This is a genomic window from Rubrivivax sp. A210 (assembly GCF_904426505.1).
Lineage (GTDB): Bacteria > Pseudomonadota > Gammaproteobacteria > Burkholderiales > Burkholderiaceae_C > Rubrivivax.
Window position 1 is genome coordinate 282634 of sequence record NZ_CAJGBN010000001.1, and the last position, 57671, is coordinate 340304.

The window sequence follows — 57671 nt, forward strand, 5'->3', positions numbered from 1 at the left end:
ATAGCGCCGGCGCACGATGAGGTTGGTGATGGATTCCAGCCCGCCGGCCCGCACCTCGTCCGCCGGCACGGCATGCTTTTCCGCGACGAGGCCCATGCCGGCTAGCAACTCGGCCGTGCGCTCGGCGTGGGGCGCGTTGTTGCCGGGCGGCGTGTCGGTGGGCACGCGCACCAGGGCCTGCAGAAAGGCGGTCTGCTCGGCGAAATGGGCGTCTATCCAGGCATCGAGTTGTTGATAGGGCTTCATGGCGGGTCTTGAGCGGCTTGTAGTAGAAGATGGCGGAAGGCGTCCAGCCCGGGCGGCATGGCGCAGCGGGTGGTCGACTCTAAGGGCTTGCGGCCACAGCCTGCCATGCCAACGCCAGGGGAGGCCCTGCCGGGCAGGGGGCAAGCTGGCGAGGTGCGCATCGCGTAGCATGCCCCGCCAAGCCATACATCCAGCCTCAACCCCTCGATGCCCGCCACCACCCCCATCGAGCTGATCGGCGCCCTGCTCTTCGCGGTCGCGCTCGTACACACCTTCTCGACGAGCATCTTCGAACGCCTGGCCCATGCCCAGCCGAAGCACGCCGGGCTCTGGCACCTGCTGGGCGAGGTCGAGGTCGTGTTCGGCTTCTGGGCCCTGGTGCTGGTGGTCTGCATGTTCGGGCTCGAAGGCAAGCCGGCGGCCACGCGCTATCTGGACACGCGCAACTTCACCGAGCCGATGTTCGTGTTCGCGATCATGGTCATCGCCGGCACCCGGCCCATCCTGCAGCTGGCCGCGGCCACGGTGGCGCGCGCCGTGCGCCTGCTGCCGCTGCCGGCGGGCATGGCCAATGTCTTCGTGCTGCTGTCGCTGGTGCCGTTGATGGGCTCCTTCATCACCGAGCCGGCGGCGATGACGCTGGCGGCGCTGATGCTGCGCGACACCCTGCTGGCCCAGCCGGTGCCCACGCGACTGAAGTACGCCGTGCTGGGCGTGCTCTTCGTCAACATCTCCATCGGCGGCACGCTCACGCCCTTTGCCGCGCCGCCGGTGCTGATGGTGGCCGGCCCCTGGGGCTGGGACATGGCCTTCATGCTGAAGCACTTCGGCTGGAAGGCGGCTATCGCGGTGATGTTCAATGCCGCGGCCTTGCTGGTGCTGTTCCGCGCCGAACTGACCCAGGCCCCGGCCGTGCCGCCGCCGGCCGAGGCCGCCGTGCCGGGCTCGGTGATCCTGGTGCATCTGGTCTTCCTGGCCCTGGTGGTGGTGTTCGCCCACCACCCGCCGGTCTTCCTCGGACTCTTCCTCTTCTTCCTCGGCTTCGCCAGCGCCTACCAGCAGTTCCAGAACCCGCTCATCCTGCGCGAGGCGCTGCTGGTGGCCTTCTTCCTCTCGGGCCTGGTGGTGCTGGGCGGCATGCAGCAATGGTGGCTGCAGCCGGTGCTGCTGGGCATGGACGCCACCACCGTGTTCTTCGGCGCCACCGCGTTGACGGCCATCACCGACAACGCGGCCCTCACCTACCTGGGTTCGCTGGTGGAGGGCCTCACCGAACCCTTCAAGATCGCGCTGGTGGCCGGCGCCGTGGCCGGCGGTGGCCTGACGGTGATCGCCAACGCGCCCAACCCGGCCGGCGTGGCCATCCTGCGCGGCAAGTTCGACGACGACACCATTCACCCGCTGGGCCTGCTGGCCGGGGCGCTGCCGCCCACCGCGGTGGCGCTGCTGGCGTTCTGGTTCCTCTAGCTCAGGTGCTGAGCTTGCGGCCCAGGTGTTCCTCGACCCGCGCCGTCTTGCCCTTCAGCCGCCCGGCCGGGCCGGCGCGGTAATCGACCTTGAGGTGCACGCCGATGCGGGTGCAGTCGACGGCCAGGGCCTCGAAGCAGCGGTTGACCACGCCCATCACCTCGGGCCATTCGCCTTCGAGAATGGTGCCCATGGGCGTGAGCTGGTAGGGCACGCCGCTCTTGTCGATGATGTCGAGGATGCGCGCCACATAGGCGCTGACGCTTTCGCCCTGGCCGAAGGGGGCCATCGAGAATTCCAGCAAAACCATGGTCTGTCTCTCCTTGTCAGGAATGCATTGTTGAAGTGCGGGGTGGCAGCATGCGCGCGAATTGCTCGGCGAGCATGGCCAAAAGTCGGATGTCCAGATCGGCTGGCGGCGCCGCTTGGCCATGGGCCTCGCACCAGGCCCGGGCCACCGTGGTGACGGCGTCGCCCCGGTAGCGCCGGGGGCTGCCGGCGTCGATTTCGAATTCATTGGCGCGTTCGCTCAAGGCGGCGGCATCGCCGCCGGCCAGGATGAGGGCGTGGGCCAGCACCACCGGCACGCCCTCGACACGCTTCCAGGCCTGGGCCGTGCCGACCAGCTTGCGCCCGCCCACGGCCAGGTTGTAGCGACCGTCGCAGAACGAGCCCTGCACCGCCTGGGTGTCGGAAGCAATGCCCAGCCGCGCCAGCGCCGCCGCCAGGCCCTGGCACAGCGCCGCGTAGACGGCGTCCGTGCCCTGCGGCGTGCTGCTGCCGGCACGCCAAGCCAGGCTGAGGTTGATCACCCCGGGCCCCTGGGGCACGATGCCGCCGCCCGAGCCGCGCACCTGCACCGGCCAGCCCCTTGCGGCGCCGGCCTGGCAGGCGTGTACCCAGCCGGGCAGCGCCGTGTAGCTGCGCGGCACGACCAGGCCCTGCCGCCCCCGCCACAGCTGGGCGCTGGCGCGCCCGCTGCGCGCCACACCCGCGATCCAATCGGCCTCGCAAGCCATGCCGTCGGCCAATGGCGACTGGTGCATGGTGACGAAGCCGAAGATGGGCAAGGCAGCCGCCGCATCGGCGCTGACGGGTGCAGGCAACACGGCCTTGGGTCCGCCATCAGGCGGTGTGGCGTTCGAGCAGCGCGTTGAACTCGCTGGCCTTCTCCATCATCACCATATGGCCGGCGCCTTCCAGCACCGCCACGGTAGCCCCTGCCGGCGCCTGGCTGGCATGGGCGGCGGGGATGATGCGGTCGTCCTTGCCCCACACCACCAGCAGCTTCTTGCCCGCCTTGGCCAGCTCCAGCCCCGGGCTTTCGGTCTGGGCGCCGCCGGCGAACTGGGCCGCCGCCAGGGCCTGCAGCGCCTCGGTGACACCGTCAAGCCGTTTGTAGCGCAGCAGATCGTCCAGCAGTTGCCGGCTCACCAGCTCGGGGTTGGCGAAGAGCTGCTCCACCACCGGCTTCAACTCGCGCCGCGAGCCTGCGTTGATGAAGCCCTGGATATAGCCCTCGTTGATCTCGGCGCCCAGGCCGGCACCGTTGACCAGGGTCAGGCTGGCGACGCGGTCGGGGTGGTCGATCGCGATGCGCGAGGCGATGGCGCCGCCCAGCGAATGGCCCACGATGTGGACGCGGTCGACATCGATCTGGCCCAGGAAGCCCACCACGCAGCCGGCCAGCGCCGCCAGCGTGGCGCCCGGCAGCCGCGGCGTCGACTGCCCGTGGCCGGGCAGGTCGAGCGCGATCACCGGCACCTTGGCCGCCAGTGCGTCGAGGTTGAACATCCAGTTGCCGAGATCGCCGCCGAAGCCGTGGATGAAGAGCAGCGGCACGCCCGCCGTCGGCCCGCGCCGGGCATAGCGCAGGCGCAGGCCGTCGACCTCGGCAAAGTCATAGGCCGGGCCTGCGTCGTCGTCGCCCGCCGCCGCCGCCGGCACCACATAGGCGGCGATGTAGGCGTCGATCTCGGCCTCGCTCACTGCAGGCTCGGCCAGCACGCCCAGCAGCGCCTTCACCGGCAGGGTGTCGCCGGCTTGCGCCACCTTGCGGCGCAGCAGGCCGGGGTCGGGCGCTTCCACCGCGTTGGAGATCTTGTCGGTCTCAACGTCCAGGATGGGCGTGCCGACCGCGATCTCCGTGCCCTCGTCGACCAGCCAGCCCGAGATCGTGCCCTCGCGCATCTCCAGGCCCCACTTGGGCATCACGATGGGCGTGATTCCAGCAGCCATCTAGTTGCGCCCCCCGGCCAGCGTGCGCTTGACGGCCGCCACCACCTGGGCCGCGCTCGGGATGTAGAGGTCTTCCAGCACCGGCGAGAAGGGCACGGGCACATGCGGCGGCGCCACCATCTCGATGGGGCCCTTGAGCGCCTTGAAGGCTTTTTGCGCGACCTGGGCCGAGATGTCGGTGGCGATGTTGCAGCGCGGGCTGGCCTCGTCGATGCAGACCAGGCGGCCGGTCTTCTCGACGCTTTCGATCACGGTGTCGATGTCCAGCGGCGACAGCGTGCGCAGGTCGATCACCTCGCACTCCACGCCTTCCTTGGCCAGCGCGGCGGCGGCGTCGAGCGCGCGGTGCACCATCAGGCCATAGGCCACCAGCGTGACGTGCTTGCCGTCGCGCACGATGTTGGCTTCGCCGAAGGGGATGGCATAGCCGCCCTCGGGCACCTCGCCCTCGAAGCCGTAGAGGTTCTTGTGCTCGAGGAAGATCACCGGGTCGTTGTCGCGGATGCTCTGGATCAGCAGGCCCTTGGTATCGTAGGGCGTGCTCGGGCACACCACCTTGAGGCCGGGGATGTGGGTGAACAGCGGCGTCAGCATCTGGCTGTGCTGGGCCGCGGCGCGAAAGCCGGCGCCGCACATCGCGCGGATGACCACCGGGGTCTCGGCCTTGCCGCCGAACATGTACTTGAATTTCGCCGCCTGGTTGAAGATCTGGTCGAAGCACACGCCCATGAAGTCGACGAACATCAGTTCGGCCACCGGGCGCATGCCGCAGGCGGCGGCGCCGATGGCGGCGCCGACATAGGCGCTCTCCGACAGCGGCGTGTCCATCAGGCGGTCGCCGTGCTTGGCATACAGGCCCTTGGTGACGCCGAGCACGCCGCCCCAGGCGTCGCGTTCGCCATCGCCGCCGGCGCCGCCGACGATGTCCTCACCCATCACGATCACCGTCGGGTCGCGCGCCATCTCGTGGTCGAGCGCCTCGTTGATCGCCTGCTTCATGCTGATCTTGCGAGCCATGTTCTTGCTCCTCTTGCTCAATAGGTGACGTAGACGTCGGTGGTCAGGTCGGCCAGAGTCGGCTGCGGCGCCGCCTTGGCGGCGACGACGGCGCTCTCGATCAGCCCCAGCACCTCGTGGTCTATCGCGGTCAGTTCGGCCGCGCTGATGACGCCGGCGCCGGTGACCGCGGCGCCGAACTTCTTCAGGCAGTCGTTGTGGGCACGGTTGTGGTCGTTCTCGCCAGGCGCGCGGTAGGTCTGGGCATCGCCCTCGAAGTGGCCGTGGAAGCGCACCATCTTGCATTCCAGCAGCGCCGGGCCGCCGCCCTTGCGGGCGCGCTCGATGATCTCGCCGGCGGCCTCGTGGACGGCGAAGAAGTCGGTGCCGTCCACCGTCACGCCGGGCAGGCCGAAGCCGGCGGCGCGGTCGACATAGCTGTCCACCGCCGTGCCGTAGTCGCGGCTGGTGCTCTCGGCGTAGCCGTTGTTCTCGACCACGAAGATCACCGGCAGATTCCACACCGCGGCCAGGTTCAGGCTCTCAAGGAAGGTGCCCTGGTTCGACGCGCCATCGCCGACGAAGGTGATGGCCACCTCGCTGGGTTGCCCCTTCTTCGCGCGAAACTTGGCCGCCAGCGCGGCGCCGCAGGCCAGTGGCGCGCCGGCACCCAGGATGCCGTTGGCACCCATCATGCCGCGGCCCAGGTCGGCGATGTGCATCGAACCGCCCTTGCCGTTGCAGGCGCCGCCCGAGCGGCCGTAGATCTCTTTCATCATCGAGACCACGTCCACGCCCTTGGCGATGCAGTGGCCGTGGCCGCGGTGCGTGCTGGCGATGCGGTCGCCGTCGCCCAGGTGCATCATGATCCCGGTGCCGGCGGCCTCTTCACCGGCATAGAGGTGGACGAAGCCGGGGATGTCGCCGCGGCCGAAGTCGATGTGCAGGCGCTCCTCGAATTCGCGGATGGTGCGCATCGTGCGGTAGGCCTGGAGCAACTGCTCGCGGGATTGCGGGAAGGGATTTCCTGCCATGGCTTGTCTCCTGTGAAGTCCCATCAAAGGGTCGTTGTGGTGGTGGTGGGAAAGCGGAGCAACCCGTCGCGGGCGGCAACCGCCATGCAACAGGCCACGTCCAGGGTGTGAAAGGCGTTCTCGCGCAGTGTCATGCTCACCGCCTGGCCGGGCTCGAAGGCGAGTTCGCGCTCGCCGTCCAGGGCCACAGTGCCGGCGCTGGCGCTCACGGCCAGCGGCTCGTCGGCCACCATGCGCTGCCAGCTGCGGATGGGCACCGGCCGCACCATGCCCGGCGCGATGGGGGCGTGCAGCAGCAGCAGCGCATGGGCCTCGTCGCGCGCCAGCTGCACAGCCAGGCCGCCGCTGTCGCGCCGGCCCACCGGCTGCAGCAGGCCGCCGATGGCCGACAGGCCTATGGCCTGGGGGTCGGCAAAGGCCAGGTAGGCGGCGTCCAGCGACTGCGTCTTCCACAGCGCACGCGCGCCGATGCTGCGGTCATGGGTGATGACGGCGTCGACGATGGCCACGTCGCGCCGGCCCGGGCCGTGGCTGTCGGCGATGTACACCTCGATCAGCTTGTTGGGCGCCAGCGCCTCGGCGGCGGCGATGCGGCCGCTGGCATAAAGGCCCACCGCCATGCCGACGATGGTGGGCTCGCGCATTTCGGGAAATGCGTTGTTGGTGCCGGTGGAGAGGCCCGCGATGGGAATGGGCGCGCCGCCCTCGACGAGCTCGCGCACCACGGCGCGGTGGGTGCCGTCGCCACCCAGAACCACGATGGCGGCGACGCCGGCCTGCTGCATCAGCCGCGTGGCGGTGAATGTGTCGTCGACGGTGGACGTCGGCTCCATGTCCAGGAACTCGATCTCGGGCAGGCCATGATCGTGGCCGCGCCGCAGGTGGCGCTCGAGCAGCGCGCGAATGCCGCCGCGGTCGGGCATCACCAGCGCCCGCTTGACGCCGCAGGCGGCGGCGGACGTGAGCACGCGCAGCACGATGTTGACGCGGTCGGTGATCTGCAGATTGCCGGCATTGGCGACGATGCGGCGAATGTCGCGCGCCGACACCGGGTTGGCGACGATGCCGATGCAGGGTTCGCGGACAGGGTTGGCGGCAGTCAAGGCGGTGGGCGCTGCGAGGTCGGGATGCAGCCCTTTCCGCAATCGGCGTGCCACCGCGCCGCCGCCAGCCCTCTTGCCTCGCAGCGGCCCCTCAAGCCCTGGTGCAGACCCGGGGCCGTGCGACTGTCACGCCGGGACAGCTGTCACAGCCCGGGCTGTGACAGGTGCAGCATCAGTGCCCGCTCTGGTTGGGCGAGCGAATGCCCCAGCGCTTCATGCGCCGGTACAGCGTCATGCGCGACAAGCCCATCTGGTGGGCCACGGCGCTGACGTTCCACTGCGCCGCACGCAGGTATTGCAGCAGCAACTGGGCTTCGGGCAACGCGGCCACGGCGCCCTGCGGCGGATGGCCGGCTGTTGCGGCGGCGGGCGCGGCGGCGGCCAGCGCGTCGGGAAAGTCACCGACCTCGATGACCCCGCCTTCGCAAACGGCGCGGGCGAAGTCGACCACGTTGCGCAGCTCGCGCAGGTTGCCGGGCCAGGCGTGGGCGCGCAGCACCTCTTCGGCCTCGCGCGAGATCGCCACCGGCGGTTGGCCCTCGCGCAGCATCTTCTGCAACAGCCAGGGCAGGTCGCGGCGCTCGCGCAGCGGTGGCAGTTTGAGGTGGGCGCCGGCCAGGCGGTAGTAGAGGTCGTCGCGGAAGCGGCCCTGGCGCACCAGGGCCTCGAGTTCGCAATGGGTGGCGGCGACGACGCGGATGTCCACCTTCACAGGCTCGGTGGCGCCTATGGGCAGCACCTCGCGCTCGGCCAGCACGCGCAGCAGGCGCGCCTGCAGTGCGCGCGGCATGTCGCCGATCTCGTCGAGGAAGAGCGTGCCGCCGTCGGCGGCCTGGATGAGGCCGCGCTTGCCCTTGGCCAGCGCGCCCGAGAAGCTGCCGGCCAGGTGGCCGAAGAGCTCGCTCTCGATCAGGGTCTCGGGGATGGCGGCGCAGTTGACGGCGATGAAGGGCTTGTCGCGGCGCTGGCTGGATTCATGCAGCGCCTTGGCCAGGACTTCCTTGCCGCTGCCGGTCTCGCCGGTGATCAGCACGCTCACCGGGGTGTCGACGATCTTGGCCGCGCGCTGGATCTGGCGCAGCAGCTCGGGGTCGCCTCCGGTCAGCTGGGCCAGCGGCGCCGGCATCGCTGGCGCGGCCGGCACCAGCGCGTGCATTGCGGCGGGCGGCGGCGGCACGGCGTGCAGAAAGAGCACGCGGCCAGTGCCGGCCAGCGTGACGGCGCGGCGGTCGCCGGGCACGGCGCGCATGAAGCGGCCGAGGTCGCCGAAGCGCAGGTTGAAGAGCTGCTCGAAGGGCAGGCCCAGCACGCTGGTGCCGGCCGCCGCTTCCAGCATCAGCTGGGCCTGGCGGTTGTGGCCGATCACCCGCCCGGCGGCGTCCAGGGCCAGCAGGTGGTCGGGGCTGATCTCGACGAATTCCGGCGAGGGGTGGAGCTTGAGCACCCAGTCCTTGCGAAACCAGCGCAGGAAGTTGGCGTTCTCGACCCGGCTCGAATAGACCTTGACCAGTTGCAGCGCCAGGTGCTGGCTGCTCTTGGCCTGGGGCGAAGTGAGCGCCGAGATATCGAGGATGGCATTGAGCCGCCCCAGCGGGTCATACACCGGCGCCGCGGTGCAGGTGAGCGGGATGTGGGTGGCGTCGAAGTGGTCGCCCTGGTGGACCGTGAGCGCCTGGCCGGTGGCGATGGCGGTGCCCACGCCGCAGGTGCCGGCCAGCGGCTCGCTCCAGTCGGCGCCCAGATAAAGGCCGGCACGGCGCAACGCCGGGTCGAGTTGCAGATCACCGATGAAATCGACCGTGACGCCGCGCGCATCGGTCAGCAGCACGCAGTAGCCCATGCCGGCGACCTGCTGGTACAGCGCCTCGAGGCCGTGGCGCGCAATGTGCAGGAAGTCGTCGATGCGGTCGCGGTGCTCGCGCCACTGCTGCTGTGGCAGGATCACCGCCTCCTGCATGCGCGTGGGGTCGAGCCGGTGCGTGTGGACGCAACGCGTCCACGACTCACGGATGATGGCGTCGGGCGTGGCCAACTCCGAGAGTGGCGGCGGTAGGGGCAGGCCCTCGCCGGCGAGCGTCATCACCGCGTGGACGTGCTCGCGCTGTCGCATTTCCATGGCTGTCTCCGGCCGGGCGCGTCGTGCGCGCCTTTTGTGTGGCGGCACTGTACACGGCCGCCCCCGGGGCGTTGCCGCCGCAGCCGCTTCAGGGCGGCGGCGCCACCATCGGCCAGCCGCGGCGCTTCCATTCGCTCATGCCGCCTTCGACAAAGCGCACATGGCCATAGCCGCGTTCGCGCAACGCGCGCAGGGTGGCGCTGGAGCGGTTCTGCGTGTTGCAGATCAGCAGCACCGGCTGCTTGGAGTCGGTGGGAATCTCGGCCAGGCGCGTCTTGAGCTGGCTCATCGGCAGCAGCCGGGCGCCGGCAGCCACGCCGCGGGCGTGCTCCTCGGGTTCGCGGATGTCGATCAGGAGCGCGCGGCCGGCGCCGAACTCGGCCCTCGCCTCGTCCAGGCTCAGCGCGTCGGCGCTCGCGGCGGCGGCGAGCGACGCAAGGCCGGCCAGCAGCAGGCCGGCGGCGGCACGCAGGGCCGCGCGGCGCGCGGCGCCATTCATGCGATGCGGGTTCGAAAACATGGGCGGGCTTTCATGGCAAGGCGCCGATGATATGCCCGCCAGGGTATACGACACTGACAGATCGGGGATGGACCCGGCACGCGCCAGGGCCGAAACTGCCGGCCCCGCTGCCCCGGCGCAGCGCCTTCATCAGGACCCTGCCATGCCCAGCACGCGAGCACCCAGCCCCGCCGAGAATGCCAAGATCGTCAAGAAGCGCAAAGCTGCCAGGGCCGCCACCCGCCTGCTGATCCTGGTGGCCACGCGCAAGGGCGCCTGGATCTTTCACGGCGACGCCAGGCGCAAGACCTGGACCGCCGACGGCCCCCACTTCCTGGGCCACACCGTCAGCCACCTGAAGCTCGACCCGCGCGACGGCCGCACCCTGCTGGCGGCGGCGCGCACCGGCCACCTCGGGCCCACGGTGTTCCGCTCCACCAACCTGGGCAAGAGCTGGAAAGAGGCGAGCCGGCCGCCGGCCTTCGCCAAGGCGCCCGAGGGCACGGTCGGGCGCACCGTCGACCACACCTTCTGGCTCACGCCCGGCCATGCCGGCGAAAAGGGCAGCTGGTATGCCGGCACCTCGCCCCAAGGCCTGTTCCGCTCGGAGGACGGCGGCGACACCTGGACCGGCCTGCCGGCCGTCAACGACGACCTGAAGCTGCGCGAGTGGATGGGCACGGTGCAGGACGGCACGCCCGACGGCCCCAAGCTGCACTCCATCATCGTCGACCCGCGCGACCCCCTGCACCTGATGTTCGGCATGTCGGGCGGCGGCGTACACGAGTCGCACGACGGCGGGCTGAGCTGGCACACCTTGATAGCGGGCATGGAGGTGGTCGGCGGCTTCGACCCTGCCAACGTCGCCTTCCACGACCCCCACTGCCTGCGCCTGTGTCCCACCAACCCCGACCGCATCTACCAGCAGAACCATTGCGGCATCTACCGCCTCGACCGCCCCGGCAACACCTGGCAGCGCATCGGCCGCAAGATGCCCAAGAAGGTGGGCGACATCGGGTTCCCCATGGTGGTACACCCCTGCGACCCCGACATCTGCTGGGTCTTTCCGATGGACGGCAGCGATGTCTGGCCGCGCACCAGCCCGCAGGGGCGGCCGGCGGCCTATGTCACGCGCAATGGCGGCAAGACCTGGCAGCGCCTGGACCAGGACCTGCCTGAAGAGCAAGCCTGGTGGACCGTCAAGCGCCAGGCCATGACCGCGGACGCGCAGCCGCAACCGGCGCTTTACCTGGGCACGACCAGCGGCGAGCTCTGGCTGGGCCGCGACGAGGGTGAGCGCTGGTCCTGCATTGCGCGCCACCTGCCGGAGATCTACGCCGTCGAAGTGGCCGAGCTGGCTGCATGACGTCGTGCTGGTGCTGATCCCGAGCGCGCTGCGCTCCTACACGCGGCAGACGCGGGTCGAAGCCAGCGGCGCGACCCTGGGCGCCCTGCTGGCCGATCTCGACCGCCGCCATCCGGGGTTGCGCTTTCGCATGGTCGACGAGCAGGACAGGCTGCGCCCGCACATGCGCGTCTTCGTCAACGGCCGCGCCGTGCATGAGCTGGCGCAGGCGCTGGAGCCCGACGACGACGTCGCCATCGTGCAGGCGCTCAGCGGCGGCTGACAGACAGGCAGGCGGGCGGGCAGGCGGCGGCCGGTGGAACAATGCCGCCCATGAAACTCTTTGGCATCGCCGGCTGGTCCGGCATGGGCAAGACCACCTTGCTCGAGCGTCTGACGCCCGAGCTCACGCGGCGCGGCCTGGTGGTGTCGCTGATCAAGCACAGCCACAAGCACATCGACGTCGACCGCCCGGGCAAGGATTCGCACCGCCTGCGCGAGGCCGGCTGCTCCGAGGTGCTGCTGCTGGGACACGACCGCTGGGCCCTGATGCACGAATTGCGCGGCGCACCCGAACCCTCGCTGGACTACCTGGTCTCGCGCCTGCAGGCCTGCGACCTGGTGCTGATCGAGGGCTTCAAGCACGGCGACTTTCCCAAGCTCGAGGTCTGGCGGCCGGCGCTGGGCAAGGAACTGCTGTGGCCGCAATGGCCCGGCATCGCCGCCATTGCCAGCGATGGCCCGGCGCCGCCGCGCGCCCCGGGCGAGGCAGATTTGCCGGCCTGGCTGGACCTGGCCGACACGGCGCGGATTGCCGATTTCGCGCTCGCCCACGCCCGCCCGGCCTGAGCGCGGCGCTGGCCTTGGCGCAAGGCTCACGGCCCCTGCGCCACGGGGCTTTGCAGCGGGCCGCAAAGGGTCTAAGGTCATGGCGACATCGCCGCACCCAAGAGGCCACCATGTACAAGAAGATCCTGCTCGCCTATGACGGCTCCGAGTCGGGGCAGAAGGCCCTGCTCGACTGCCACGATCTCGCGCAGTGGAGCCACGCCGAACTCTTCCTGATCGCCGTCAGCCCCTCGCCCGCAGCCGCCACCGGCTTCGAGGTCGGCTTCTTCGACGGCGCTCTCGATGAGGCCCAGCGCAAGCGCTACCAGGAGGTGCTGGAGGAAGGCCTGCGCCGGCTGCGCGACGCCGGCCATGCGGTGCAAGGCGAAGTGCTGGTGGGCGACCAGGTGGCCGAGATCACCGAGCAGGCGCGCAAGCTCGGCGCCGACCTCATCGTCGTCGGCCACAAGCACCTGGACAGCTGGGCCGCACGCTGGTGGCGCGGCTCGTCGTCGCCGGCGCTGATCGAGCACGCGCCCTGCAGCGTGCTGGTCGTCGTGACCTGATGGCAGGCTCTCAGCCCAGCGCCAGGCGCAGGGCGGTGACGAAGTCGGCCGGCTTGTCGGCGTGTACCCAGTGGCCGGCGCCGGCGATGGTATGCACGGTGGCGCGCGGGAACAAGCGCTTGAACTCGGGCACGTCCGTCGCCGAGACGTAATTGGAGTTGGCGCCGGCGATCAGCGTCGCCGGGCCCTCGTAGCGCCGGCTCAGCAAATCGGGCGGAAAGCTGCTCAGCGCCGGCACGGCCGCGCCGATGGCGGCGAGGTTGAGGCGCCAGTCGAAGTGGTCGTTGCGGGCCACCAGGTTCTGCAGCAGAAAGGGCACGACGGCCGGCTCGGGGATCATCGAAAGCAAGCGGCGCTGCGCCTCGGTGCGGCTGGCCAGGGCCGTGGCGTCCAGGCTGCGCATGGCCTCGACATAGGGTGACATGCGGTCGCCATAGGCCACCGGCACGATGTCCACCACCACCAGGTGGCCCAGGACCTCGGGGCTTTCGAGGGCCAGCGCCATCGCCGTCTTGCCACCCATGCTGTGGCCCACCACGGCCGGGCGCCCGAGCCCCTGGTCGGCGATGAGGGCGCGCACGTCATCGGCCATCTCGGCATAGCCCATGGTGTCGGCCCAGGGCGAGGCGCCGTGGTTGCGCAGGTCGACGCAGTAGACGCGGTGGGTTGATGCCAGCGCCCGCGCCACCGAACGCCAGTTGTTGCCCGAGCCGAAGAGGCCGTGCAGCACCAGCAACGGGGGGCCCTCGCCGGTGACTTCAAAAGCCAGTTGCAGTGCCATTGCCTCATCCACCTCTCTTGCGCCAGCCCGGGATGCTAACGATTGGCCTGCGGAAGTCGAGGAACTGTGGGTGGCGGGCTGGACAATTGCATTTGTTGATACGCCATCGCGCGATATTGGCGAAAACCCCGATCCAACGATGCAATACCGTATCAAACGTGATCATCCCTGTATCGATGCCCGCACGGCCTGCCGCCTACAGTTGCGCCCGTCGATGCCCGCCATGCATCGCACGCCTGACCCAACAGAACCCCTGCGAGGAGACACCGCATGACGACACTCAAGGCATCCCTGGTCCTGGCCTTCGGCCTGGCCGCCGGCCTCAGCAACACCCACGCCGCCACCGAGATCGTGGTGGCCACCGTCAACAACGGCCACATGATCGAGATGCAGAAGCTGACGCCGCACTTCGAGAAGGCCTTCCCCGACATCAAGGTCAAGTGGGTCACGCTGGAAGAGGGCACGCTGCGCTCGCGCGTGACCACCGACATCGCCACCAAGGGCGGCCAGTTCGATGTGATGACCATTGGCATGTACGAGACGCCGATCTGGGGCAAGAAGGGCTGGCTCAAGGAGTTGCAGCCGGGCGCCGCCTATGACGTGGACGACCTGCTGCCGGCCATGCGCAACGGCCTGTCGGTGGACGGCAAGCTCTTTGCCGCGCCCTTCTACGGCGAAAGCTCGATGCTGATGTACCGCAAGGACCTCACCGACAAGGCCGGCGTGAAGTTCGCCGACCGCCCGACCTGGAACGACGTGCGCGACGCCGCGGCCAAGATCCACGACCCCAAGAACGGCGTCTACGGCATCTGCCTGCGCGGCAAGCCGGGCTGGGGCGACAACATGGCCTTCCTGTCAACCATGGCCAACAGCTTCGGCGCGCAGTGGTTCGACATGTCGTGGAAGCCCCAGCTCGAGAGCAAGGCCTGGAAGGACGCCGTCACCTTCTATGTCGACCTGCTCAAGAAGTACGGCCCGCCCGGGTCTTCGGCCAACAGCTTCAACGAGATCCTGGCGCTCTACAACGAGGGCAAGTGCGGCATGTGGATCGACGCCACCATCGCCGCGTCCTTCATCACCGATCCCAAGCAGAGCAAGGTGGCCGACAAGGTGGCCTTCGCGCAGGGGCCCTATGCGGTGACGCAGAAGGGTGCCAACTGGCTGTGGGCCTGGGCGCTGGCCATTCCCGCCGGCACCAAGAACACCGATGCGGCGCAGAAGTTCATCACCTGGGCCACGTCCAAGGACTACATCAATCTCGTGGGCAAGGAAAAGGGCTGGGCTTCGGTGCCCACGGGCACGCGCAAGTCGACCTATGCCAACCCCGAGTTCATGAAGGCAGCCCGATTCGCCGCCGCCGAGAAGGCCGCCATCGACAGCGCCAATCCGAACGACAGCACCCTGCCCAAGAGCCCGTACGTGGGCGTGCAGTTCGCCGCCATCCCCGAGTTCCAGGCCATCGGCATTGCCGTGGGCCAGCAGATGAGCTCGGCCCTGGCCGGCAAGACCACGGTGGACGCCGCGCTCAAGGCCTCGCAGACCGCGGCCGACCGCGAGATGCGCAAGGGCGGATATTACAAATAGCCCCCCGAAGCGCCTGCGGCGCCTCCCCTCAAGGGGGGCGCCGCCAGCGGCCCGGCTATGCCGGTTCCGCGGCGGCCGCTTGATGGGCCGTGGCGGTCGGCGAATCTCCGCGGCGACCGAATGAATCGACCGTGCTCTTGACGGGAGTCTGCAATGACCCGACTGCTGCCCAGGGCGCTGATGGCGCCGGCCGTGGTGACGCTCTTCCTCTGGATGATCGTGCCGCTGCTGATGACGCTGTACTTCTCGGCCGTGCGCTACAACCTGATGCAACCCGGCGACAAGGAATTCATAGGCCTCGCCAACTTCGAATACTTCGTCACCGACCCCGACTTCGGCCCCTCGGTGACCAACACGCTGATGCTGCTGAGCGCGGTGATCGGCATCACCGTGGTGCTGGGCGTGGGCCTGGCGCTGCTGGTGAACGAACCCTTTCCCGGCCGCGGCCTCGTGCGCGTGCTCTTGATCTCGCCCTTCTTCGTGATGCCCACGGCCAATGCGCTGCTGTGGAAGCACATGATGATGAACCCGGTCTACGGCGTGCTGGCCCAGGTGGCCATCTTCTTCGGCACCACGCCGGTGGACTGGCTCACCGACCACCCGCTGTTCAGCGTGATCCTGATGGTGGCCTGGCAGTGGCTGCCATTTGCCTGCCTGATCTTCATCACCAGCCTGCAAAGCCTGGACCGCGACCAGATGGAGGCCGCCGGCATGGACGGCGCCAATGCGCTGCAGAAGTTCTGGTTCCTCACCCTGCCCCACCTGGGCCGGCCCATCGCGGTGGTGGTGATGATCGAGATGATCTTCCTGATGAGCGTGTTCGCCGAGATCTTCACCACCACGGGCGGCGGCCCGGGCAACGAGAGCACCAACGTCGCCTTCCTGATCTTCAAGCAGGCGCTGATGAATTTCGATGTCGGCGTGGCCTCGGCCGGCGCCCTCTTCGCGGTGGTGCTGGCCAATATCGCCGCCATCTTCCTGATCCGCATGATCGGCAAGAACCTGGACTGAGAGGCGCAAGATGAAGCACTTCGCATTGATGCTGCGCACCGTGGCCGCCTGGTCCATCACGCTGCTGGTGGTGTTCCCGCTGATCTGGCTGGTGCTCACGGCCTTCAAGACCGAGCAGCAGGCCATCGCGATACCGCCGCAGCTCTTCTTCACGCCCACGCTGGAGAGCTTTGCCGAGGTCAACCTGCGCAGCGACTACCTGCTGTTCGCGCGCAATTCGGTCATCACCAGCTTCGTCTCCACGCTGCTGGGCCTGGCCATCGCGGCGCCGGCCGCCTATTCGATGGCCTTCTTTGCCACGCGCAAGACACGCGACATCCTGATGTGGATGCTGTCGACCAAGATGATGCCGGCCGTCGGCGCCCTGGTGCCGGTTTACGTGATGGCCCAGACCGCCGGCCTGCTGGATTCGCTCACCGCGCTCATCATCGTCTTCACGCTGAGCAACCTGCCCATCATGGTGTGGATGCTTTATTCCGGCTTCAAGGACATCCCGGCCGACATCCTGGAAGCCGCGCGCATGGACGGCGCCAATGTCTGGGGCGAGTTCCTGCATGTGATACGCCCGCTGGCCATGGGCACGCTGGCCTCCACCGGCCTGCTGTGCCTGGTGATGAGCTGGAACGAGGCCTTCTGGTCGCTCAACCTCAGTTCGGCCAAGGCCGGCACGCTGGCGACGCTGATCGGCTCCTACTCCAGCCCCGAAGGCCTGTTCTGGGCCAAGCTGTCGGCCGCCTCGCTGATGGCCATCGCGCCCATCGTCGTGGTCGGCTGGTTCAGCCAGAAGCAGCTCGTGCAAGGCCTGACCTTCGGCGCCGTCAAATGACCCGCCCCCGCAGCGCCTCATAAACTGACCAGGAGCAAGCACATGGCATTCCTCGAACTCCAGGGCGTCGAGAAACATTTCGGCAGCCTGCGCGCCATCAAGGGCGTCGACCTGAAGATCGAAAAAGGCGAGTTCATCGTCTTCGTCGGCCCCTCGGGCTGCGGCAAGAGCACGCTGCTGCGCATGATTGCCGGCCTCACCGAGATCGACGGCGGCAGCCTCACGCTCGACGGCCGTGACATCACCAAACTGGCCTCGTCCAAGCGCGACCTGGCGATGGTGTTCCAGAGCTACGCGCTCTACCCGCACATGAGCGTGTTCGACAACATGTCCTTCGCGCTGCGCCTGGCCAACGTGGATAAAGCGGTCATCCAGCAGAAGGTGCAGCGCGCCGCCGAGATCCTCAACCTCGTGCCCTATCTGCAGCGCACGCCCAAGGAGTTGTCCGGCGGCCAGCGCCAGCGCGTGGCCATCGGCCGCGCCATCGTGCGCGCGCCCAAGGTCTTTCTGTTCGACGAGCCGCTGTCCAACCTCGACGCCGCGCTGCGCGGCCAGACGCGGGTGGAGATTGCCAAGCTGCACCGCGACCTCGGCGCCACCACCATCTATGTCACGCACGACCAGGTCGAGGCCATGACCCTGGCCGACCGCGTGGTGGTGCTGCGCGACGGCCAGATCGAGCAGGTGGGCACGCCGCTCGCGCTGTACGACCGGCCGGCCAACCAGTTCGTCGCCCAGTTCATCGGCACGCCGCAGATGAATGTGCTGCCGGCGGCCAAGCTGCCACAGCTGGCCGAGGTCGGCGGCATGGCGGTGCCGGCCGGCGGCTTCGTCGGCCTGCGGCCCGAGGACATCCGCGTCCAGCTGGCCGGCCAGGGCCAGTTGCAGGGCACGGTGGAGCTGGTCGAGGCCCTGGGCGCCGAGACGCTGATCCATGTGGCCACCAGCACCGGCGCCATCGTGATCTCGCGCCAGAACAGCCGCACCACGCTGCACGCCGGCAACCCGGTGGGCCTGTCCATAGACGCCACGGCAGCCCACCTCTTCGACGACCAGGGCCGGCTGGCGCGGCCCGCCAGCGGCGGTGCCAGCCAGGCCAGCGCCTGAATCCAGCCCCGAGGAACCACGCATGAGCAGCTTTCAAAACCCGCCCCTGGTGATGCTGCACCTGGGCCTGGGCTCCTTCCACCGCGCCCACCAGGCCGTCTACCAGCAGGCCCTGCACGACGCCGGCGACATGCGCTGGGTGCTGGCCGGCGGCAACATCCGCGCCGACATGGCCGAGACGATGGCCGCCCTGCAGGCCAGCGGCGGCGCCTACACGCTGGAGACCGTGAGCCCGGCGCTGGAGCGCCGCTACCAGCGCATCACCGCCATCCGCCACATCGTGCCGCACGATGCGGCGCTGTCGGGCCTGATCGCCGTCGGTGCCGACCCGGCCACGCGCATCGTCTCCTACACCGTCACCGAGGCCGGCTACTACCTCGATGCCGCCAACAAGCTCGACCTCGACTTCCCCGACCTTGCCGCCGACCTCGAGGCCGCCCGCGCCGGCCGGCCCCACCCGTACACGCCCACGATCTACGGCGCGCTCACCGCCATCCTGCGCGCCCGCCGCGCCGCCGGTGCCGGCCCGCTGACGCTGTTGAACTGCGACAACCTGCGCCACAACGGCGACCGCTCGCGCGGCGGCCTGCTGCAGTTCATCGAACTGGCCGGCGACACCGAACTGCGGGCCTGGGTGCAGGCAAACACGACCAGCCCCAATGCCATGGTCGACCGCATCACGCCCCGCCCCACGGCCGAGGTGCGCGCCCGCGTGCTGGCCGCCACCGGCACGGACGACCCGGCGGCACTGATGGGCGAAAGCTTCATCCAGTGGGTCATCGAAGACCGCTTCGCCGCCGGCCGCCCGGCCTGGGAGACCGTGGGCGTGCAAATGGTCGATTCGGTCGACGCCTACGAGGAAGCCAAGATCCGCCTGCTCAACGCGCCGCACAGCGGCATCGCCTGGGCCGGCACCCTGGTCGGCACCACCTACATCCACGAGGGCACGCAGAACCCGGTGATAAGGCGCATGGCCCACGACTACGTCACCGATGACGTCATTCCCGTGCTGAGCCCCAGCCCCATAGCCCTGGCGGCCTACCGCGACGTCGTGCTCGACCGCTTCGGCAACCCGGCCATCGCCGACACCAACCAGCGCGTCGCGATGGACGGCTTCAGCAAGATTCCCGGCTTCATCGCCCCCACTTTCCACGAGCGCCTGGCGCGCAACGAGAGCATCGCCAGCGTGGCCATGCTGCCGGCCCTGTTCCTGGCCTATCTGCAGCGCTGGCACCGTGGCCAGATTCCCTACGCCTACCAAGACCAGGCCATGGACCCGGCCGTGGCCCACGCCATTTGCGCCAGTGCCGACCCCGTGGCCGCGCTCTGCGACTGCGTGCCGCTGTGGGGCCGGCTGGCCGGCGACGCGCGCCTGGTGGGCGCGCTGCGCGACGCCGCGGCCCGCGTCGAACGCTTCGTGCAGGACCACAAGGCGTGAACACCGCCCCCCGTTGAGTTGAACACCATGCCGGCACGAGGCCCATCCCACCCTCGCCTGCGCCAGCGCCAGCCCGAGCTGGAGCGCGACCACACGCGCAACCCGGCCCTGGGCTACGAGGCGCCTGAGGACAGCGGCGTCATCCGCTGCCTGGCGCACGGTTTCCCGACGCCGCTGGCGCGCTGGCACCACCACGACGAGTTCGAGCTGCACCTCATCGTCGCCACCTCGGGCAAGGCCTTCGTCGGCGACTGGATAGGCCCCTTCGAGCCCGGCCACCTGGTGCTGACCGGGCCGCGCCTGCCGCACAACTGGGTCTCGATGGACGTGCCCGAGGGCGGCGTCGCGCTGCGCGACCTGGTCATCCAGTTCCCGCTGGCGCCCATTGCCGCCGCAGCCGAGAGCCTGCCCGAGCTGGCCGAGCTGCGGCCGCTGCTCGAGCGTGCGCGCCATGGCGTCGAGTTCTTCGGCATGGCCGATCGAGCGCAAACGCAGTGGCAGCGTGTCAAGCAGGCGCGCGGCCTGCGGCGGCTGGCCGCCTTTGCCGACTACATGGCCGATCTGGCGGCCTGCACCGATTACCGCATGCTCTCGGCCGTGCAGATGCAGGCCGATGACGACGACGCCGGCCTCGACCAGATCAACCCCATCGTCAACCGCCTGATGGCCGATGTCTCGCAACCCCTGGTGGCGGCCGAGGTGGCGGCCGAACTGGGCATGAGCGAAAGCCGCTTTTCGCGCTTCTTCCGCCGCACCACGGGCAACAACTTCACCGATTTCGTCAACCGCGTGCGCATCAACCGCGCCTGCCAGCTGCTGATGGAGTCCGACCGCAAGGTGGGCGACATCTGCTACGAGGTCGGCTTCAACAACCTGGCCAACTTCAACCGGCGCTTCCTCGAGATCAAGGGAATCACGCCGACCGAGTTCCGCCGCCAGGCCGAGAGCCGCTTCGCCGGTTCACAGGCCTGAACCCGCACCCGGGCCCACCATGTACCTCGGCCTCGACCTCGGCACCTCCGAACTCAAGGCGCTGCTGCTGGATGAGCAGCACCGCATCGTCGCCACCGCCGGCGAGGCGCTCACGCTGCAACGCCCACAGCCGCTGTGGAGCGAGCAGCACCCGGCCGACTGGTGGGCCGCCTGCGACCGCGCGCTGCAGCGCCTGGCCGCCGCCCAGCCGACGGCGATGGCGCGGGTGCGCGCGCTGGGCCTTTCGGGCCAGATGCACGGCGCGGTGCTGGTGGACGCCGCCGATGCCGTGCTGCGCCCGGCCATCCTCTGGAACGACGGCCGCAGCGGCGACGAATGCGCCGAACTCGAACGGCGCGTGCCGCGCCTGCACCAGATCGCCGGCAACCTTGCCATGCCCGGCTTCACCGCACCCAAGCTGCTGTGGGTGGCCAAACACGAGCCCGAAGTCTTCGCCCGCGTCGACGGCGTGCTGCTGCCCAAGGACTGGCTGCGCCTGCAGCTGTGCGGCGAGCGCATCGCCGAGATGAGCGACGCCGCCGGTACGCTGTGGCTGGACGTGGCGGCGCGGCGCTGGAGCCCCGAGCTGCTGGCCGCCTGCAGTCTGAACGAGGCGCAAATGCCGCGCCTGGTGGAAGGCAGCGAAGCCGCCGGCCGCCTGAAGCCCGAGCTGGCAAAGCGCTGGGGCCTCCCTGCCGAGGTGCTGATTGCCGGCGGCGGCGGCGACAACGCGGCCAGCGCGGTGGGCATGGGCGTGGTGCGGCCGGGCGAAGGCTTTGTGTCCCTCGGCACCTCGGGCGTGATCTTCCTCGCCGGCGCCGCCTTCCAGCCCAACCCGGCTGAGGCCGTACATGCCTTCTGCCACGCCCTGCCCGGCCGCTGGCACCAGATGAGCGTGATGCTCAGCGCCGCCAACAGCCTGCGCTGGGTGACGCAGTTGCTGGGCCAGCCCGACGAGGCCGCGCTGCTGGCCCAGGTGGCCACGCTCAGCGATGATCAACGCGCCCGTGCGCCGCTCTTCCTGCCCTATCTGAGCGGCGAGCGCACACCGCACAACAACCCGCACGCCCAGGGCGTGTTCTTCGGCCTGACGGGCGACCACGGCGCGGCGGTGCTCGGCTACGCGGTGATCGAGGGCGTGTCATTGGCCCTGCTCGACGGTTGGCTGGCCCTGCGCCAGGCGGCGGGCAATCAACCCCTGGAGGCGGTGGCAGCGCTGTCGCTGGTAGGCGGCGGCGCCCGCAGCGCGCTGTGGGCCCAGTTGCTGGCCGACGTGCTGCAGGTGCCCTTGCACACCCACACCGGCAGCGAGGCCGGCGGCGCCCTCGGCGCGGCCCGGCTGGCCTGGCTGGCCGATCTGGGCGAGCAGGGCGTGGCCGAAGTTGCCGCCATCGCCCGGGTCTGCCTGGCACCGCCCATCGCGCAGCGCTTCGAGCCCTCAAGCACCGCGCTGGCCATGCTCGAGGTCCGCCATGCCCGCTTCCGGGCGCTGTACAAGGCCGTCGACGGGCAGTTCGAGGCGGCTGCCTAGCCCGACTTTTCCCTTCGAGCCCCGCACGCACGCCAAGTCGTTGATCTCGCTCGTGAGGAGCCAAGCGGCCCTCACTGCAGCACAAGCGCGGTGGCCTGGCTTTTCATGAATCGAGCGGCAGGGCCCGCCCCCCCACGCGGCGCCGCTACGATGCGCCCGCGCTCCAAGCCCGCCTGATCTGACGATGTCCGCCACCGCCCTCCTCACCGAAGCCACGGCCCGGCTCCGCCGCCAGGCCGAGGCCTTGACCCGCTTTGCGGCCCGCGGCCGTTTCGACGACGATGGGCAGCCATGGGACTGAAGGCCAGGATCAACCTCATCGTCGGCGCGCTGACCCTGCTCTTCGTCGTCGCGCTGCTGGCGATGCAGATGCGCGAGATGCGCGACTCGGTACACGAGGAAGTGGTGGCCGCCAACCGCGTTGCCGGGCAGCTGCTCAATCGCGCCGTCTGGGTCTACGCCTCGCGCGGCACGGTGGCGGTACGCGAGTTGCTGCAGGACCTGGGCCGCGTGCGCTCCAACGACATCACGCTGCTGAACAGCGCCGACGACGTGCTCTACCGCTCGCCCCCCTCGCCCTACAAGGCCGGCCGCGATGCCCCGGCCTGGTTCGGCTGGCTGCTGGCGCCGGTGCCCAGCGTGCAGGCCATCGCCCTGCCCGACGGCCGGCTCGAGGTGCGCGCCGACGCCTCGCGCGCCCTGCTCGACGCCTGGGACGACTTCAGCCGCATCGCCCTCGTCGCCCTCGTGCTGCTGGCGGTGGTGAACATGCTGGTGCTGGGGCTGGTGGGGCGCGCCGTGCGGCCCTTTGGCGAGATCGTGGCCGCGCTCAACCGGCTCGATGCCGGACGCCTGGATGTGGCCCTGCCGCCGCTGGCCGGCAGCGAGGCCGCGGCCCTGGGCGCCGCCTTCAACCGCATGGTGGCGCGGCTGCAGCAAGGCCTCGAGACCGAACGCCGCGCCGCACGCGCCGAGAGCGAACTGTCCGACAAGCGCGAGCTGGCGCGCTGGGTCGACCACCACGTCGAGCAGGAACGGCGCCTGATCGCACGCGAGCTGCACGACGAGCTGGGCCAATCGGTCACCGCCATGCGCAGCATCGCCCTGTCCATCGCCCAGCGCGAGCCGCCGCAGGATGCCCAGACGGTGCAGGCGGCGCGCCTCATCGCCGACGAGGCCTCGCGCCTGTACGACGCGATGCACGGCCTGATCCCGCGCCTGGCACCGTTGGTGCTGGATGCCCTGGGCCTGGAAGAGGCCCTGCATGACCTCGCCGAGAGCACCCGCCGCAGCCAGCCCGCGGTGCAGATAGTGACGACGATAGAGCTGGCCGCGGCGGCCCTGTCGCCCGATACCGCGCTGGCCCTCTACCGCTGCGCCCAGGAAGGCATCACCAATGCACTGCGCCACGGCCAGCCCAGGCGCATCCACCTGCGCGTGCAGGTGGCCGATGCCGAGGTGGCGCTGGATCTGGTCGACGACGGCCGCGGCCTGCCCGACCCGGCGCCGCGCCACCCCGCCCAGGCCGGCGGCTCACCGGGCCACCACGGACTGCGCTGGATGGCCGAGCGGGCCGCCGGCCTGGGCGGCAGCCTCAGCGTGCAGGCGGCCGTGCCAGCCGGCGTACACCTCAGGCTCGCCCTGCCGCTGCACGGGGCGGCGGACATCGAAGAAGGGGCCGGCCCATGATCCGCGTGATGCTGGTCGATGACCACGCGCTGGTGCGCATGGGCTTCTCCATGCTGCTGGCCAACAGCCAGATCGAGGTCGTGGCCGAGGCCGGCAGCGGCGAGCAGGCCTGCCAGGACTATGCCCGCGTGCAGCCCAACGTGGTGGTGCTCGACCTGTCGATGCCCGGCATGGGCGGTCTGGAGGCGCTGCGCCGCCTGCTGGCCCAGAACCCCAAGGCCCGCGTTCTGGTGCTGTCGGCGCACGAGGACACCGCCCATCCGCGGCGCGCGTTGCGCGCCGGCGCCCTGGGCTATCTGGCCAAGCGCAGCGCGCCCGAGGCCTTGATCACCGCGGTGAGCGCGGTGGCGCGGGGCGAGCGCTACCTCGACGCCCAGACCGCCCAGGCCCTGGCCGTGGCGCAGATCGATGGCGAGGCCTCGCCGGTGGACATGCTCAGCGAACGCGAGTTCGCGGTCTTCATCCAGCTCGCCCGCGGCCTTAGCGTGGCCCGCATCGCCGACAACCTCAAGCTCTCGACCAGCACCATCGGCACCCACCTGTACCACATCAAGCAAAAGCTCAAGGCCGGCAACCAGTCGGAGCTGACCTTGGTGGCGCTGCGCTGGGGCCTGATCGACGCCTGATGCGTGAGCCTGGGCCGGCGCAGCCCTCCCCGCACAATCACGAAATGCTGCACGACCCCCGGCGCCATCAGGCCCTGATCACCATCCCCTGGGACGAAGCCCGAGTGCGCGCGACCCTCTCCCGCATCGCCGCCGATGCCGAGAGCAGCCGCCTGCCGAGCGGCGGCTGGCCGCTGCATGTGCGGGATGTCGACCCCGCCGAAGACCCCGGCCTCATGCCCACGCCGCTGTACTTCGGCGCCATCGGCATGGTGTGGGCGCTGCGCTACCTGGGCGCCCAGGGCGCGGTGGTGCTGCGCCACGATCCGTTGGCGGGCGCGGACACCCTCCTGACCCACAGCCGCGCCTGGTCCAGGATCTGCGGCCAGGGCCAGCACGCCGCCTACCTGATGGGCGAGACGCCGCTGCTGATGATGATGGGGCACGACGAGGCGGTGGCGGCGCTGATCGAATCCAACACGGACCACCCCTCGCGCGAGCTGATGTGGGGCGCACCCGGCAGCCTGCTGGCGGCGCTCTTCATGCACAGGCGCAGCGGCCAGGCACGCTGGGCCGAGTTGTTTCGCCGCATCGCGGCAGGGATGTGGCAGACGTTGGAGGCATCACCCAGCCACGGCTGCTGCTGGACACAGGATCTCTACGGCCACCGCAGCCGCCTGCTCGGCGCGGCGCATGGCTTTGCCGGTGCCGCCGGCGCGGTGCTGCGCGGCCTGGACCTGCTCGACGGCGAAGCCCGCGCCGCCTGGCAGCACTGCATTGCCGCCACCGTGGCTTGCACCGCGGTGTGGGACGGAGACCGCGCCAACTGGCACGATGAGTTGGCCGACGGCGAGCCGCGGCCATGGAAGAAGTTGATGCAGTTCTGCCACGGCGCCCCGGGCCTGGTGATCGCGCTGGCCGATGGCGCCGATGCGGCGCTGGACGAAACCCTGCTGGCCGCCGGCCGCGCCATCTGGGCCGCCGGGCCGCTGGCCAAGGGCGCCGGCCTCTGCCATGGCACGGCCGGCAATGGCTATGCGCTGCTCAAGCTCTACGTCCGCACGCAAGACCCGCTGTGGCTGGAGCGCGCCCGCGCCTTCGCCATGCATGCCATCGTCCAAAGCGAGGCCGACGAGGTGCGGTACGGCGGCCTGCGCCGCTCGCTGTGGAACGGCGATGCCGGCCTGGCCATCTACCTGTGGGATTGCCTGGGCGGCCGAGCGCGATTTCCGACGCTGGACGTTTTCGATTGAGGCCGGCCGGGCCTGTCGTCCGGCTTCAACGAGCCTTGGTGTGCCTTGCGCGCATGGTGCGGTCCATGCGCTCCAGCGCCTGGTCGTCGATCAGCCGCGCCGCCAGCGGCAGCAGTTCGGACTCTTCGCGTGCGATGTGGCGGGCGTACAGCACCAGCAGCGGCTCCACCTCGGCCGGCGCGAGCGGCCTGGCCTCGCCCTCGGCCACCGCCTGCAAGGCCGGGCGCAGCCGCCGCCACATCGCCTCCATCTCGCGGTGCTCGCGCGTCAGCGCCTCGACCAGCTCGCGCAGGCAGGCGGCGTCAGAGCCAGACATCGATTCGACCAGAGCCGGAAAGAGATCAAGCTCTTCGTCGGCATGGTGCAAGGTGGAGGCTTCATCGAAGTGCTTCACCAGCGCGCGGGCCGCCTCGCACGCCTCGGCGTCGGCACCGTGGCCGGGCAGGTGGGCCACCAGCCAGCGCAGTGCGGTACACAGGCAATCGGCACGGTGGTGGCCGGCCGAGAGCATCTGCAGCGGCGCCAGTGCCGCGGCCACCGGCGAAGGCATGGGCTTGACCTGGCGTGGCATGCCCCAGGCTCCTAGCGCGGCGGCATGGCCACGGCTCGGCGGCGCGAGACCGGCGCAGCCACCGCCGCCAGCGCCGGCGGCGGGCTGATGTCGGCCAAGGTCACCCCGTCCAGTTCGTTGAAAAACCCCGCCAACGCGCGGCCGAACACAGCCTTCAGGCGGCAGGCCGGCGTGAGCGTGCAGCCATCGCTGGCGCTGTCGAAGCATTCGACGAGGCGGAAATCGGTTTCGCAATGGCGCACGACATCGCCGATGCGGATGTCCTCGGGCCGCGCCAGCAGGCGCAATCCGCCACCGCGGCCGCGCGTGGTCTCGAGCAGTCCGTGGCGGGCAAGGTCGTTGACCACCTTCATCAGGTGGTTCTTCGACACCTTGTGGCGCTCGGCCAACTCGGCAATGGTGACCAGGCGTTGCGGGTTGGCCGCGCAATACATCAGCACGCGCAGGCTGTAGTCGGTGAATTCGGCGAGTCTCATGGGGCCTGCTGAAGATGGGGCTATGGTAGGTCTTCGCCTGCCAGTGCTGCTACGGGTCCGGCCCGGGTCTGCAGGGCCCTGACCTGAGTAAGATTGCTCGCGACGCCCCGATTGCCGGGTGCCATGCCCGGGTCCTGCAGGATGCCACCGCCTCCGGCCCCGCCAGGCCCGCAACCAGAACCAGTCCCGGAGACCGCCGTGCCGCAGGATCTTCGCCTGACCCCGCCGCGCGGCGCCTGAGCGGCCATGGCTCCAGCCCGCATCCCGCCCATCCACTGCCTCGAGACCTTCGAGGCCGTCGCCCGCCTGCGCAGCGCGGCGCGTGCGGCCGAGGAGCTGTGCGTCACGCCCAGCGCCATCAGCCACCGCCTGCGCCAACTCGAGGCCCAGCTCGGCGCGCAGCTCTTCGCGCGTGCCGATTTCAGCCTCACCGCCACCGGCGAGTCCTACCTGGCGCGCGTGCGCCAGGGCCTGCAGGCGCTGCAGCTGGTGCCCGATGCGGCGCCGGGCGATGCGCCAGCGCGCATCAGGCTGGCGACCACGCCGACCTTCTCGCGCCAGGTGCTGCTGCCGCGGCTGGCGCTGTTCCGCCACGCCTTCCCCGAGGTCGAACTGGTGCTGCAGGTCTCGATCCCGCTGCTCAACGTCAAGGCCGAGGACGCCGACCTCGAGATCCGCTTCGGCACCGGGCCCTACGAGGGCGTGGAGCAGGTGCGCATCCTCAGCGACGAGATCTGCCCCGTCGCCAGCCCCGAGTACATCAACCAGGCCGGGCCTTTCGACGGCTTCGACAGCCGCGCCGCGGTGGGCCGCGCCCACCTGATACGCAGCACGCTCGAACCCTGGAGCACCTGGTTCCAGGCCTGCGGCATCGCCCTGCCCGAGCCCAAGGCCGGGGCCCAGTTCAACGATGCCGGCCTCGTCTTCGACGCCGCCGCGGCCGGCTTCGGCGTGGCCCTGATGCGGCTCAAGCTGGGCACGCCCTGGCTCACCGACGGCCGCCTGGTGCGCCTGTCGCCGCGCGCCGTGCCCTCGCCCCACCACCACTTCATCTGCTGGAAGCACGGCACGCTGGCACGCTGGGAATGCGCCGCCTTCGTCGACTGGCTGCAACAGGCGCTGAAGTAGCCCTGCAGGGCCGCGCGTGAAAAACATTCACGCGCGGCCAACAAAGCTTTCACGCCGCGGCGGGCGCGGCCAACAGACACTCGCTGCCGTTCCAGGCCCGGGCGGGCGCCACGCGATGGCAGCAGCACGGAGCCTTCCAAGAAACGTTCCCCAGGAGACAAGACATGGTCTGGCAGCAGGTATACGACCCCTTTGGCAACATGATCATTTCCACCGCGCTGGCCGCGATTCCGGTGGTGGTGATGCTGGTGTGCCTGGGCTTCCTCCATATCAAGGCCCACATCGCGGCCGGCCTGGGCCTGATCGCCGCCGTGCTGGTGGCCGTGCTGGCCTACGGCATGCCGCTGGACATGGCCGGGCGCTCCGCCGTGCTGGGCGGCCTCACCGGCCTGCTGCCGATCGGCTGGATCGTGCTCAACATCATCTTCCTGCAGCAGCTGGCCGAGCAGAACGGCACCTTCAAGATCCTGCAGGATTCGCTGTCGGGCATCACCGATGACCGCCGCCTGCAACTGCTGCTGATCGCCTTCTGCTTCGGCGCCTTCTTCGAGGGTGCGGCCGGCTTCGGCACGCCGGTGGCGGTGACCGCGGGCATCCTGATCGGCCTGGGCTTTTCGCCGCTGGCGGCCTCGGGCCTGAGCCTGATCGCCAACACCGCGCCGGTGGCCTTCGGTGCCCTGGGCACGCCGGTCATCACGCTGGCCAAGGTTCACGGCTACGACGTGATGGAAGTCAGCGCCATGATCGGCCGCCAGCTGCCCTTGTTCAGCCTGCTGGTGCCGTTCTGGCTGATCTGGGCCTTCGCCGGACGCAAGGCCATGTGGGACATCTGGCCGGCCATCCTGGTCACGGGCCTGAGCTTCGCGATCCCGCAATTCCTGGTGTCCAACTTCATCGGCCCCGAGCTGGTGGACATCATCGCAGCCATCGTCTCGATGATCTGCCTGGTGGCCTTCCTGCGCGTCTGGAAGCCCAAGACCGTGTGGACCTCGCCGTCGATGCGCGGCAACGATGCCAGCGCCAGCGAGGCCAAGCCGCCGCGGCCGGTGGTGTCGCACCCGCGCTCTGAACTGGTGCGCGCCTGGACGCCCTGGGCCATCCTCACCGTCTTCGTCTTCGTCTGGGGCCTGCCTCCGGTGAAGAACTTCCTCAACGGCCTGTTCGCGCCCAAGTTCCCCATCGAAGGCCTGCACAACCTGATCATGAAGGTGCCGCCGGTGGTGCCCACCCCGCACCCCGAGGCCGCGGTCTACACGCTCAACCTGCTTTCGGCCACCGGCACCGGCATCCTGCTGGCTGCCGTCATCGGCGCGCTGATCATGAACTACAAGGTGCTGGACATCGTCCGGACCTTCTTCCGCACCCTGGTGCTGGTGCGCTATTCGCTGCTGACCATCGTGCTGATGCTGGCCCTGGGCACGCTCACGCGCTTCTCGGGCACCGACACCACGCTGGGCCTGGCGTTTGCCAACACCGGCGTGTTCTATCCCTTCTTCGGCACCCTGATGGGCTGGATCGGCGTGGCCATGACCGACTCCGACACCGCCAGCAACGTGCTCTTCGGCGGCATGCAGAAGGTGGCGGCCGAGCAGCTGGGCCTGAGCCCCAACCTGATGGGTGCGGCCAACAGCTCGGGCGGCGTGATGGGCAAGATGATCGACGCCCAGAGCATCGTCGTGGCCAGCACGGCCACGCGCTGGTTCAACAAGGAAGGCCTGATCCTGCGCTTCGTGTTCTGGCACTCGCTGGTGCTGGCCTGCCTGGTGGGACTCTTCGTCACGCTCCAGGCCTACGTCTGGCCGTTCACGGCGATGGTGGTGCACTGAGCGGCGCGGCGCGACCATGAGCACCGCTGCGTACCAAGAACTGCAGCGGCGCCTGGCCGCGCTGCTGCCCGCCGAAAGGCTGATTACTGACCCGCTGCGCCGCCTGGCCTGGGGCACCGACGCCAGCTTCTACCGCCTGGTGCCCCAGCTGGTGGTGGTGGTCGACAGCGAGGCCGAATTGCTGGCGGTGGTGGCGCACTGCCGCGAGCTGAAGACGCCGCTGACCTTCCGCGCCGCCGGCACCAGCCTGTCGGGGCAGGCGCTTTCGGACTCGGTGCTGGTGATGCTGGGCGACGGCTGGCGCGGCTGCCGCGTCGGCGAGGGCGGCTGGACCATCTCGCTGCAGCCGGGTGTGATCGGCGCCACCGCCAACCGGCGCCTGGCGCCCTTTCACCGCAAGATCGGCCCCGATCCGGCGTCCATCGACGCCGCGATGATCGGCGGCATTGCCGCCAACAATGCCAGCGGCATGTGTTGCGGCACGGCGCAGAACAGCTACCGCACGGTGGAATCCATGCGCGTGGTGCTGGCCGACGGCAGCGTGCTCGACAGCGCCGATGCCGCCAGCCGCGCCGCCCTGGCCCGGCAAAGGCCCGAGCTGCTGGCCGGCCTGGCACAGCTGGTGGCCGACGTGCGCGCGGATGAGGCCCTGGCCGCGCGCATCCGCCACAAGTTCCGCATGAAGAACACCACCGGCTACAGCCTGAATGCGCTGGTGGATTACGAAGACCCTATCGATGTGCTGGTGCACCTGATGATCGGGTCGGAGGGCACGCTGGGCTTCATCAGCGAGATCACCTACCGCACCGTTGCCGAACACGCCCACAAGGCCAGCGCGCTGATCCTCTTCGGCGATCTGGGCGTCGCCTGCCATGCCGTGACCCTGCTGGAACGCCAGCCGGTCGACGCGGTGGAGCTGGCCGACCGCGCCGCGCTGCGCTCGGTGCAAGGCAAGCCCGGCCTGCCACCGGCGCTGGCGCAGATCGGCCCCGACGGCGCCGCGCTGCTGGTGGAGACGCGCGCTGCCGACGCCGCCACGCTGGCCCAACAAATCGCCGCCATCGAGGCCGGACTGGCCGGCCTGCAGACGCTGGAACCGCCGCGCTTCTCGACCGACGCGGCCGAATGCGCGCGCTACTGGGCCGTGCGCAAGGGCATGTTCCCGTCGGTCGGCGCGATGCGCGAGACCGGCACCACGGTGATCATCGAGGACGTGGCCTTCCCGGTCGAACGCCTGGCCGAGGCCACGCTGGACCTGCAGGCGCTGATGCGCGAGCACGGCTATGCCGAGGGCATCATCTTCGGCCACGCGCTGGCCGGCAACCTGCACTTCGTCTTCACCCAGGGCTTCGACGACCCCGCCGAGGTCGAGCGCTATGCCCGCTTCATGGACGCGGTGGCCGAGCTGGTGGTGGGCAAGTACGACGGCTCGCTCAAGGCCGAGCACGGCACCGGCCGCAACATGGCGCCCTTCGTCGAGATGGAATGGGGCGCCCAGGCCACCGCCTTGATGCGACGCATCAAGGCCTTGTTCGACCCCGAGGGCCTGCTCAACCCGGGCGTCATCCTCAACGCCGACCCGCGCGCCCACCTGCAGCATCTGAAGTCGCTGCCGGCCGCCGACAGCCTGGTGGACAAGTGCATCGAATGCGGCTTCTGCGAGCCGCGCTGCCCCTCGCGCGGGCTCACGCTGTCGCCGCGCCAGCGCATCGTCGGCTGGCGCGAGATCTCGCGCCTCGAGCGCCAGCCCGAGGGCGCCGCTGCAGCCGCCGAGCTGAAGGGCCTCTATGCCCACGCCGGCATCGACACCTGCGCCGCCTGCGGCCTGTGTGCCACCAGCTGCCCGGTCTATATCGAGACCGGCGAACTCATCAAGTCGCTGCGCGGCCGGCGCTCCGGCGCGGTCGCCAAACAGGTCGCCGAAGCGGCGGCCGGCAACTTCGGCGCCGCCAGCAGCGCGGTGCGCCTGGGCCTGGGCACGGCCGACCTGCTGCACGGCCTGCTGGGCACGGCGGCCATGCAGGGCGCCAGCGACGGCCTGCGCAAGCTCACCGGCAGCCCGAAGTGGAGCCCGACGCTGCCTCGGCCCGTGCATTTCGTGCCGCCGCGCAAGGCCGCGCCCGGCCCCGCCAAGGCCGGCGAGCGCATCGTCTACTTCCCCAGTTGTTCGGCGCGCAACATGGGCCCGCAGCGCGGCGACGGCCCGATCCAGGCCCTGCCCGAGATCGCCGAGCGCCTGTTCCGCAAGGCTGGCTTCGAAGTTGTCTATCCGGCGCGGCTTGACGGCCTGTGCTGCGGCCAACCCTTCGAAAGCAAGGGCCAGATGGCCGCCGCCGATGCCAAGGCGGCCGAGCTTGAGGCGGTGCTGATGGAGGCCAGCGAGGGCGGGCGCCTGCCCATCGTCTTCGACACCAGCCCCTGCAGCCACCGCATGCAGCGCTTCCTGGGCGGGCGGCTGGCGGTGCAGGACAGCGTCGAGTTCCTGCACGACCAGGTGCTGCCGCGGGTGGACATCGCGCCGCAGGCCGAGCCGGTGGCCGTGCATCCGGTGTGCAGCGTGCGCAAGATGGGCACGGCGGACAAGCTGTACGCCGTGGCCGCGCGCTGCAGCGCCCAGGTGGTGAAGGTCGACGAGGTGCAGTGTTGCGGCTTTGCCGGCGACAAGGGCTTCAGCCACCCCGAGCTGAACGCCCATGCGTTGCGCCACCTGAAAGCGGCATTGCCGACGGGCTGCGGTTCGGGTGTCTCGTCCAGCCGAACCTGCGAGATCGGGCTTTCTCAGCACGCGGGAATGCCTTACCGCTCGCTGATCCAGCTCGTCGATGCCTGCGCCAGTCCGCGCCGCTAAGAAAGGGTTAAGCGCCAGCCACTACAGTACGGCCCTGCAAAATCCGCACCGTACCGCGTCGCCAATGACATCCAATTCCGCGAAAACTACCGCTTCCGGCACCTCCGTGCTGGAGCGTCTCAAGGGCCAGCTGGCCCAGATCGATGCCCTCATCAAGGAAGGCGTGCTCACCGGCGCCGCGGCCCAGCATGCACGCCAGGCGCTCGAACAGCAGATCCTGGCCCAGGTGACGGGCGCACCCGCAGGGGCGGCGGCCGTCGCCGCCCAGCGGCCTTCGTCGGTGCTCATCGGTGCTGTCGCCGGCTTCGTGTTGCTGGTGGGCCTGCTGGGCTATGCCTGGCGCGGCAACCACGAGGGCCTGTGGATCGCCCCCGGCGACACCGCCGGCGCCACGCCCACGGCCGAGGGCCACGCCACCGGCAATGCCGAGATCGAGGCCTTGATCGCCAAGCTGCAAGAGCGCCTGAAGGCCAAGCCCGACGACGCCGAGGGCTGGTCGATGATGGGCCGCAGCTACACGGCACTGTCGCGCCACGCCGAGGCCTTGGCGGCCTACAAGCGCGTCATCGAGCTGCGCCCCAAGGACGCCCAGGCCCTGGCCGACTATGCCGACGGCATGGCCGTGGTCAACAACCGCAGCCTCGAAGGCGAGCCCGAAAAGCTGGTGCAACAGGCCCTGGCGCTGGACCCGGCCAATGTGAAGGCGCTGTCGCTGGCCGGCACCGCCGCCTACAACCGCAGCGATTTCAAGGGCGCGGCCACGATGTGGGAGCGCGCCGTCAAGGCCAGCGACCCGGCCGAGGAGTTCACCCAGCAGTTGCAGGGCGCGCTGAACGCGGCGCGCGAGCGCGCCGGCCTGAGCCCGGCACCCGCGACGGCTGCCGCGCCGCCGGCCCAGGCCGCGCCCGCCACGGCCGAAGCCGCCGCGCCCGCCGCGGCGGCCAATGCCTTCGTTTCCGGGCGCGTGAGCCTGGGCGCTGCCGCCAAGGGCCAGGTCGGGCCCGACGACACCGTCTTCATCTTTGCGCGCGCACCCAGCGGCTCGCGCATACCGCTGGCCCTGCTGCGCAAGCAGGTGCGTGACCTGCCGCTGGATTTCCGCCTCGACGACAGCCTGGCCATGAGCCCGGCGGCCCGCCTCTCGGGCTCGCCCCAGGTGGTGGTGGGTGCGCGCATCAGCAAGAGCGGCTCCGCCGTTCCTGCCCCCGGCGACTGGCAGGTGGCCAGCGATCCCGTGGCCCTGGGCACCCAGGGCCTGAAACTCGAGATCGCCAACCCCGTGCGCTGAGCGATGAAGCTGTTGCTCGTCGAGGACGACGCGCGCCTGGCCGGCGCCGTGCGCACCTGGATGGGCCACGGCGGCATCGAGGTCGAGTGGATCACGCTCGGCCGCGAGATCGAGCCGGCGCTGCGCCAGGGCGGCTTCGACTGGGTCGTGCTCGACCTCGGCCTGCCCGACATCGACGGCGAGACCGCACTGCAAGGCCTGCGCGCGGCCGGCTACGAGCTGCCGGTGCTGGTGATGACCGCACGCGAGCAGGTCAAGGACCGCGTGCGCCTGCTCGATCTGGGTGCCGACGACTTTCTCGTCAAGCCGGTCCACCTGGACGAGCTGGCGGCGCGGCTGCGCGCGGTGCAGCGCCGCCAGGGCACGCGTGCCTCCGAGCCAGTGCTGCGCCATGGCGGACTCACCATGATGATGGCCAGCCGCACGGTCTCGGTCGACGGCAGCTACGTCGCGCTCACCAACCACGAGTTCACCCTGCTCGAGGCGCTGCTGCGCCGGCGCGGCAGCGCGGTCTCGCGCGACCAGCTGCTGCAGGCCCTGGGCGCCGCGCCCGACGAGGCCGTGGGCAATGCAGTCGATGTCCACGTCCACCATCTGCGGCGCAAGCTCGGCGCCGGCCTCATACGCACCGTGCGCGGCGTCGGCTACACCCTGGGGCCGGCGGGCTGATGGCCGCCCGCTGGTCGCTGCGCGGGCGACTGCTGGGCATCGCGGCCACCTGCTGCGCGCTGTCCTGGCTGGCTGGCGGCGCGGCCATCTACGTCGTCGTCGAGCGCGAAGACGCCCTGCTCTTCGATGAGCGGCTCAAGGACGTGGCGCAGACCGTGCTGGTCTTTGCCGACCACGAGCTGATGGAGATCGCCGCGCTGGGCGGCAGCATCCCGGCCTACATCGACACCGACGCCACCGCGGGCGGGCGCTACTGGTACCGCATCTGGTCGGGCGAGGGCCGGCTCATCCTGTCCAGCCACAACGTCCCCGCCGGCGCCACCGCCGCCCCGGCCAACGCCTCCGGCCTCGCCACGCTCGCGCTGGACGGCCAGGCCTACCGCATCGCGACAGTGGTGGGGCCGACGCAGAAGTTCAGCATCCAGGCCGGCGAGCCCATCTCGCGCCGCCGCCTGCTGGCCGATGTCTTCAGCGGCTACCTGCTCTACGGCGTGCTGTTGTCGGCCGCCGCGCTGGCGCTGATGAGCCTGCTGCTGACCCGCCTGGCCCTGCGCCCGCTGCAATGCACCACCGACGAGATCGCCAGCCGCGGCCCCGGCGACCTGCGCCCGGTGCCGCGCGGGCGCGAGCCGCTGGAGCTGGCGCCGGTGCTGCAGGCCGTCAATCAGCTGATGCACCGCGTCGATGTGGCGCTGCGCAGCGAGCGTCAGTTCGTCTCGGCGGCGGCGCACGAGCTGCGCACACCGCTGTCGGGCATGCGCGCCCAGGCCCAGCTGGCAGCCCATCCGCGCACCAGCACCGGCGACCGCAACCAGGCGCTGCAGGCAGTGCAGGACAGCGTCGACCATGCCGCCCACCTGGTGAGCCAGCTGCTCGACCTGGCGCGCAGCGACGCCCTGGCCGGCGATCCGGTGCGCCTGGCCAGCGAGCGCGAGACGGTGGAACTGCGCACCCTGGTCGAGGCCGTGATGGGCGAGCTGGGCCCGCAGGCAGCCGAGCGCGGCGTGCGCATCGAGCTGCGCCTGGCGCTGGACCGCCTCAGCGGCTCGGCCTTCGGCCTGCAGCTCATCCTGCGCAACCTGCTGGCCAATGCGGTGGCCCACGCAGCCGGCGAGGGGCCGGTGTTCGTTGGCACGCGCCTGACGGACGATGGCCATGCCGTGCTCTGGGTGGCCGACAACGGCCCCGGCATCCCCGCCGCCGAGCGCGCACGCTGCTTCGAGCGCTTCCACCGCGGCAAGGGCAACGCCACGCCCGGCTGCGGCCTGGGCCTTTCCATCGTCAAGGCCCTGGCCGACGCCCACGACGCCGAGGTGCGCCTGGGTCAGGCCGACAGCGGCGGCCTGCTCGCCGAGGTGGTGTTTCCACCGCGCTGAGCCGGCTCAGGCCTTGCCGAACTTGGTCTCGAACGAAATGCCGATGGAGCGCAGCAGCGGCGTCGGCAATTCGCCGCCGGCACAGATGATGACGTGGTCGTTGGGCAGGGTGGCCTCGCTGCCGTCGGCAGTTTGCAGCGTCGCCGTCTGGGCATCGATGCGCAAGACGTGCGACTTCAGCAGCGTGCGAATGCTGCCCTCGCGCACGCACCCTTCCAGCGCCAGGCGGTTCTTCTCCTTGCCGCGCGAGAAGGCCTCGCCGCGGTAGCACAGCGTCACCGTGGTGCCCGGTTCGGCTGCCAGCGCCACCGCGGCCTCGACCGCGCTGTCGCCGCCGCCCACCACCAGCACCGCGTGGCCGCGGTACTGCTCGGCATCGACCAGGCGGTAGACCACCTTGGCCTGCTGCTCGCCGGGCACGCCCAGCTTGCGCGGCGTGCCGCGCCGGCCCAGGGCCAGCAGCACCGACTGCGTGTGGTAGCTGCCCAGGCTGGTGAGCAACTCGTAGGTGCCGTCGGCGCGCAGCTTCAGGCCCTCGAAGCGCTCGTTGTAGTGGATCTCGAGCCGGGTCTTGCCGACGATGTCGTGCCAGAAGGCGAGCAGCTTCTCCTTCTGCACCTCGGCGCCCAGGCGCACCGTGCCGATCAGGTCCAGGGTCACCGGGGCCGTCATCGCCAGCTTGTGGCGCGGGTAGTGGTAGACCGAGCCACCGAGAGAATCCTCCTGCTCGACGAGGCGGTAGCGCAGCTGGTGGTGGATGGCACTCAAGCCGGCCGACAGCCCGGCCGGCCCGGCGCCGATGATCACCACGTCCAGTGGCGCCGCGTGGCTGTTGGCGGCGCGCTTGCGCACGCCGGCCATGGCCTGGCGGCCCTGCTCGGCAGTCTTGCGGATCAGGCCCATGCCGCCCAGTTCGCCGGCGATGAAGACGCCGGCCACATTGGTCTCGAAGTCGGCGCTGATGTGGGGGATGTCGATGCCGCGCTTCTCGGTGCCGAAGACCAGGCTCAAGGCCTGCACCGGACAGGCCGAGAAGCAGGCGCCGTGGCCTATGCAGGCCGAGGCATTGACCAAGGTGGCCAGGCCGTCGACCACGCCCAGGGCCTTTTCGGGGCAGGCCCTGGCGCAGGCGCCCGAGCCCATGCAGCGGTCGGGGTCGACCACCGGATGCAGCGAGGGCGGCTCGTTGAGCCCCGACTTCTGCGCGATGCGCAACTGCGCCTCGGCGCGGCGCAGGCGGCGCTGCCTGCGCACCACATGGAGCAGCACGGCCAGCGCCATCAGCGCGATATAGGGCAGCAGGTAGAGATTGGATTCCATGGCCACAGAACGATCTTCGGCCGGCGAGTGTGGCAGGCCGAAGCCTTTCCCGTAAGGACTGTAATGCGGCGTTGCAGCATTCGTCGAATCTTAAGAAACGCCACCCCGCCGCGCCCAGAATGATCGAGCGGAAAGGCGGCGGGCAGGCTCTGAAAAGGCCTCCAGCCAGCCGGTGTTTCTGCCGATGGGGACCTCATGTCAGATCACGCGATAGCCGCCTACCCCTCGCCGTCCGCAAGCGCGCCGGCGGCCCCCGGCATCAGCCGTGCGCTGCAGGACGCCGAGCATTCCGGCCACCACGGCGGCGTGCGCGAGGTTTTTCTCTACCTGATGCTGGCAGCCCTGCTGGTGGCAACCTGGTTGTTCACGCGGCTGCAGCTCTACACCACGCAGTCCGACACCGCCTACTGGCTGGGCGTGGCCGGCGGTGTCAGCATGCTGCTGCTGTTGAGCTACCCCATGCGCAAGTACCTGCGCTTCATGCAGCGCCTGGGCAAAGCCAGGCTGTGGTTCCTGGCTCACATTCTTCTTGGACTGACTGGACCGCTGTTGATCCTGCTTCACTCCAATTTCGAGATCAACTCCCTCAATGCCGGCGTGGCCTTCTACTCGATGTTCATCGTCGCTGTCAGCGGCATTGCAGGGCGATTTCTCTATGTGCGCCTGCACCGCAATGTCAACGGCGTCTCGCTGGGGCTTGACCAGCTGCGCGAGCGCCTGGTCGCCAGCAACACCGGCGCCGTGCGCCTGCGCTTCGCGCCGCATGTGGTCGAGCGCTGCCGCGAGTTCGAGCGCCAGGCGCTGGAACAGCGCATCGTCACCGGCGCCGAGATCGGCCGCGCCATGGTGCTGCTGCCCTGGCTGCGCTGGCGCGCCTCGGCCTGGTGCAATGCCGAACTGCGCCGCCGCCTGGTGGCCGTGGCCCATACCGAGGGCTGGACACGGCGCCAGCTGCAGGGTCGCCATCGCGCGGCGCAGCGACTGGTCGATTCCTACCTGGGCAGTGCCCAGAACGTGGCCATGTTCAGCGCCTGGGCGCGGCTGTTCTCGTGGTGGCATGTGGCGCACACGCCCTTCGTCTACCTGCTGTTCCTGAGCGCCATCGTGCACGTGATCGCTGTACACGCCTACTGAAGCCGTGCCCACCTGGCCCTTTATGCGGCGCCTTCTCGCCGCGCTGGCCCTGCTGTGGGCCGGCGCGCTGCCGGCCCAGACCATCGAATCAGTGCTGGCGCCCGGCCTCGTGATCCAGGGCCACGTCAAGACCGAGCACGACTGCAAAGCCTGCCATGTGCGCTTCGAGCGCAATGCCCAGGACGGCCTGTGCCTGGCCTGCCACAAGGACGTGGGCGAAGACATCCGCCTGCACAAGGGCTGGCACGGGCGGCGCGACGCCAAGCAGCAGGCCCAGCCCTGCCGCGCCTGCCACACCGACCACAAGGGCCGCGCCGCCCAGGTGGCGGCCTTCGACCAGCGCCAGTTCGACCACCGCGCCACCGATTTCGAACTGCACGACAAGCATGCCGGCGTCGAATGCGCCAAATGCCATCTGCCGGCCAAGCGCTGGCGCGAGGCGCCCCTGGCCTGCAATGGCTGCCACGCCAAGGACGATGTACACAAGGGCGGCCTGGGCGCCAAGTGCGAGGACTGCCACGACGCCAAGGACTGGAAGAAGGCCATCTTCGACCACGCCAAGACGCGCTTTCCGCTGGTCGACAAGCACGAGGCCGCCAAGTGCGAGGCCTGCCATGCCCAGGCCCGCTACAAGGACACGCCGCGCACCTGCATAGGCTGCCACCGCAAGGAAGACGAGCACAAGGGCCGCTACGGCGAACGCTGCGAAGCCTGCCACGGCGCCAAGGCCTGGAAGCCGTCGAGCTTCAACCACGACGCCGACACCAAGTACCCGCTGCGCGACAAGCACCGGGCCGTCAAGTGCAGCGCCTGCCACACCGGCACGCTCTATGTGCAGAAGCTGGGCAGCGCCTGCGTGGACTGCCACCGCAAGGACGACAAGCACGAGGGCACGCTGGGCAACAAGTGCGCCGACTGCCACGGCGAGCGCAGCTGGAAGGATCCGGCCAAGAGCTTCGACCACGACAAGTCGCGCTTCCCGCTGCTGGGCGCCCACATCAAGACGCCGTGCAAGGACTGTCACGCCGACCCGCTGTACCGCAACACGCCCAGCGACTGCATCGCATGCCACCGCAAGGACGACCGCCACAAGGGCAACCTGGGCCCCAAGTGCGGCGACTGCCACGGCGAGGTGAACTGGAAATCGGTACCGGGCCGCTTCGATCACGCGCGCACCAAATTCCCGCTGCGCAACGCCCACGCGGCGAAAGCAGTCGCCTGCCACGACTGCCACGAGACGCTGAAGGACTACAAGGGCACGCCCACGGCCTGCGTCTCCTGCCACCGCCGCGACGACCGCCACGAGGCCACGCTGGGCACGCGCTGCGAGCAGTGCCATACCGACGTCAACTGGAAGGTGGCCCGCTTCGACCATGGCAAGACGCGCTTCGCGCTGGCCGGCGGCCACGCCGTCGTGGCCTGCCGCGACTGCCACAAGACGCTGCGCTACAAGGAGGCGCCCAGCGATTGCCTGGCCTGCCACCGCAAGGACGACAAGCACAAGGCGACGCTGGGCGCGGCCTGCCAGAACTGCCACAACGTGCGCGCCTGGACGCTGTGGGATTTCGACCACGCGCGCACCAAGTTCAAGCTCGAAGGGCGCCATCCCAAGGTGGCCTGCACCGCCTGCCATGCCCAGCCGGCGCCGGCGGGCAAGCCCATCGCCGCGGTGGGCAGCGACTGCCTGGCCTGCCACCGCAAGGACGACCGCCACGAGGGCCGCTTCGGCCGCCGCTGCGAGCAGTGCCACAGCGCCGACAGCTGGCGCCAGTTGCGCAAGGCCGGGGCCGCGCGCTGAGGGCGTGCGGTTGCAGATTAAGCGCGGTTTAACGCGGGCCGCCAGCGGCCCCGCAGACTGATTCAAAGACAGGCCGAACGACCGCCAGGGGGCGGCCGTCGGGCGCAAGCCGGGGCTGTTGGCCAGGGGCTGGGGGAAATCCGATGATGAAGAGGCAAGCGGGCATCCAAACCGCGGCCACGCGGCACAAGGCAGGGCCGGACGCGGTCTGCTGCCAGGGTGCCGGCCACACGAATGTGCAAGCGATGGTCACCGCGGACCCGCTGTTGCGCTGGATGCGCGGCCTGCTGGCGCTGCTGGCGCTGCTGGTGGTGCAGGTCGGTGGCCTGCCGCCGGCCCTGGCCCAGAGCAGCGGCTATGACCACACCTCCACCGGCTTTGCGCTGCGCGGCAAGCACGAAGAGGCCAGTTGCGAGAGCTGCCATCTGCGCGGCATCTTCAAGGGCACGCCGCGCGACTGCGCCACCTGCCATGTGGCCAACAACCCGCGCGGCGCCAAGGCGATGCCTTTGCGCCATGTGCAGACGCTGGAGAGCTGCGACAACTGCCACAGCCTCAACAGCTTTGCCGGCGCCCTCTTCAGCCACTTCGGCGTCGCCCCCGGCGGCTGCGCCAGCTGCCACAACGGCGTGCGCGCCGCAGGCAAGAGCGCCGGCCACCCCGGCACCGTGGCCTCGTGCGACGAATGCCACCGCACCGCGGCCTTCTTGCCCGCGGCGGCCAAGCAAAGCAACCACATCCCCACTGCCACCGGTGCTGCCTGCAGCGCCTGCCACAGCAACCCCGCCTTCCGTGTCATGCCCACGCTGGCGGCGATCCACGCCAACGCCCCCAGCAGCACCAGCGGCTGCGCCACCTGCCACGGCGCCGCCGCTGCCAGCTTTGCCAACCCGGCCAGCGGCTTTGCCATCGTTGGCTTTCCAGCCAATCACATTCCCACCCAGGCGGCCTGCGAGAACTGCCACACCGGCCCCGGCACCGGCATCAGCGCACTGCCTGTGGGCAATGGCGCGCGCTTTTCCGGCGCGCTGATGAACCACGCCGGCATCGCCAGCGGCTGCGTCGACTGCCACCGCCCGGCCGGCAGCACGGTGGCCTTTGCCGGCATCAGCGCCATCGTCGGCATGCCGCCCACCGCGCCCGCCGGTCCGGGCGCCCACATTCCGTCTTCCACCGCCTGCGAGAGCTGCCACCTGGCCAGCCGGCCTGCCGGTCTGGTGCCGGCCTCGGCCACGCGCAGCGCGCCCGGCAGCGGCTTTGCCACGCCGGCACCCGGCGGTGCCCAGATCCACGCCGGGGTCAGTGCCGGCTGCAATGCCTGCCACGAGGCCGGCATGGTGTGGATGGGCATGAACGCCTATCCCATCAGCCCCGCCACGCTGACCGCCGGCGCGCAATACCGCGGCTTCCAGACCCGCCCGCGCGCCGCCGCCAGCAGCTTCAGCGTGGCCAACCCGGCCCACCCCACCGGCGACGACTGCAGCCGCTGCCACAGCAGCACATCAGCCTTCAGCGGCGTCGACAAGCCGGCCAACCACATCCCCTATGCCGCCAGCGCGCAGTGCAACAGCTGCCACACCGGCACCGACTACGCGGTGATGCCCACGCTCACCGCGATTCACGCCTTCGCCCCCAACCCCAGCGGCAATTGCGCGCAGTGCCATGGCGCGGCAGCGGCCTCGTTCGCGATACCCGCCAACGGCTTTGCCATCGTCGGCCTGCCCGCCAACCACATCCCCACCAGCGTCGGCTGTGAGGTCTGCCACGTCGGCCCGGGCACGTCCATCGCCGCCCTGCCGGTCACCGACGGCGCGCGCTTCGCCGGCAGCCTGATGAACCACGCCGGCATCACGCGCGATTGCGCCGCCTGCCACCAGCCCTCGGGCAGCGCCACCACGTTTGCCGGCATCACGCGCATCGTCGGCATGCCGGCCACCAACCCCGCGGGTGCCGGCGCCCACATCCCCTCGTCCACGGTCTGCGAAAGCTGCCACCTGGCGAGCATGCCGCCGGGGCTGATCGCCGCCTCGGCCACCCTCAGCGCGCCGGGCACGGCCTTCGCCAATCCGCCGCCCACGGGGGCGCAGATCCACGCCGGCACGACATCGGGCTGCGTCGCCTGCCACGAGGCCGGCATGGTGTGGATGGGCGTGGCGGCCTACCCGATCTCGCCCGCCACGCGGATAGACGGCGCGCAATACACCGGCTTCCAGACGCGCCCGCGCGCCGCCGCCGGCCCCTTCAACGTGGCCGACGCTGCCCACCCGGCGGCCGGCGACTGCAGCCGCTGCCACAGCAACACCGCCGCCTTCACCGGCGTCGACAAGCCGGCCAACCACATACCCTATGCAGCCACGGCCACCTGCACCAGCTGCCACGTCAACCCGGACTACGCGGTCACGCCCAGCCTCGCGGCGATCCACGCCAACGCCCCCAACCCCAGCGGCAACTGCGCGCAATGCCATGGCGCGGCGGCGGCCTCCTTCGCCATCCCCGCGATCAACTTCGCCATCGTCGGCATGCCGGCGACCCACATTCCCACCACCGCGGCCTGCGAGCTGTGCCACGTCGGCCCCGGCTCGTCCATTGCCGCGCTGCCCGTCACGGATGGCGCGCGGTTCAAAGGCAGCCTGATGAACCACGCCGGCATCAGCGCCAACTGCGCCAGCTGCCATCTGCCGGCGGGTTCTTCCACCACCTTCGCCGGCATCGCCCGCCTCATTGGAATGCCGCCCACCAGCCCGGTGGGTGCGGGTTCGCACATCCCTTCGTCCACCACCTGCGAGAGCTGCCACCTGGCCAGCCTGCCCAGCGGCCTGATCGCCGCCAGCGCCAGCAAGACCGCGCCCGGCACCGGCTTCGCGACGCCGGCGCCCACCGGCGTGCAGATCCACAACGGCGTGAGCAGCGGTTGCGCGGCCTGCCACGAGGCCGGCGCGGTCTGGATGGGCATGGGTGCCTATCCCATCAGCCCGAGCACGCTGACCGCCGGCGCCCAGTACAAGGGCTTCCAGACCCGGCCGCGCGCAGCGGCCGGCAGCTTCAACGTCGCCGACGCGGCCCACCCGCCCGCCGGCGACTGCAGCCAGTGTCACGGCAACACCACCGCCTTCACCAGCGTCGACAAGCCAGCCAACCACATTCCGTTCGCTGCCACCGCCACCTGCAACGCCTGCCACACCAGCAGCGACTACGCGGTGATGCCGACGCTGGCCAATATCCACGCCAACGCCCCCAGCACCACCACCAACTGCGCCCAGTGCCATGGCGCGGCGGCAGCCTCGTTCGCGATTCCGGCCATCGGCTTCAGCGTCGTCGGCATGCCGACGAACCACATCCCCACCTCGGCCGCCTGCGAGCTGTGCCATGTGGGCCCCGGCTCGTCCATCGCGGCGCTGCCGGTGGGCAATGGCGCGCGCTTCAGCGGCAGCCTCATGAACCACGCCGGCATCAGCGCCAACTGCGTCGCCTGCCACCAGCCCGCCACGGCCACCACCACCTTTGCCGGCATCACGCGCCTGATCGGCATGCCGGCCACCACGCCGGCCGGCCCCGGCTCGCACATCCCCTCGTCCACCGCCTGCGAAGCCTGCCACCTGGCCAGCATGCCGACCGGCCTGGTGCCGGCCTCGGCCACCAAGACGGCGCCGGGCACCGGCTTCGCCACGCCCGCGCCCAGCGGCACGCAGATCCACGCCGGCGTCAGCAGCGGCTGCAATGCCTGCCACGAGGCCGGCATGGTGTGGCTGGGCGTGGGCGCCTATCCCATCGCCCCCACCACCCTGGTGGCCGGCGCCTCTTACACCGGCTTCCAGACGCGGCCGCGTGCGGCGGCCGGCACCTTCAACGTCGCCAACCCGGCCCACCCGGGCACGGGCGACTGCAGCCAATGCCACGGCAGCACGAGCGCCTTCACCGGCGTCGACCGGCCGGCCAACCACATCCCCTTTGCGACCAGCGCCCAATGCAGCGGCTGCCACACCGGCAGTGACTACGCGGTGTTCCCGACACTCACCGCCATCCACGCCAACGCCCCCAACCCCGTGGGTGGCTGCGCCCAGTGCCACGGCGCCGCGGCGGCCTCGTTCGCCTTGCCGGCGGTGGGCTTCAGCGTCATCGGCATGCCGGTGGACCACATCCCCACCAACGCCGGCTGCGAGACCTGCCACGTCGGCCCCGGCTCGTCCATCGCCGCCCTGCCCGTCACCGACGGCGCGCGCTTCAGCGGCAGCCTGATGAGCCATGCCGGCATCGCGAGCGGCTGCGCCGCCTGCCACATGCCCAATGCCGGCCTGGCCAGCTTTGCCGGCATCGCCGCCATCGTCAAGCAGCCGCGCACCAGCCCGGTGGGCCCCGACGCCCATATCCCGACCACCGCCGCCTGCGAGGCCTGCCACCTGGCCAGCACGCCGGCCGGCCTGATCCCGGCCTCGGCCGTGACGCTGGCGCCCGGCACCGGCTTCGCCATCCCGGCGCCCACCGGCGCGCAGATCCATGCCGGCGTCAGCAGCGGCTGCAGCGCCTGCCACGAGACCGGCTACCAGTGGATGGGCATCAATGCCTATCCCCCCAGCCCGACCACGCTGACGCCGGGCGCGCAATACCGCGGCTTCCAGACGCGGCCGACGCCGGTGGCCAGCGCCACCAGCGTGGCCGACCCGGCCCACCCGGCCGGCGGCGACTGCTCGCAATGCCACACCGGCACCACCGCCTTCACCGGCGTGGCGCCGCCGGCCAACCACATCCCGTTCGCGGCCCAGGCCACCTGCAACGCCTGCCACCTGGGCAGCGACTACGCGGTGCGGCCGACGCTGGCCAATATCCACCGCAACGCCCCCAGCACCACCGGCAACTGCGCCCAGTGCCACGGCGCCGCGGCAGCCTCGTTCGCGATTCCCGCGTCCAACTTCAGCATCGTCGGCCTGCCGGCCGACCACATTCCCACCAGCGCCAGTTGCGAGCTGTGCCACGTCGGCGCCGGCTCGTCGATCGCCGCGCTGCCGGTGCCCGACGGCGCCCGTTTCGCCGGCAGCCTGATGAACCACGCCGGCATCAGCAGCGGCTGCGTCGCCTGCCACCAGCCGGCCGGCGCGACGACGCGCTTCGCCGGCATCACGGCCCTGGTGGGCATGCCGCCCACCAGCCCGGTGGGCGGCGGCAGCCACATCCCGTCCGGCACGGCCTGCGAGGCCTGCCACCTGGCCAGCATGCCGGCGCTGCCGGTGCCGGCCTCGGCGACCAAGACCGCACCCGGCACCGGCTTTGCCACCCCGGCCCCCACGGGCGCCCAGATCCACGCCGGCGTCAGCAGCAGCTGCTCGGCCTGCCACGAGACCGGTGCGGTGTGGATGGGCATGGGCGCCTACCCGATCACGCCGACCACGCTCACCGCGGGCGCGCTCTACCGCGGCTTCCAGACGCGGCCGGTGGCCGCCGCGGGCCTGTTCAGCGTGGCCGACCCGGCCCACCCGCTGGCGGGCGACTGCAGCCAGTGCCACAGCAACACCACCGCCTTCAGCGGCGTCGACAAGCCGGCCAACCACATCCCCTATGCCGCCAGCGCGCAGTGCAACAGCTGCCATACCAGCAGCGACTACGCGGTGCGGCCGACGCTGACGGCGATCCACGCCAACGCCCCCAGCAGCACCAGCAACTGCGCCCAGTGCCACGGCGCCGCGGCGGCCTCGTTCGCGATACCGCGCACCGGCTTTGCCATCGTCGGCCAGCCGGCCAACCACATCCCCACCAGCACGGCCTGCGAGGTCTGCCACGTCGGGCCGGGCTCGTCCATCGCCGCCCTGCCCGTCACCGATGGCGCGCGCTTTGCCGGCAGCCTGATGAACCATGCCGGCATCGCCGGCAACTGCGCCGCCTGCCACCTGCCGGCCGGCAACGCCACCACCTTTGCCGGCATCACGCGCATCGTCGGCATGCCGGCCACCAGCCCGCCGGGTTCGGGCTCGCACATCCCGTCCACCACCAACTGCGAGACCTGCCACCTGGCCAGCATGCCGGCCGGCCTCATCGCCGCCTCGGCCACCGCCACCGCGCCCGGCACCGGCTTCGCGTCGGCGCCACCCGGCGGGGCGCAGATCCACAGCGGCGTCACCGCCGGCTGCGCCGGCTGCCACGAGGCCGGCATGGTGTGGATGGGCATGGGCGCCTACCCGATCTCGCCCGCCACCCTGGTGCCCGGCGGGCAGTACCGGGGCTTCCAGACCCGGCCCGGGCTGGCGGCCAGCGCCTTTGCCGTGGCCGACCCGGCCCACCCGGCGGCGGGCGACTGCGTGCAGTGCCACAGCAGCACCACCGCCTTCACCGGCGTCGAGAAACCCGGCAACCACATTCCCTATGCCGCCAGCGCCCAGTGTGCCAACTGCCACACCAGCAGCGACTATTCCGTTGTGCCGACGCTGGCCAACATCCACGCCAACGCGCCCAGCGTCAGCGGCAACTGCGCGCAGTGTCATGGCAGCGCCGCGCCCTCGTTCGCGATCCCGCGCACCGGCTTCGCCATCGTCGGCCAGCCGGCCAATCACATCCCCACCAACCAGAGCTGCGAGGTCTGCCACGTCGGCGCCGGCTCGTCGATCACGGCGTTGCCGGTGGCCGATGGCGCGCGCTTCGCCGGCTCGCAGATGAACCATGCCGGCATCACCAGCACCTGCTCGGCCTGCCACCTGCCAAGCGGCAGCAGCACCAGCTTCGCCGGCATTGCGCGCATCGTCGCCATGCCGCCCACCAGCCCGCCGGGCAGCGGCAGCCACATCCCCTCATCGCCCCAGTGCGAGACCTGCCACCTGGCCAGCCTGCCGGTGGGGATGATCCCGGCCACGGCTACCGCCACCGCGCCGGGCACCGGCTTCGCCAGCCCCGCACCCAGCGGTACGCAGATCCACACCGGCATCACCGCAGGCTGCGCCGCCTGCCACGAGGCCGGCATGGTGTGGATGGGCGTGGCGGCCTACCCGATCTCGCCCGCCCAGCTGAGCCCGGGCGCCAGCTACCGCGGCTTCCAGACGCGGCCGCGGGCGGCGGCCTCTACCTTCAGCGTTGCCGACCCCAGCCACCCGGCGGCCGGCGACTGCAGCCAGTGCCACGGCAACACGACGGCCTTCACCGGCATCGACAAGCCGGGCAACCACATCCCCTACACCGCCAGCGCCAGCTGCGACAACTGCCACACCAGCGCTGATTACGCGGTGATGCCCACGCTGGCCAACATCCACCTCTTCTCGCCCAACCCGAATGGCGGCTGCGACCAGTGCCACGGCGCGGCGGCGGCCAGCTTCGCGATTCCGGCGGCCAACTTCGCCATCGTCGGCAAGCCGGCCAACCACATCCCCACCAGCGCCGGCTGCGAGGTCTGCCACGTCGGCCCCGGCTCGTCCATCGCCGCGCTGCCGGTGGCGGACGGCGCGCGCTTCGCCAACAGCCTGATGAACCACGCCGGCATCAGCAGCAACTGCGCCGCCTGCCATGTGGCGGCGGGCACGACAGCGGCCTTTGCGGGCATCTCGCGCATCGTCGGCATGCCGCCCACCACCCCCATGGGCGCGGGCGCGCACATCCCCTCGTCCACCACCTGCGAGGCCTGCCACCTGGCCAGCCTGCCGGCCGGCCTGATACCGGCCAGCGCCACCCGCAGCGCACCCGGCAGCGGCTTCGCCACGCCGGCGCCCACCGGCACGCAGATCCACGCCGGCGTCACCAGCGGCTGCGCCGCCTGTCACGAGAGCAACTACGTCTGGATGGGCGTGGCCGCCTACCCGATCACGCCGACCACGGTGACGGCCGGCGCCCAGTACAAGGGCTTCCAGACACGGCCACGCGCGGCGGCCGGCACGTTCAACGTCGCCAACGCCACGCACCCGGCCACCGGCGACTGCAGCCAGTGCCACTCGGGCACGACGGCCTTCAGTGCCATCGACAAGCCGGCCAACCACATCCCCTATGCGGCCACCGCGGCCTGCAACGCCTGCCACACCGGCAGCAACTTCAGCATCATGCCGACGCTGGCCGCCATCCATGCCAACGCCCAGAGCACGACGGCCAATTGCGCCCAGTGCCACGGCGCGACGGCGGCCTCGTTCGCGATACCCGCCAATGGCTTTGCCATCGTCGGCCTGCCGGCCAACCACATTCCCACCAGCGCCAGCTGCGAGGTCTGCCACGTCGGCCCCGGCTCGTCGATCGCGGCCACGCCGGTGCCCAATGGCGCGCGCTTCAGCGGCAGCCTGATGAGCCACGCCGGCATCACCAGCAACTGCGTCGCCTGCCATGTGACGGCCAACACGCCGGCCAGCTTCGCCGGCATCACGCGCATCGTGGTCATGCCGCCCACCAGCCCGGTGGGCGCGGGCTCGCACATCCCCTCGTCCACCGCCTGCGAAACCTGCCACCTGGGCAGCGTGCCGGCCGGCCTGGTCGCCGCCAGCGCCACCAAGACGGCGCCGGGCACCGGCTTCGCCACACCGGCCCCCACGGGCGCGCAGATCCACAGCGGCGTGACCAGCGGTTGCGCCGCCTGCCACGAATCCGGCTCGGTGTGGATGGGCATGAGCGCCTACCCGATCACGCCCGCGGTGCTGACCGCCGGCGCCCAGTACCGGGGCTTCCAGACGCGGCCACGCGCGGCAGCCGGCAGCTTCAACATCGCCGACGCCGGCCACCCGGCCGGCGGCGACTGCTCGCTGTGCCATGCCAACACCACCGCCTTCGTGGGCGTCGACAAGCCGGCCAACCACATCCCCACCGCGGCCACGGCGCAGTGCACGAATTGCCACACCGGCACCGACTACGCGGTGATGCCGACGCTGGCCAACATCCACCTCCACGCGCCCAGCACCACCGCCAACTGCGCGCAGTGCCACGGCGCGACGACGGCGGCCACCTTCGCCATCCCGGCGGCCAACTTCAGCATCGTCGGCCTGCCGAGCAACCACATCCCGACCACGGCCAGCTGCGAGGTCTGCCACGTCGGCCCGGGCTCGTCGATTCCGACCCTGCCGGTGCCCAACGGGGCCCGTTTCGCGGGTTCGCTGATGAGCCATGCCGGCATCACCACCGGCTGCATCAACTGCCACGTCGCGGCGGGCACCGTGACCTCCTTCGCCGGCATCACGCGCATCGTCGGCATGCCGCCCACCAGCCCGGTGGGCGCGGGCGCGCACATCCCATCGTCCACCGCCTGCCAGGCCTGCCACTCGACCAGCAGCGTGAGCGGCCTGATTCCGGCCTCGGCCACGCGCACCGCGCCCGGCACGCTGTTCGCCACCCCGGTGCCCACCGGGGCGCAGATCCACACCGGCATCACCTCGGGCTGCAACGCCTGCCACGAGAGCGGCTTCGTCTGGATGGGCATGGGCAACTACCCGATCACCCCGACGGTCATCACCTCCGGCGCCCAGTACAAGGGCTTCCAGACGCGGCCTCGCGCTACGGCGGGCACCTTCAACGTGCTCGACGCCGGCCACCCGGCCACCGGCGACTGCTCGCAATGCCACACCGGCACCAGCTTCTTCGACGGCGCCGCCAAGCCCACCGGCCACATCCCGACGAATGGCAATTGCTCGACCTGCCACATCGTCGCCGGTGACTTCTCGGTTGCCGGCCTGGCGTCCAACACTGCGCTGCACACGGGCATCACCGCCAACTGCCGCAGCTGCCACGTGGCCGGCGCCGGCGCCGGGCCCTTTGCTGGCTGCGCGACCCAGGCCGCCTGCCGGACACCGGTGCCGCTGACCTACCAGCCCAAGACCATGCCGCTGCTGGCCGGCGGCTCGCCGACCGCGCCCTCGGCCTCGACCCACATCCCGGTGGGCAACGTGGCCTGCGAGCGCTGCCATTCGGCGACCAACTTCACCACCTTCAAGCTCGCCGGCACCAACCCGATGCGGCCCAACACGGCCGGCGGCATCGCCATGCACAACGCCGTACCGCCGGCCACCTTCACCTGCATGAGCTGCCACGAGCGGCCCTACACCTGGTTCGGCGTGGTCATCAAGACGCGGGATGCCGACCACCTGGCCAAGCCGGCGCGCGCCGCGCCGCATGACTGCGACGAGGCCGGCTGCCACAAGGTGGGCGCGTCCTGGAGTGCCGTGCTGCGGCCGATCCCGGTGCGCCGTGCCGCGGTGGGCAATGCGCTGCCGCGCCTGCTGCCGCGCGAGATCCTGGGCCTGCCCGCGCCGCGCGCCGGTGCCGGCTTCGACCACCGCGGCGTCACCGTCGGCCAGTGCCAGACCTGCCACAACGGCCAGCTCGCCAAGGCACGCCCGGCCAAGCACTTCGGCGCCAAGCTGTCCTGCGACGCCTGCCACCGCACGACGGCCTGGACGCCGGCCCAGTTCAGCCACCCGGCCCAGGTGACCGGCCGCTGTGCCGCCTGCCACAACGGGGTGGACGCGAGCGCCCGGCCCGGCACCCACTTCGTGACCGTGCGCAGCTGCGACAGCTGCCACCGCCCGCTGGCCTGGCAGCCGGTGCGCTACCAGCATCTGTCGCCCGCCTACCTGCCCCTGCCCGACCGGCCAAGCTGCGTCAGCTGCCACATCACCAATGGCGAGGTCATCCCGCGCCAGCTGCACGGCAACCCGCGCGTGCGGCCGGTGCCGGTGCCCGGGAGGACCGGCCCGTGAGACCCGCCATGCTGAGCTTCCTCCGCTCCCTCGGCCTGCTGGCACTGCTGCTGGCCGGCGCCGCCCAGGCCCAAACGCTGGGCGACATCGACGTGCGCAGCCAGGGCGATCTGCGCATCGTGCGCATACGCTTCAACGCCTCGGTGGGCTTTGTCGGCGTCCAGCCCTCGGGCACGACCGACCGCTACACGCTGCGCTTCGAACTGCTGGCCGGCGAAGAGCCGGTGCTGCGCCAGGCCACCGACGAACTGCGCCGCCTGCCTGCCGCCGACGGCCTGCCCGAGCTGAGCGTGGCCTACGAGGCGGCACCGGCCAACCGCATCAAGCAGCTCACCGTGCGCCTGGCCCAGGCGCTGCCGCTCGAGGCCCGCCAGGGGCCGAACGCGCGCTCGCTGGAACTGCTGCTGCGCCTGCCCGAAGGCACGGCCGCGGCACCCGCCACACCCAGGCTGCCCGCCGCCGCGCTGCGCGCCGCCGAGCCGGCGCCCACGGCCACGCCCGAGATCGAGGCCCAGGCCGGCGCGTTGCTGGCCCAGGCGCGCGAGGCCCTGGCGGCGCGCCAGGCCGATGCGTCCGTGTCCCGGCTCAACGAGCTTTTGAAGCTGCCCCCCAACGGCCAGACGCAGACGGCGCAGGAGCTGATCGGCAACGCCTGGGAAGCGGCCGACGACGCCCGCCGTGCGCGCATCGAGTACGCGCTCTACCTGCGCCTGTACCCGCAGGGCGAAGGCGCCTCCCGCGTCGCGGCGCGGCTGACGGCGCTGGGCGGCCCGCTGCAGGCCAGCGCGCCGGCCGGTGCGGCCAGTGCAGCCAGCGCGGCCGCCCCGCCGCCCAAGATCTTCAGCGGCTCCATCGCCCAGTACTACTACGGCGGCAAGGCGCGCAGCAAGTCGCTCGTCAACATCGCCACCGGCATCGACCAGGCCACGCTCAGCCGCACCACCGAATCGGCCATCGTCACCAGCGCCGACCTCAGTGCGCGCTTTGCCAATGGCTGGGGCGAGACGCGGGCGGTGCTGCGCGGCTCGGGGTCCACCAATTTGCAGTCCGGCGGCAAGAACAGCAATTCCATTGGCTCGGCCTACTTGGAGCAGCGCTTCGGCGAGCAAGGACCTGCTGTCCGCGCGGGCCGCCAGTCGCCCATCAGCGGCGGCCTGCTGGGCCTGTTCGACGGCGTCTCGCTGGTCTGGCCGCTGGCCAACGGCCTGCGCGTGGACGTAATGGGCGGCGTGCCGGCCAGCGCCCTGGTGTCGGCGCCATCGGAACAGCTCTTTGCCGCCGTGCTCGAGGCCGACACCTTGTTCGAGCGCTGGGGCGGCAACTTCTACCTGCTCGACCAGAGTACCGAAGGCATCAGCAACCGGCGCGCGCTGGGTGCCGAGCTGCGCTGGGCCGGCGAGCAGGGCTCGATCAATGCGCTGACCGACTACGACCTGGTCTTCAACGCGCTCAACGCGGTGTCTCTGCACGGCAGCCTGCAACTGCCCCAGCAGACCACCGTCACCGTGCTCGTCGACGAGCGCCGCGCGCCTTCGCTGCAGCTGACCAACGCACTCATCAGCTCGGGCGTGGTGTCGCTGAAGACGCTGCTGCAGACGCGCTCGCTGGCGCAGATCAAGGACGATGCGCGCAAGACCTCGGCCACGGCGCGGCAGTTCCTCGTCAGCGCCTCGCGGCCACTGAGCCCGCGCTGGCAGGGCAGCGCCGACCTGCGCTACAGCGCCGTCGGTGCCCTGCCCGCGGTGGGCGATTTCGAGGCCAGTGCCGCCACCGGCGCGCAATACAGCCTGAGTGCCCAGCTCACCGGAACCAACCTGTACTCGCAGCGCGACGTCCACAACTTCAACGCCAGCCTCATCACCACGCCCTTCTTCAACGGCCTGCAACTGGCCTACAACAACCTCTCGGTGCTGTCGGCCTGGCCCGACCTGACGCTGGAGCCGTCGATACGCTTCTACACCCAGCGCGACAAGCAGCAGGTGACGATCAACCGCATCGGCCCCGGCACCCGCCTCGCCTGGAAAGCGAGCCCGCGCGCCAGCCTCATGGGCGAGTTGCTCTACGAGGTCTCGCGCAGCCGCGGCCCCGGCACCAGCGACAACAGCAGCTCGGTCTTCTTCTACGTGGGCTACCGCTATGAACTGTTCTAAGGCCGCGGCCCTGCTGCCGCTGCTGGCCACCCTGCTGCCCGCGCCGGCCGCCGCGGTGCTGGGCGAAGGCCTGGCCAGCGTGCAGGCCGACACCCTGCGCCTGGCGGCCACGCGCCGCATTGCCTCCGGGCTCGAGACCCAGGTACACACGCTGGCGCAGGCCGATGGCTCGACGATCCGGCAGTACGTGGGGGCCGACGGCCGCGTCTACGCCATCAGCTGGAACACCCGCTACAAGCCGCGCCTGGACGCGCTGTTGGGCGCCCATTTCCCGGCCTATGCCGAGGCGGCGCGTGCCGCGCAGCAGCTGCGCGCCGGCGTGCGCCATGCGGCCAGCCTGAGCCATGGCGATCTGGTGGTGGAGTCGCTCGCCCATCTCAACGCCCATGCCGGCCGCGCCTGGCTGCGTTCGCGCCTGCCCGCCGCAGGGAGCGCCGATGCGATCCGCTGAAGCGCTCAAGCGCACGCTCGCGACCGCACTGCTGGCCCTGCTGGCGGCCTGCGGCGGCGGCAGTTCCAGCGAGACGACGCTGATCACCCGCGACGGCGCCGTGCCGGTGGCACGCGGCGTCGAGCGCAGCATCACCGAGCCCCAGGGCGACAACACCACCGAGGTGGTGGTCGACAGCGGCCCCGGCGGCGGCTTCGCGCTGGGCGTCGCCAACCTGCCCTATGTGACGGTGACGGTGTGCCGGCCGGGATCGGCCAGCGCCTGCGTCACGATTGACCACGTCTTCCTCGACACCGGCTCCATCGGCCTGCGCCTGCTGCGCAGCGCCGTCGCCGGCCTCGACCTGCCGCTGCAGGCCGAGGGCGCGGGCACCGTGAGCGAATGCTTTCCCTTCGTCATCGGCGCCGTCTGGGGCCCGCTGGCCAGCGCCGACCTGCGCATCGGCGGCGAGAGCGCCGCCGGCCTGACCGTGCAGCTCATCGACGACGGCGCCAGCCCCCAGGTGGCGGCGCCGCCAGCCGACTGCCTGGCCGCCGCCAACGGCGAGTTGCTGCGTTCCATGGGCAGCCTGCAGGCCAAGGGCGTGCTGGGCGTGGGCATGCTGGGCTACGACTGCGGCCTGCGTTGCGAAATGGGCGACTACAGCGGCGGTTACACCCTCTACTACCGCTGCAGCGGCGGCAGTTGCGCGCCGCTGGCCCTGCCGGCCGAGCGCCAGGTGCAGAACCCGGTGGTCCACTTCGCGGTCAACAACAACGGCAGCATCCTGGTGCTGCCTGCCCTGCCCGATACCGGCGCGGCGCTGGCGCGCGGCCGGCTGGTCTTCGGCATCGGCACGCAGGCCAACAACCAGTTGCCGCCGGAAGCCACGCTGCTCTTCCTGCAGAACGACCCGGCCAGCGACGCCTACCTCTACCTCGAAACCACGGTGGGCGGCACGACCTACCCCTACAGCTACGTCGACAGTGGCTCCAACGGCCTGTTCTTCGACGACCCGGCGCTGGCCGGCCGCTGCACCGGCGCCGGCGCCACCTGGTACTGCCCGCAAAGCCCGGCGCCGCGCGAGGCCACCATCGCCGACGCCCTGGGCAACCGCGCCATCGTCAGCCTCAGCATTGCCAGCGCTGACCTGCTGTTTGTCAGCGGCAACGTCGCCTTCGCCAACCTGGGCGGATCGGCCGGGGCGTCCAACCCGGGCGCCTTTGTCTGGGGCCTGCCCTTCTTCTACGGCCGCCGCGTGACCACGGCGATCTGGGGCCAGGCGCTGGCGGTCAACGGGCCCTGGGTCGCCTTCTAGGCCCGTGCCGCGACAGCGGCGATGCCATCGGCAAAGCGCGGCAACAGCTGCTGCGGCAGGTCGTGACCCATGCCGGGCACCATGTCCAGCCGGGCGCCCTTGATGAGGGCCGCCAACTCGCGGCCGGCGGCCGGCAGCACCAAGGGGTCGGCCTCGCCATGGATGATTTGCGTGGGCGCCTGGATCAGCGGCAACAGTGCCGAGCGGTCGCCATCGGCCAGCACGGCCATCAGCTGGCGCGCGGTGCCCGCCGGGCGCCAGGCGCGCGCCACCGTCTCCTGCAGCCGCGCCCGCATCAAGGCCGGGTCGGCGGGATAGGCCGGGCTGCCGATGACGCCCATCACATGGCGCAGATGGCGCGCAATGGCCTCGTGGTCGCGCCCGTCGGGCCGCGACATCAGCACGCCGCGCACGCGCATCGACGGCTGGGGCAGGCGGCGCGCGCCGCTGGTCGTCATCATCAGCGTCAGGCTGCGCACCCGCCGCGGGTGGCGGGCCGCCAGGTGCTGGGCAATCATGCCGCCCATCGAGGCGCCGCAGATGTGAGCGCTCTCCAGGCCCAGCGCATCGAGCACGCCCAGGGCATCGGTGGCCATGTCGGCAATGCCGTAGGGCGCCGCCACCGGCAGGTGCAGCGCGTAGCGCGTCGCCGCCCAGCCCAGGCTGGGCTTGCCCAGGTGGTCGAAGCCCTGGCTCAGGCCGGCGTCGCGGTTGTCCATGCGCAGCACGCGAAAGCCGCGCGAGACCAGAGCCTGCACCAGTTCATCGGGCCAGCCCACGAGTTGCATGCCCAGGCCCATGATGAGCAGCAGCGGCTCACCCGCGGGCAGGCCCTGGTCGTCGACTTCGAAGGCCAGGCCGTTGGCGGAGACCTTCACAGCACGAAGCCCGCCAGCAGCGGCGCGCCGTGCGTGACCTTGTAGAACCAGCGCCGCGCGCCCTTCAGATCAAAGGGCCGCCAGGCCTGCGGGTCCTGGGCCAGGCGGTCGGCGATGGCGTACATCGCCAGCGGGTTCATGCCCATGCCGATGTGGCTGGCGTGGACCTCGATGTTCTCGGTGTGGGGCGCCGGGTCGTTGAGGCTGCATTGCCAGGACACCACGCCGTCGGTCTTGCTGTAGATCGAGGTCGTCGGGCAGGCGGGCGGACGCTTCACCTGGGCCGCAAGTTCGTGGTCGTGTACCGCCTGGCCGCTGACCATCTCATAAAAGCGCCAGGCATTGGTGGAGCGCGGGTGGCCGGCAAAGGGCGAGCCCAGGGTGATGACGCAGCGGGCGTGCCCGGGCTGCTCCTTGGCCAGTTCGCGCGCATAGATGCCACCCAGGCTCCAGCCGATCAGGCTGACGCGCTCGCCGTGGCGGTCATGGATGTGGCGCAGGCGTTCGCGGCAGGCCTCGAGCACGCCATGGCGGGGCCCGAAGTTGAAGCCCTGCTGCCAGGGGTAGGGCGTGTAGCCGCGGTCGCGCAGGAAGTTGCGCATCGCCAGCGTGCTGAAGTCGGCCGCGCCCAGGCCTGGGAACACGAGCACCGGGTGGCCGTCGCCGGCCGGCAGGCGCGCGAGAAAGGGCGCGGCGGCCAGCATGGCGGCATATTCCCAGGGCGCGCGAGCCTCCAGCAACATGTGCCAGGGGCCGGGAGCCGACACCAGTTCTTCGGCGGCTACCGGGGCGAAGGGATTGGGTTCGGGCCGCGGATGGGCCGGGCTGGCTGGGCTGGGCCGGCGGCGTCGGCGCAGGGGCACTGTCATGCGCGGCATGTTATCCAGCGCGGCGCCGCCTGGCCGGCGTGTTTGCCCGCGGCTGCCTTGTCACCTGGGTGACAGCGGCGTCGACCGCGGTCTGCACCACGGTCTTGGCCACCGAGCGCGCGACCTTGCCCACCGCACCGCCCACCGCACTACCCACCGCATCCACCAGGCCGCCCCCGATGCGCCGCGCGGCGCGGCCGACGGCGCCGGCCAGCGGCGCTTCGGCCTCGGCCGGTGCGTTCAACGCGCAGAGGTCGTCCCAGGCCACGTTGATGGCGTCGGCCAGTTCGCGCACATCGGGCATGGCCTGGGCGTCGGCCATGAGGCCGAAATCGAGCGAGCCGTCATAGCTCTGCACGGTGATGTTGAGGCCCATGCCATGCACCACGATGGAGGTCGGGTAGTTGGTGAGCATGTGGGCGCCGGCCATGTAGAGCGGCACCGGCGGCCCCGGCACGTTGGAGATCACCACGTTGGCCACCTGGGGGATGCGGTCGGCCACCCTGGCCTTGCCGTAGAGCGCCGCTGCGGCCTCCATCAGCCAGGGCACGCCCAGCGAGGGGAAGTCGGTGGGCAGGATGCTCTTCAAGCTGCCCATGGTCGACTTCATCGCCGCCGTGGCCGCCTGCACATGCTGCAGGCGGGCCAGCGGGTCGGCGATGTGCGTGCCCAGGCTCACCAGGCTCAGCGAGGCCTGGTTGTCGGGCGCGGTGTCGCCCTTCTCGCGCAGCGAGATCGGCACCGCGGCCACCAGGCTCTTGCGCGGCAGCGCGCGCCGCTTCATGAAGTAGCGCCGCAACGCGCCGCTGCACACGGCCAGCACCATGTCGTTGACGGTGGCGTCGAAGGCGCGCCCCAGGGCCTTCAGTTCGGCCAGCGGCAGCGTCACGGTGGCATAGGCGCGGCCGGGGGTGACCGACATATTGAGCGCCGTTCGCGGCGCCAGCGTCACATTGCCCGAGCCCTTGCGGCCGGTGATGAGTGCGGAGTGGCTGACCGCCGACGAAGCCGCGTCCTTGATCGTGCCCACCGTGGCCGGCAGGTTTCGCACGATGTCGGCCACCTTCTGCGCCTGGCTGCCGAGCACGCCGCGCAGCATCTCGGTCATCTCGAGGCGGAAGGTGCGCGTTCGGCGCGAGGCCTGCACCTCGATCTCGCGCCCCTCGGGCCGCACATCGAGCAGCACATTGGCCAGCGCCACCGCCGCCTGGCCGTCTACCGCCGCATGGTGCAGCTGGGTGTACAGGCCTACGCGCTTGAGGCCGTTGGCGCCCGGCGCCAGGCCCTCGAAGACATGCATCTTCCACAGTGGCCGGCTGCGGTCCAGCAGCACTGGGTGGAGGGCGCCGACCTGGGCTTCGAGCTCGGCCATGCCGGCGCCCTTGGGCAGCTTGATCTCGACGATGTGCGCCTTGAGATCGGGCTCGGCGTCGACCCAGGCCGGGTTGGCCATGTTCAGCGGCATCCACCACAGGCGGCGGCGCAGCACCGGCGCCAGCGGCAGCCGCTCGGCGATGTGCTTGCGCAGCGCCGGCAGCCAGCGGCCCTTGAAGCCGGCCGGCAGCTCGAAGACATGCAGCGCGCCCACATGCATGGGCATGGCCGCGGTCTCGAGGTAGAGGAAGGTGGCGTCCAGGCCGGACAGTTGCTTCATGCGGGCTCCCGCGCAGCGCGGGGCTGCGGCATTGCGATGCTAGGGCGGGGCCGGCGCGGGCTT

General features: G+C 70.8%; 43 protein-coding genes (1 of these 43 running past the window's edge). 27 read left to right on the forward strand and 16 right to left on the reverse strand.

The annotated features are described in order from the left end of the window. On the reverse strand, positions 1 to 246 hold the 5' portion of the coding sequence (locus JMV16_RS01225) for a M20/M25/M40 family metallo-hydrolase (RefSeq protein WP_201492329.1). The gene continues 984 nt to the left of window position 1, outside the view; 246 of the gene's 1230 nt are visible here — the first part of the coding sequence; the start codon lies at positions 244 to 246; its stop codon lies beyond the left edge, outside the window. 207 nt (positions 247 to 453) lie between these two features. On the opposite strand from JMV16_RS01225, the gene JMV16_RS01230 reads away from it, so the two are divergent. Then, positions 454 to 1713 carry a putative Na+/H+ antiporter gene (locus tag JMV16_RS01230; RefSeq protein WP_201492330.1) on the forward strand — a complete coding sequence of 420 codons (1260 nt, stop codon included), beginning with the start codon at positions 454 to 456 and terminating at the stop codon, positions 1711 to 1713. A gap of 1 nt (position 1714) precedes the next feature. Here the strand turns inward: JMV16_RS01230 and JMV16_RS01235 are convergent, their stop codons facing one another. The 8 genes from JMV16_RS01235 to JMV16_RS01270 all read right to left on the reverse strand — a co-directional run bounded on the left by JMV16_RS01235 (position 1715) and on the right by JMV16_RS01270 (position 9720). Then, positions 1715 to 2023, reverse strand: a complete 309-nt coding sequence (locus JMV16_RS01235; protein WP_201492331.1) for an MTH1187 family thiamine-binding protein — start codon at positions 2021 to 2023, stop codon at positions 1715 to 1717. 16 nt (positions 2024 to 2039) lie between these two features. Next, positions 2040 to 2822 (reverse strand): lipoyl protein ligase domain-containing protein, encoded by a 783-nt coding sequence (locus tag JMV16_RS01240; protein ID WP_236580298.1) that lies wholly within the window; start codon positions 2820 to 2822, stop codon positions 2040 to 2042. Between the two features lie 16 nt (positions 2823 to 2838). Continuing rightward, positions 2839 to 3951, reverse strand: coding sequence for an acetoin dehydrogenase dihydrolipoyllysine-residue acetyltransferase subunit (locus JMV16_RS01245; protein WP_201492332.1), 1113 nt, complete (start codon positions 3949 to 3951; stop codon positions 2839 to 2841). Beyond that, on the reverse strand, positions 3952 to 4968 hold the full coding sequence (locus JMV16_RS01250; RefSeq protein ID WP_201492333.1) for an alpha-ketoacid dehydrogenase subunit beta: 1017 nt from the start codon (positions 4966 to 4968) through the stop codon (positions 3952 to 3954). Between the two features lie 17 nt (positions 4969 to 4985). Further along, positions 4986 to 5981 carry a thiamine pyrophosphate-dependent dehydrogenase E1 component subunit alpha gene (locus JMV16_RS01255; protein ID WP_310737064.1) on the reverse strand — a complete coding sequence of 332 codons (996 nt, stop codon included), beginning with the start codon at positions 5979 to 5981 and terminating at the stop codon, positions 4986 to 4988. Between the two features lie 23 nt (positions 5982 to 6004). After that, on the reverse strand, positions 6005 to 7084 hold the full coding sequence (locus tag JMV16_RS01260) for an ATP-NAD kinase family protein (protein WP_201492335.1): 1080 nt from the start codon (positions 7082 to 7084) through the stop codon (positions 6005 to 6007). Between the two features lie 172 nt (positions 7085 to 7256). Next, on the reverse strand, positions 7257 to 9200 hold the full coding sequence (locus JMV16_RS01265; RefSeq protein WP_201492336.1) for a sigma-54-dependent Fis family transcriptional regulator: 1944 nt from the start codon (positions 9198 to 9200) through the stop codon (positions 7257 to 7259). Positions 9201 to 9288: 88 nt separating this feature from the next. Beyond that, positions 9289 to 9720, reverse strand: coding sequence for a rhodanese-like domain-containing protein (locus JMV16_RS01270; RefSeq protein WP_236580299.1), 432 nt, complete (start codon positions 9718 to 9720; stop codon positions 9289 to 9291). 142 nt (positions 9721 to 9862) lie between these two features. Between JMV16_RS01270 and JMV16_RS01275 the strand changes: the two genes are divergently transcribed. The 4 genes from JMV16_RS01275 (at position 9863) to JMV16_RS01290 (ending at position 12438) form a co-directional block, all read left to right on the forward strand. Next, positions 9863 to 11065, forward strand: coding sequence for a sialidase family protein (locus JMV16_RS01275; protein ID WP_201492337.1), 1203 nt, complete (start codon positions 9863 to 9865; stop codon positions 11063 to 11065). A gap of 4 nt (positions 11066 to 11069) precedes the next feature. Next, positions 11070 to 11327, forward strand: coding sequence for a MoaD/ThiS family protein (locus JMV16_RS01280; protein ID WP_201492338.1), 258 nt, complete (start codon positions 11070 to 11072; stop codon positions 11325 to 11327). 50 nt (positions 11328 to 11377) lie between these two features. Further along, entirely contained in the window at positions 11378 to 11893 is a 516-nt protein-coding gene (mobB, locus tag JMV16_RS01285) for a molybdopterin-guanine dinucleotide biosynthesis protein B (protein WP_201492339.1), read from the forward strand. 110 nt (positions 11894 to 12003) lie between these two features. Then, a complete protein-coding gene (locus JMV16_RS01290; RefSeq protein ID WP_201492340.1) occupies positions 12004 to 12438 on the forward strand; it encodes a universal stress protein in 435 nt (144 codons plus the stop codon). A gap of 10 nt (positions 12439 to 12448) precedes the next feature. Here the strand turns inward: JMV16_RS01290 and JMV16_RS01295 are convergent, their stop codons facing one another. Then, on the reverse strand, positions 12449 to 13219 hold the full coding sequence (locus JMV16_RS01295; protein WP_201492341.1) for an alpha/beta fold hydrolase: 771 nt from the start codon (positions 13217 to 13219) through the stop codon (positions 12449 to 12451). 270 nt (positions 13220 to 13489) lie between these two features. Here JMV16_RS01295 and JMV16_RS01300 point away from each other — a divergent pair, with 270 nt between their 5' ends. From JMV16_RS01300 to JMV16_RS01345, 10 genes are all read left to right on the forward strand, one after another. Next, complete coding sequence (locus tag JMV16_RS01300) at positions 13490 to 14803, forward strand: ABC transporter substrate-binding protein (protein ID WP_201492342.1); 1314 nt, start codon at positions 13490 to 13492, stop codon at positions 14801 to 14803. 153 nt (positions 14804 to 14956) lie between these two features. Continuing rightward, complete coding sequence (locus JMV16_RS01305; protein ID WP_201492343.1) at positions 14957 to 15814, forward strand: carbohydrate ABC transporter permease; 858 nt, start codon at positions 14957 to 14959, stop codon at positions 15812 to 15814. Positions 15815 to 15824: 10 nt separating this feature from the next. After that, positions 15825 to 16640 (forward strand): carbohydrate ABC transporter permease, encoded by an 816-nt coding sequence (locus JMV16_RS01310; RefSeq protein WP_201492344.1) that lies wholly within the window; start codon positions 15825 to 15827, stop codon positions 16638 to 16640. Positions 16641 to 16682: 42 nt separating this feature from the next. Further along, positions 16683 to 17747, forward strand: coding sequence for an ABC transporter ATP-binding protein (locus JMV16_RS01315; RefSeq protein WP_201492345.1), 1065 nt, complete (start codon positions 16683 to 16685; stop codon positions 17745 to 17747). A 52-nt stretch (positions 17748 to 17799) separates the two neighbouring features. After that, positions 17800 to 19185, forward strand: a complete 1386-nt coding sequence (gene dalD / locus JMV16_RS01320; RefSeq protein WP_201492805.1) for a D-arabinitol 4-dehydrogenase — start codon at positions 17800 to 17802, stop codon at positions 19183 to 19185. A 27-nt stretch (positions 19186 to 19212) separates the two neighbouring features. Next, positions 19213 to 20157 carry an AraC family transcriptional regulator gene (locus JMV16_RS01325; protein ID WP_201492346.1) on the forward strand — a complete coding sequence of 315 codons (945 nt, stop codon included), beginning with the start codon at positions 19213 to 19215 and terminating at the stop codon, positions 20155 to 20157. Positions 20158 to 20176: 19 nt separating this feature from the next. Continuing rightward, positions 20177 to 21688 carry a xylulokinase gene (xylB, locus tag JMV16_RS01330; RefSeq protein ID WP_201492347.1) on the forward strand — a complete coding sequence of 504 codons (1512 nt, stop codon included), beginning with the start codon at positions 20177 to 20179 and terminating at the stop codon, positions 21686 to 21688. A 291-nt stretch (positions 21689 to 21979) separates the two neighbouring features. After that, on the forward strand, positions 21980 to 23377 hold the full coding sequence (locus tag JMV16_RS01335; protein ID WP_201492348.1) for a HAMP domain-containing protein: 1398 nt from the start codon (positions 21980 to 21982) through the stop codon (positions 23375 to 23377). After that, complete coding sequence (locus JMV16_RS01340; protein WP_201492349.1) at positions 23374 to 24003, forward strand: response regulator transcription factor; 630 nt, start codon at positions 23374 to 23376, stop codon at positions 24001 to 24003. Before JMV16_RS01335 ends, JMV16_RS01340 begins: the two co-directional genes overlap by 4 nt. A 44-nt stretch (positions 24004 to 24047) precedes the next feature. Beyond that, positions 24048 to 25235, forward strand: coding sequence for a lanthionine synthetase C family protein (locus tag JMV16_RS01345; RefSeq protein WP_201492350.1), 1188 nt, complete (start codon positions 24048 to 24050; stop codon positions 25233 to 25235). 25 nt (positions 25236 to 25260) lie between these two features. Here JMV16_RS01345 and JMV16_RS01350 read toward each other — a convergent pair whose 3' ends face one another. After that, positions 25261 to 25806 (reverse strand): hemerythrin domain-containing protein, encoded by a 546-nt coding sequence (locus JMV16_RS01350; RefSeq protein ID WP_236580301.1) that lies wholly within the window; start codon positions 25804 to 25806, stop codon positions 25261 to 25263. Between the two features lie 11 nt (positions 25807 to 25817). After that, positions 25818 to 26282: an Rrf2 family transcriptional regulator gene (locus tag JMV16_RS01355; protein ID WP_201492351.1), complete on the reverse strand. Its 465-nt coding sequence runs from the start codon at positions 26280 to 26282 to the stop codon at positions 25818 to 25820. Between the two features lie 246 nt (positions 26283 to 26528). On the opposite strand from JMV16_RS01355, the gene JMV16_RS01360 reads away from it, so the two are divergent. The 6 genes from JMV16_RS01360 to JMV16_RS01385 all read left to right on the forward strand — a co-directional run bounded on the left by JMV16_RS01360 (position 26529) and on the right by JMV16_RS01385 (position 35417). Then, positions 26529 to 27410 carry a LysR substrate-binding domain-containing protein gene (locus JMV16_RS01360; protein WP_201492352.1) on the forward strand — a complete coding sequence of 294 codons (882 nt, stop codon included), beginning with the start codon at positions 26529 to 26531 and terminating at the stop codon, positions 27408 to 27410. 164 nt (positions 27411 to 27574) lie between these two features. Beyond that, entirely contained in the window at positions 27575 to 29236 is a 1662-nt protein-coding gene (locus JMV16_RS01365) for an L-lactate permease (protein WP_201492353.1), read from the forward strand. A 16-nt stretch (positions 29237 to 29252) separates the two neighbouring features. Next, positions 29253 to 32084, forward strand: a complete 2832-nt coding sequence (locus JMV16_RS01370; protein WP_201492354.1) for an FAD-binding and (Fe-S)-binding domain-containing protein — start codon at positions 29253 to 29255, stop codon at positions 32082 to 32084. 64 nt (positions 32085 to 32148) lie between these two features. Next, the gene (ccmI, locus tag JMV16_RS01375) at positions 32149 to 33372 is read left to right on the forward strand and encodes a c-type cytochrome biogenesis protein CcmI (protein ID WP_201492355.1); all 1224 of its coding nucleotides are present in this window, start codon (positions 32149 to 32151) and stop codon (positions 33370 to 33372) included. Positions 33373 to 33375: 3 nt separating this feature from the next. Next, positions 33376 to 34041 carry a response regulator gene (locus tag JMV16_RS01380; protein ID WP_201492356.1) on the forward strand — a complete coding sequence of 222 codons (666 nt, stop codon included), beginning with the start codon at positions 33376 to 33378 and terminating at the stop codon, positions 34039 to 34041. Then, positions 34041 to 35417, forward strand: a complete 1377-nt coding sequence (locus JMV16_RS01385; protein WP_201492357.1) for a sensor histidine kinase — start codon at positions 34041 to 34043, stop codon at positions 35415 to 35417. Before JMV16_RS01380 ends, JMV16_RS01385 begins: the two co-directional genes overlap by 1 nt. A gap of 6 nt (positions 35418 to 35423) precedes the next feature. Here the strand turns inward: JMV16_RS01385 and JMV16_RS01390 are convergent, their stop codons facing one another. Further along, positions 35424 to 36737, reverse strand: a complete 1314-nt coding sequence (locus JMV16_RS01390) for an NAD(P)-binding domain-containing protein (RefSeq protein ID WP_236580302.1) — start codon at positions 36735 to 36737, stop codon at positions 35424 to 35426. Positions 36738 to 36932: 195 nt separating this feature from the next. On the opposite strand from JMV16_RS01390, the gene JMV16_RS01395 reads away from it, so the two are divergent. From JMV16_RS01395 to JMV16_RS01420, 6 genes are all read left to right on the forward strand, one after another. Continuing rightward, a complete protein-coding gene (locus JMV16_RS01395; RefSeq protein ID WP_201492358.1) occupies positions 36933 to 37871 on the forward strand; it encodes a hypothetical protein in 939 nt (312 codons plus the stop codon). Between the two features lie 22 nt (positions 37872 to 37893). After that, entirely contained in the window at positions 37894 to 39669 is a 1776-nt protein-coding gene (locus JMV16_RS01400) for a cytochrome C (protein ID WP_201492359.1), read from the forward strand. 245 nt (positions 39670 to 39914) lie between these two features. Further along, entirely contained in the window at positions 39915 to 50309 is a 10395-nt protein-coding gene (locus JMV16_RS01405) for a cytochrome c3 family protein (protein WP_201492360.1), read from the forward strand. 8 nt (positions 50310 to 50317) lie between these two features. After that, the gene (locus JMV16_RS01410; protein ID WP_201492361.1) at positions 50318 to 52459 is read left to right on the forward strand and encodes a hypothetical protein; all 2142 of its coding nucleotides are present in this window, start codon (positions 50318 to 50320) and stop codon (positions 52457 to 52459) included. After that, entirely contained in the window at positions 52446 to 52910 is a 465-nt protein-coding gene (locus JMV16_RS01415; RefSeq protein WP_201492362.1) for a DUF2844 domain-containing protein, read from the forward strand. The genes JMV16_RS01410 and JMV16_RS01415 overlap by 14 nt, the downstream gene beginning before the upstream one ends. After that, a complete protein-coding gene (locus JMV16_RS01420; protein WP_201492363.1) occupies positions 52897 to 54207 on the forward strand; it encodes a DUF3443 family protein in 1311 nt (436 codons plus the stop codon). Before JMV16_RS01415 ends, JMV16_RS01420 begins: the two co-directional genes overlap by 14 nt. Here the strand turns inward: JMV16_RS01420 and JMV16_RS01425 are convergent. Genes JMV16_RS01425 through JMV16_RS01435 form a run of 3 tightly spaced genes read right to left on the reverse strand, consistent with a single transcriptional unit; the run spans position 54204 to position 57608 of the window. After that, on the reverse strand, positions 54204 to 55085 hold the full coding sequence (locus JMV16_RS01425; RefSeq protein WP_201492364.1) for an alpha/beta fold hydrolase: 882 nt from the start codon (positions 55083 to 55085) through the stop codon (positions 54204 to 54206). The two genes, JMV16_RS01420 and JMV16_RS01425, sit on opposite strands and share 4 nt — an antisense overlap. Continuing rightward, entirely contained in the window at positions 55082 to 55954 is an 873-nt protein-coding gene (locus JMV16_RS01430) for an esterase/lipase family protein (protein ID WP_201492365.1), read from the reverse strand. The genes JMV16_RS01425 and JMV16_RS01430 overlap by 4 nt, the downstream gene beginning before the upstream one ends. Positions 55955 to 55964: 10 nt before the next feature. Further along, positions 55965 to 57608 carry a wax ester/triacylglycerol synthase family O-acyltransferase gene (locus JMV16_RS01435; RefSeq protein ID WP_201492366.1) on the reverse strand — a complete coding sequence of 548 codons (1644 nt, stop codon included), beginning with the start codon at positions 57606 to 57608 and terminating at the stop codon, positions 55965 to 55967. Positions 57609 to 57671: the final 63 nt, after the last annotated feature.

Coding starts and splice junctions, on each gene's coding strand:
- JMV16_RS01275 (WP_201492337.1), top strand. CDS start 9,863: ATGCCCAGCACGCGAGCACCCAGCCCCGCCGAGAATGCCAAGATCGTC.
- xylB (WP_201492347.1), top strand. CDS start 20,177: ATGTACCTCGGCCTCGACCTCGGCACCTCCGAACTCAAGGCGCTGCTG.
- dalD (WP_201492805.1), top strand. CDS start 17,800: ATGCTGCACCTGGGCCTGGGCTCCTTCCACCGCGCCCACCAGGCCGTC.
- JMV16_RS01390 (WP_236580302.1), bottom strand. CDS start 36,737: ATGGAATCCAATCTCTACCTGCTGCCCTATATCGCGCTGATGGCGCTG.
- JMV16_RS01350 (WP_236580301.1), bottom strand. CDS start 25,806: ATGCCACGCCAGGTCAAGCCCATGCCTTCGCCGGTGGCCGCGGCACTG.
- JMV16_RS01250 (WP_201492333.1), bottom strand. CDS start 4,968: ATGGCTCGCAAGATCAGCATGAAGCAGGCGATCAACGAGGCGCTCGAC.
- mobB (WP_201492339.1), top strand. CDS start 11,378: ATGAAACTCTTTGGCATCGCCGGCTGGTCCGGCATGGGCAAGACCACC.
- JMV16_RS01430 (WP_201492365.1), bottom strand. CDS start 55,954: ATGACAGTGCCCCTGCGCCGACGCCGCCGGCCCAGCCCAGCCAGCCCG.
- JMV16_RS01365 (WP_201492353.1), top strand. CDS start 27,575: ATGGTCTGGCAGCAGGTATACGACCCCTTTGGCAACATGATCATTTCC.
- JMV16_RS01410 (WP_201492361.1), top strand. CDS start 50,318: ATGCTGAGCTTCCTCCGCTCCCTCGGCCTGCTGGCACTGCTGCTGGCC.
- JMV16_RS01395 (WP_201492358.1), top strand. CDS start 36,933: ATGTCAGATCACGCGATAGCCGCCTACCCCTCGCCGTCCGCAAGCGCG.
- JMV16_RS01405 (WP_201492360.1), top strand. CDS start 39,915: ATGGTCACCGCGGACCCGCTGTTGCGCTGGATGCGCGGCCTGCTGGCG.
- JMV16_RS01290 (WP_201492340.1), top strand. CDS start 12,004: ATGTACAAGAAGATCCTGCTCGCCTATGACGGCTCCGAGTCGGGGCAG.
- JMV16_RS01335 (WP_201492348.1), top strand. CDS start 21,980: ATGGGACTGAAGGCCAGGATCAACCTCATCGTCGGCGCGCTGACCCTG.
- JMV16_RS01230 (WP_201492330.1), top strand. CDS start 454: ATGCCCGCCACCACCCCCATCGAGCTGATCGGCGCCCTGCTCTTCGCG.
- JMV16_RS01400 (WP_201492359.1), top strand. CDS start 37,894: ATGCGGCGCCTTCTCGCCGCGCTGGCCCTGCTGTGGGCCGGCGCGCTG.
- JMV16_RS01345 (WP_201492350.1), top strand. CDS start 24,048: ATGCTGCACGACCCCCGGCGCCATCAGGCCCTGATCACCATCCCCTGG.
- JMV16_RS01355 (WP_201492351.1), bottom strand. CDS start 26,282: ATGAGACTCGCCGAATTCACCGACTACAGCCTGCGCGTGCTGATGTAT.
- JMV16_RS01340 (WP_201492349.1), top strand. CDS start 23,374: ATGATCCGCGTGATGCTGGTCGATGACCACGCGCTGGTGCGCATGGGC.
- JMV16_RS01385 (WP_201492357.1), top strand. CDS start 34,041: ATGGCCGCCCGCTGGTCGCTGCGCGGGCGACTGCTGGGCATCGCGGCC.
- JMV16_RS01325 (WP_201492346.1), top strand. CDS start 19,213: ATGCCGGCACGAGGCCCATCCCACCCTCGCCTGCGCCAGCGCCAGCCC.
- JMV16_RS01360 (WP_201492352.1), top strand. CDS start 26,529: ATGGCTCCAGCCCGCATCCCGCCCATCCACTGCCTCGAGACCTTCGAG.
- JMV16_RS01305 (WP_201492343.1), top strand. CDS start 14,957: ATGACCCGACTGCTGCCCAGGGCGCTGATGGCGCCGGCCGTGGTGACG.
- JMV16_RS01370 (WP_201492354.1), top strand. CDS start 29,253: ATGAGCACCGCTGCGTACCAAGAACTGCAGCGGCGCCTGGCCGCGCTG.
- JMV16_RS01300 (WP_201492342.1), top strand. CDS start 13,490: ATGACGACACTCAAGGCATCCCTGGTCCTGGCCTTCGGCCTGGCCGCC.
- JMV16_RS01235 (WP_201492331.1), bottom strand. CDS start 2,023: ATGGTTTTGCTGGAATTCTCGATGGCCCCCTTCGGCCAGGGCGAAAGC.
- JMV16_RS01380 (WP_201492356.1), top strand. CDS start 33,376: ATGAAGCTGTTGCTCGTCGAGGACGACGCGCGCCTGGCCGGCGCCGTG.
- JMV16_RS01415 (WP_201492362.1), top strand. CDS start 52,446: ATGAACTGTTCTAAGGCCGCGGCCCTGCTGCCGCTGCTGGCCACCCTG.
- JMV16_RS01315 (WP_201492345.1), top strand. CDS start 16,683: ATGGCATTCCTCGAACTCCAGGGCGTCGAGAAACATTTCGGCAGCCTG.
- JMV16_RS01420 (WP_201492363.1), top strand. CDS start 52,897: ATGCGATCCGCTGAAGCGCTCAAGCGCACGCTCGCGACCGCACTGCTG.
- JMV16_RS01255 (WP_310737064.1), bottom strand. CDS start 5,981: ATGGCAGGAAATCCCTTCCCGCAATCCCGCGAGCAGTTGCTCCAGGCC.
- JMV16_RS01265 (WP_201492336.1), bottom strand. CDS start 9,200: ATGGAAATGCGACAGCGCGAGCACGTCCACGCGGTGATGACGCTCGCC.
- JMV16_RS01295 (WP_201492341.1), bottom strand. CDS start 13,219: ATGGCACTGCAACTGGCTTTTGAAGTCACCGGCGAGGGCCCCCCGTTG.
- JMV16_RS01270 (WP_236580299.1), bottom strand. CDS start 9,720: ATGTTTTCGAACCCGCATCGCATGAATGGCGCCGCGCGCCGCGCGGCC.
- ccmI (WP_201492355.1), top strand. CDS start 32,149: ATGACATCCAATTCCGCGAAAACTACCGCTTCCGGCACCTCCGTGCTG.
- JMV16_RS01435 (WP_201492366.1), bottom strand. CDS start 57,608: ATGAAGCAACTGTCCGGCCTGGACGCCACCTTCCTCTACCTCGAGACC.
- JMV16_RS01310 (WP_201492344.1), top strand. CDS start 15,825: ATGAAGCACTTCGCATTGATGCTGCGCACCGTGGCCGCCTGGTCCATC.
- JMV16_RS01245 (WP_201492332.1), bottom strand. CDS start 3,951: ATGGCTGCTGGAATCACGCCCATCGTGATGCCCAAGTGGGGCCTGGAG.